Annotated in this window: 47 protein-coding genes and 1 pseudogene (1 of these 48 cut by a window edge); 18 read left to right on the top strand and 30 right to left on the bottom strand. The window is 44.2% G+C overall.

All coding sequences use genetic code 11. The features are described 5' to 3' along the window. Nucleotides 1–405: the 5' portion of a hypothetical protein gene (locus U1I11_RS06345; RefSeq protein ID WP_322904791.1), read on the bottom strand. The gene continues 291 nt to the left of window position 1, outside the view; 405 of the gene's 696 nt are visible here — the first part of the coding sequence; the start codon lies at nucleotides 403–405; the stop codon falls past the left edge of the window. Nucleotides 406–712: 307 nt separating this feature from the next. On the opposite strand from U1I11_RS06345, the pseudogene U1I11_RS06340 reads away from it, so the two are divergent. Then, nucleotides 713–1,048 (top strand): annotated as a pseudogene (locus U1I11_RS06340) (sulfurtransferase); the annotation flags it as partial. A gap of 309 nt (nucleotides 1,049–1,357) precedes the next feature. Here U1I11_RS06340 and U1I11_RS06335 read toward each other — a convergent pair. Continuing rightward, entirely contained in the window at nucleotides 1,358–2,272 is a 915-nt protein-coding gene (locus U1I11_RS06335; RefSeq protein ID WP_322904789.1) for a restriction endonuclease, read from the bottom strand. Between the two features lie 1,056 nt (nucleotides 2,273–3,328). After that, a complete protein-coding gene (locus tag U1I11_RS06330; protein WP_322904787.1) occupies nucleotides 3,329–3,874 on the bottom strand; it encodes an NAD(P)H-dependent oxidoreductase in 546 nt (181 codons plus the stop codon). Between the two features lie 317 nt (nucleotides 3,875–4,191). Between U1I11_RS06330 and U1I11_RS06325 the strand changes: the two genes are divergently transcribed. Then, nucleotides 4,192–4,566: a winged helix-turn-helix transcriptional regulator gene (locus U1I11_RS06325; RefSeq protein ID WP_322904785.1), complete on the top strand. Its 375-nt coding sequence runs from the start codon at nucleotides 4,192–4,194 to the stop codon at nucleotides 4,564–4,566. A gap of 157 nt (nucleotides 4,567–4,723) precedes the next feature. On the opposite strand, the gene U1I11_RS06320 is transcribed toward U1I11_RS06325, so the two are convergent. Continuing rightward, on the bottom strand, nucleotides 4,724–5,659 hold the full coding sequence (locus U1I11_RS06320; RefSeq protein WP_322904784.1) for a VanZ family protein: 936 nt from the start codon (nucleotides 5,657–5,659) through the stop codon (nucleotides 4,724–4,726). Between the two features lie 643 nt (nucleotides 5,660–6,302). Between U1I11_RS06320 and U1I11_RS06315 the strand changes: the two genes are divergently transcribed. Continuing rightward, on the top strand, nucleotides 6,303–7,517 hold the full coding sequence (locus U1I11_RS06315; RefSeq protein ID WP_322904782.1) for an FAD-dependent monooxygenase: 1,215 nt from the start codon (nucleotides 6,303–6,305) through the stop codon (nucleotides 7,515–7,517). 552 nt (nucleotides 7,518–8,069) lie between these two features. On the opposite strand, the gene U1I11_RS06310 is transcribed toward U1I11_RS06315, so the two are convergent. The 8 genes from U1I11_RS06310 to U1I11_RS06275 form a co-directional block, all read right to left on the bottom strand. Next, the gene (locus U1I11_RS06310) at nucleotides 8,070–8,633 is read right to left on the bottom strand and encodes a helicase (protein WP_322904780.1); all 564 of its coding nucleotides are present in this window, start codon (nucleotides 8,631–8,633) and stop codon (nucleotides 8,070–8,072) included. A gap of 552 nt (nucleotides 8,634–9,185) precedes the next feature. Beyond that, entirely contained in the window at nucleotides 9,186–10,172 is a 987-nt protein-coding gene (locus U1I11_RS06305) for an ankyrin repeat domain-containing protein (RefSeq protein WP_322904779.1), read from the bottom strand. 641 nt (nucleotides 10,173–10,813) lie between these two features. After that, nucleotides 10,814–11,647, bottom strand: a complete 834-nt coding sequence (locus U1I11_RS06300; protein ID WP_322904778.1) for an alpha/beta fold hydrolase — start codon at nucleotides 11,645–11,647, stop codon at nucleotides 10,814–10,816. 63 nt (nucleotides 11,648–11,710) lie between these two features. Next, a complete protein-coding gene (locus U1I11_RS06295; protein WP_322904776.1) occupies nucleotides 11,711–11,920 on the bottom strand; it encodes a hypothetical protein in 210 nt (69 codons plus the stop codon). A gap of 301 nt (nucleotides 11,921–12,221) precedes the next feature. Beyond that, nucleotides 12,222–12,707, bottom strand: a complete 486-nt coding sequence (locus tag U1I11_RS06290; protein WP_322904774.1) for a hypothetical protein — start codon at nucleotides 12,705–12,707, stop codon at nucleotides 12,222–12,224. Between the two features lie 61 nt (nucleotides 12,708–12,768). Beyond that, the gene (locus U1I11_RS06285) at nucleotides 12,769–13,320 is read right to left on the bottom strand and encodes an SDR family NAD(P)-dependent oxidoreductase (RefSeq protein ID WP_322904773.1); all 552 of its coding nucleotides are present in this window, start codon (nucleotides 13,318–13,320) and stop codon (nucleotides 12,769–12,771) included. Nucleotides 13,321–13,426: 106 nt separating this feature from the next. Continuing rightward, on the bottom strand, nucleotides 13,427–13,795 hold the full coding sequence (locus tag U1I11_RS06280; RefSeq protein ID WP_322904772.1) for a hypothetical protein: 369 nt from the start codon (nucleotides 13,793–13,795) through the stop codon (nucleotides 13,427–13,429). 183 nt (nucleotides 13,796–13,978) lie between these two features. Continuing rightward, nucleotides 13,979–14,383 carry a hypothetical protein gene (locus tag U1I11_RS06275; protein WP_322904771.1) on the bottom strand — a complete coding sequence of 135 codons (405 nt, stop codon included), beginning with the start codon at nucleotides 14,381–14,383 and terminating at the stop codon, nucleotides 13,979–13,981. A gap of 555 nt (nucleotides 14,384–14,938) precedes the next feature. On the opposite strand from U1I11_RS06275, the gene U1I11_RS06270 reads away from it, so the two are divergent. The 4 genes from U1I11_RS06270 (at nucleotide 14,939) to U1I11_RS06255 (ending at nucleotide 20,262) form a co-directional block, all read left to right on the top strand. After that, complete coding sequence (locus U1I11_RS06270; RefSeq protein WP_322904769.1) at nucleotides 14,939–15,307, top strand: hypothetical protein; 369 nt, start codon at nucleotides 14,939–14,941, stop codon at nucleotides 15,305–15,307. 233 nt (nucleotides 15,308–15,540) lie between these two features. Then, nucleotides 15,541–17,190 carry a DUF6138 family protein gene (locus U1I11_RS06265; protein ID WP_322904768.1) on the top strand — a complete coding sequence of 550 codons (1,650 nt, stop codon included), beginning with the start codon at nucleotides 15,541–15,543 and terminating at the stop codon, nucleotides 17,188–17,190. A 539-nt stretch (nucleotides 17,191–17,729) separates the two neighbouring features. Then, nucleotides 17,730–19,046 carry a hemolysin family protein gene (locus tag U1I11_RS06260; protein ID WP_322904767.1) on the top strand — a complete coding sequence of 439 codons (1,317 nt, stop codon included), beginning with the start codon at nucleotides 17,730–17,732 and terminating at the stop codon, nucleotides 19,044–19,046. 148 nt (nucleotides 19,047–19,194) lie between these two features. Further along, the gene (locus U1I11_RS06255; RefSeq protein WP_322904766.1) at nucleotides 19,195–20,262 is read left to right on the top strand and encodes a hemolysin family protein; all 1,068 of its coding nucleotides are present in this window, start codon (nucleotides 19,195–19,197) and stop codon (nucleotides 20,260–20,262) included. A 164-nt stretch (nucleotides 20,263–20,426) separates the two neighbouring features. Here the strand turns inward: U1I11_RS06255 and U1I11_RS06250 are convergent, their stop codons facing one another. The 3 genes from U1I11_RS06250 to U1I11_RS06240 form a co-directional block, all read right to left on the bottom strand. Then, nucleotides 20,427–21,071 (bottom strand): FusB/FusC family EF-G-binding protein, encoded by a 645-nt coding sequence (locus U1I11_RS06250; RefSeq protein ID WP_416235491.1) that lies wholly within the window; start codon nucleotides 21,069–21,071, stop codon nucleotides 20,427–20,429. A 360-nt stretch (nucleotides 21,072–21,431) separates the two neighbouring features. Beyond that, the gene (locus U1I11_RS06245; RefSeq protein ID WP_322904764.1) at nucleotides 21,432–22,001 is read right to left on the bottom strand and encodes a P-loop nucleotide/nucleoside kinase family protein; all 570 of its coding nucleotides are present in this window, start codon (nucleotides 21,999–22,001) and stop codon (nucleotides 21,432–21,434) included. Between the two features lie 177 nt (nucleotides 22,002–22,178). Then, entirely contained in the window at nucleotides 22,179–23,219 is a 1,041-nt protein-coding gene (locus tag U1I11_RS06240; RefSeq protein ID WP_322904762.1) for a LacI family DNA-binding transcriptional regulator, read from the bottom strand. 575 nt (nucleotides 23,220–23,794) lie between these two features. Between U1I11_RS06240 and U1I11_RS06235 the strand changes: the two genes are divergently transcribed. Beyond that, complete coding sequence (locus tag U1I11_RS06235; protein WP_322904760.1) at nucleotides 23,795–24,847, top strand: 2,3-butanediol dehydrogenase; 1,053 nt, start codon at nucleotides 23,795–23,797, stop codon at nucleotides 24,845–24,847. Nucleotides 24,848–25,628: 781 nt separating this feature from the next. Here U1I11_RS06235 and U1I11_RS06230 read toward each other — a convergent pair. From U1I11_RS06230 to U1I11_RS06220, 3 genes are read right to left on the bottom strand one after another with little or no spacing between them, the layout of a single operon-like run. Then, nucleotides 25,629–26,876 carry a DUF2625 family protein gene (locus tag U1I11_RS06230; protein WP_322904758.1) on the bottom strand — a complete coding sequence of 416 codons (1,248 nt, stop codon included), beginning with the start codon at nucleotides 26,874–26,876 and terminating at the stop codon, nucleotides 25,629–25,631. 60 nt (nucleotides 26,877–26,936) lie between these two features. Beyond that, on the bottom strand, nucleotides 26,937–27,716 hold the full coding sequence (locus U1I11_RS06225) for a hypothetical protein (protein ID WP_322904757.1): 780 nt from the start codon (nucleotides 27,714–27,716) through the stop codon (nucleotides 26,937–26,939). Further along, the gene (locus U1I11_RS06220; protein ID WP_322905735.1) at nucleotides 27,713–28,510 is read right to left on the bottom strand and encodes a hypothetical protein; all 798 of its coding nucleotides are present in this window, start codon (nucleotides 28,508–28,510) and stop codon (nucleotides 27,713–27,715) included. The genes U1I11_RS06225 and U1I11_RS06220 overlap by 4 nt, the downstream gene beginning before the upstream one ends. Before the next feature lie 519 nt (nucleotides 28,511–29,029). On the opposite strand from U1I11_RS06220, the gene U1I11_RS06215 reads away from it, so the two are divergent. The 3 genes from U1I11_RS06215 to U1I11_RS06205 all read left to right on the top strand — a co-directional run bounded on the left by U1I11_RS06215 (nucleotide 29,030) and on the right by U1I11_RS06205 (nucleotide 31,822). Beyond that, nucleotides 29,030–29,659, top strand: coding sequence for a YfbR-like 5'-deoxynucleotidase (locus U1I11_RS06215; RefSeq protein WP_322904755.1), 630 nt, complete (start codon nucleotides 29,030–29,032; stop codon nucleotides 29,657–29,659). 15 nt (nucleotides 29,660–29,674) lie between these two features. Beyond that, nucleotides 29,675–30,826 (top strand): glycosyltransferase family 4 protein, encoded by a 1,152-nt coding sequence (locus U1I11_RS06210; protein WP_322904753.1) that lies wholly within the window; start codon nucleotides 29,675–29,677, stop codon nucleotides 30,824–30,826. A 618-nt stretch (nucleotides 30,827–31,444) separates the two neighbouring features. Then, nucleotides 31,445–31,822 carry a PilZ domain-containing protein gene (locus tag U1I11_RS06205; protein ID WP_322904751.1) on the top strand — a complete coding sequence of 126 codons (378 nt, stop codon included), beginning with the start codon at nucleotides 31,445–31,447 and terminating at the stop codon, nucleotides 31,820–31,822. Nucleotides 31,823–32,327: 505 nt separating this feature from the next. On the opposite strand, the gene U1I11_RS06200 is transcribed toward U1I11_RS06205, so the two are convergent. Continuing rightward, nucleotides 32,328–32,636 carry a hypothetical protein gene (locus tag U1I11_RS06200; protein ID WP_322904749.1) on the bottom strand — a complete coding sequence of 103 codons (309 nt, stop codon included), beginning with the start codon at nucleotides 32,634–32,636 and terminating at the stop codon, nucleotides 32,328–32,330. 612 nt (nucleotides 32,637–33,248) lie between these two features. Continuing rightward, nucleotides 33,249–34,217, bottom strand: a complete 969-nt coding sequence (locus U1I11_RS06195; protein WP_322904748.1) for a LacI family DNA-binding transcriptional regulator — start codon at nucleotides 34,215–34,217, stop codon at nucleotides 33,249–33,251. 645 nt (nucleotides 34,218–34,862) lie between these two features. On the opposite strand from U1I11_RS06195, the gene U1I11_RS06190 reads away from it, so the two are divergent. Beyond that, entirely contained in the window at nucleotides 34,863–36,296 is a 1,434-nt protein-coding gene (locus U1I11_RS06190) for a glycoside hydrolase family 1 protein (protein ID WP_322904746.1), read from the top strand. Between the two features lie 823 nt (nucleotides 36,297–37,119). Here the strand turns inward: U1I11_RS06190 and U1I11_RS06185 are convergent. Together U1I11_RS06185 and U1I11_RS06180 are read right to left on the bottom strand one after the other, a co-directional pair. Next, the gene (locus U1I11_RS06185) at nucleotides 37,120–37,812 is read right to left on the bottom strand and encodes a cell wall hydrolase (RefSeq protein ID WP_322904743.1); all 693 of its coding nucleotides are present in this window, start codon (nucleotides 37,810–37,812) and stop codon (nucleotides 37,120–37,122) included. A 738-nt stretch (nucleotides 37,813–38,550) separates the two neighbouring features. Further along, nucleotides 38,551–39,456, bottom strand: coding sequence for a hypothetical protein (locus U1I11_RS06180; RefSeq protein WP_322904741.1), 906 nt, complete (start codon nucleotides 39,454–39,456; stop codon nucleotides 38,551–38,553). Between the two features lie 355 nt (nucleotides 39,457–39,811). Between U1I11_RS06180 and U1I11_RS06175 the strand changes: the two genes are divergently transcribed. From U1I11_RS06175 to U1I11_RS06165, 3 genes are all read left to right on the top strand, one after another. After that, a complete protein-coding gene (locus U1I11_RS06175) occupies nucleotides 39,812–40,585 on the top strand; it encodes an exodeoxyribonuclease III (RefSeq protein WP_322904739.1) in 774 nt (257 codons plus the stop codon). 488 nt (nucleotides 40,586–41,073) lie between these two features. Next, nucleotides 41,074–42,420, top strand: coding sequence for an amino acid permease (locus tag U1I11_RS06170; protein ID WP_322904737.1), 1,347 nt, complete (start codon nucleotides 41,074–41,076; stop codon nucleotides 42,418–42,420). A 390-nt stretch (nucleotides 42,421–42,810) separates the two neighbouring features. Beyond that, nucleotides 42,811–43,572 carry a YdcF family protein gene (locus U1I11_RS06165; RefSeq protein WP_322904735.1) on the top strand — a complete coding sequence of 254 codons (762 nt, stop codon included), beginning with the start codon at nucleotides 42,811–42,813 and terminating at the stop codon, nucleotides 43,570–43,572. Between the two features lie 199 nt (nucleotides 43,573–43,771). Here U1I11_RS06165 and U1I11_RS06160 read toward each other — a convergent pair whose 3' ends face one another. From U1I11_RS06160 to U1I11_RS06145, 4 genes are all read right to left on the bottom strand, one after another. Further along, nucleotides 43,772–44,422: a nitroreductase family protein gene (locus U1I11_RS06160; protein ID WP_322904734.1), complete on the bottom strand. Its 651-nt coding sequence runs from the start codon at nucleotides 44,420–44,422 to the stop codon at nucleotides 43,772–43,774. Between the two features lie 48 nt (nucleotides 44,423–44,470). Further along, a complete protein-coding gene (locus U1I11_RS06155; RefSeq protein WP_322904732.1) occupies nucleotides 44,471–44,902 on the bottom strand; it encodes a MarR family winged helix-turn-helix transcriptional regulator in 432 nt (143 codons plus the stop codon). 120 nt (nucleotides 44,903–45,022) lie between these two features. Beyond that, a complete protein-coding gene (locus U1I11_RS06150) occupies nucleotides 45,023–45,499 on the bottom strand; it encodes an RloB family protein (RefSeq protein ID WP_322905734.1) in 477 nt (158 codons plus the stop codon). A 189-nt stretch (nucleotides 45,500–45,688) separates the two neighbouring features. Further along, nucleotides 45,689–46,954: an AAA family ATPase gene (locus U1I11_RS06145; protein WP_322904731.1), complete on the bottom strand. Its 1,266-nt coding sequence runs from the start codon at nucleotides 46,952–46,954 to the stop codon at nucleotides 45,689–45,691. A 171-nt stretch (nucleotides 46,955–47,125) separates the two neighbouring features. On the opposite strand from U1I11_RS06145, the gene U1I11_RS06140 reads away from it, so the two are divergent. Next, nucleotides 47,126–48,067 (top strand): FUSC family protein, encoded by a 942-nt coding sequence (locus tag U1I11_RS06140; protein WP_322904730.1) that lies wholly within the window; start codon nucleotides 47,126–47,128, stop codon nucleotides 48,065–48,067. 164 nt (nucleotides 48,068–48,231) lie between these two features. On the opposite strand, the gene U1I11_RS06135 is transcribed toward U1I11_RS06140, so the two are convergent. The 4 genes from U1I11_RS06135 to thrC form a co-directional block, all read right to left on the bottom strand. Then, nucleotides 48,232–49,512 carry a hypothetical protein gene (locus U1I11_RS06135; protein WP_322904729.1) on the bottom strand — a complete coding sequence of 427 codons (1,281 nt, stop codon included), beginning with the start codon at nucleotides 49,510–49,512 and terminating at the stop codon, nucleotides 48,232–48,234. A gap of 345 nt (nucleotides 49,513–49,857) precedes the next feature. Further along, on the bottom strand, nucleotides 49,858–51,267 hold the full coding sequence (aspA, locus tag U1I11_RS06130) for an aspartate ammonia-lyase (RefSeq protein ID WP_322904727.1): 1,410 nt from the start codon (nucleotides 51,265–51,267) through the stop codon (nucleotides 49,858–49,860). A gap of 102 nt (nucleotides 51,268–51,369) precedes the next feature. Beyond that, on the bottom strand, nucleotides 51,370–52,695 hold the full coding sequence (locus U1I11_RS06125) for an SMI1/KNR4 family protein (RefSeq protein ID WP_322904725.1): 1,326 nt from the start codon (nucleotides 52,693–52,695) through the stop codon (nucleotides 51,370–51,372). 237 nt (nucleotides 52,696–52,932) lie between these two features. Further along, on the bottom strand, nucleotides 52,933–54,333 hold the full coding sequence (thrC, locus tag U1I11_RS06120) for a threonine synthase (RefSeq protein WP_322904723.1): 1,401 nt from the start codon (nucleotides 54,331–54,333) through the stop codon (nucleotides 52,933–52,935). A gap of 403 nt (nucleotides 54,334–54,736) precedes the next feature. Here thrC and U1I11_RS06115 point away from each other — a divergent pair, with 403 nt between their 5' ends. Further along, nucleotides 54,737–55,747: a BMP family lipoprotein gene (locus U1I11_RS06115; RefSeq protein ID WP_322904721.1), complete on the top strand. Its 1,011-nt coding sequence runs from the start codon at nucleotides 54,737–54,739 to the stop codon at nucleotides 55,745–55,747. Between the two features lie 42 nt (nucleotides 55,748–55,789). Further along, nucleotides 55,790–57,595, top strand: a complete 1,806-nt coding sequence (locus tag U1I11_RS06110) for a methyl-accepting chemotaxis protein (RefSeq protein ID WP_322904720.1) — start codon at nucleotides 55,790–55,792, stop codon at nucleotides 57,593–57,595. Nucleotides 57,596–57,671 lie beyond the last annotated feature (76 nt).

The following is a 57,671-nucleotide window of genomic DNA, read 5'->3' as shown; positions in this document are numbered from 1 at the left end:
CATATTCAGTTCGTTTAATGTTGATCCTTTATAATCAAGATCAGGGAAAAATTCTACTGATATATCGTATGCGGCTCCACCACCAGTGTTTTTTATCACAATAAATAAAAAATTAGGGTCCTTGTATTCGGGTACTACTTTCACACTTACAGCTGGTTCTTCCATAAGTTCTCTTTGCCGTTTTGATTCTACAGCCATTTTTCGAGTTTCAATCAGATAAAGAAAAGTTACTAATAGTAGCAATATGCCTCCAATGGAAGCAACTGAAGTTGAAATTGATACTAACGCAGTGAAGAAGTTTTGGTTGAGATTCATGGTTTGAACGTAATTTGTAAGTATTACAAATATAAAAACCAATACTAGCGCTAAAATAGATAGTAATAAAATATCTTTTATTATTTTCATTTTACCTCCTAACACATTTTAGTTATAAAAATTTCCCATAGTGATATATTCACAAAATTCGGTTTATCATATATTTCAGCTGTTAATACATCATATTTTGTTATGTAGCTTTCTACTATCTATATCAGCTAACCATTTGATTGTTACAATGAATAACCTTCTACATCTTTATTTTATCATTATTTGGACAATACTGGAATATAAGTATTGAGCTTTAACTCTTTTTACTTTTGTTAAATAATTGCTTTCATACTGTTCTAAACTAAAGTTCTATAAATAATAATTTTTGAATAAATCCCCAGTAACTGTGCTAATCGACTCGCGTGCTCACAGCCGCTATCTCGGACTGGAAGAAACGATGGACAAAGTAGCCGGACATATCCCAGGCGCAGTGAATTTCTTCTGGCAGGATGTGTTGACCGAGGCGGGGAGTTTGAAGTCGGCGGAGCAGTTGGAAGAGCATTTTGCTGAACTGGATAAAGATGCGGAGATTATTGTGTATTGTGGGTCTGGTGTGTCGGCATGTCCGAATGTGGTGGCGCTGACGCAGATTGGATTTCAGAATGTGAAATTATATCCGGGAAGCTGGAGTGATTGGATTAGTTACGAGGATAATCCAATTGGGAAGAGTAAGGAAGCTTAATTATCGTTCAAAGTAGCAAAACCCGCTTTTAAAGCGGGCTTTGCTGCTTTGGGGCATTCTAAACTGTGTTCTTATAAGAAGATATTAACAACGCGATTCAATAACTTATGCAGTTTTAATCTATGAATAGCTACCAAAAAATTGTTCAGTTATGTTTGTATCTAGACACAAAAAATTTCTGAGATCATATTTACAGCTTCTAGAAATTATAACTTTCCAACATATATACAGACTTCAAACGTATATCTGAAACATAAATACTATCTTGTAGGATTTCAATTCCTTTTCAGATATTCTAGTCATCCACTTTTATTCTTGGTCATTTTTAGGTACCACGCTTCCATTTTTATCAAACATCCACTTTTCTATTTCTTCTTCAAAAATCAAATGCTTACTATTACTTTTTAGAACTTTAAATAGCAGAGCAGCCACTTTGCCCCCATCATCAATTATAGAATGACTTTCATTAAAATAAGAATAAAACTCATATTTAAATCCTTTGATAGCTACAAAATGATCTAAAATCTTAATATACCTTTTTGATTCAAACTCGTGTTCTCCTTTAGTTAACTGATTCGGCACTCTTGGTGCTGCATTCAAAATTGGACTTAGAACATCTTGATAATTAGAAGTTATATTAAAATCATTATCATAAAAGAATTCATCTTGCGTATTTAATGACTTTATTTTTTCCAAGTTTTCTTCTAACAATTGGTCTGTTTTTTGTTTTTCTACTTCACTACATGCAATCCACGTAATCGTGGGAGTCTTCATCATGATTAATTTCATATTTAATTTAATAGTTCTAATTAAGCCATCCCAATCTGAATCCTCTGCTTCACGCAAGATCGCCAACTTAATTCCTTCATCTTTTGCAAAATCGATGGCTCCTTTTGTATAACCTACAGTAGTTACAACAAACGCTTCATCTGGTTTAATTTGCATAATAGCTCCGAAAAAATCTCTTATAATTCCAATACCTATAACTTTATTATATTCTTTACACTCTATTAAAATTCTTTTTGAAATTCCGCTTTTCTCAACTGTAACATCGATTTGATGTTGTGCTGTTTTACCATCCCCTCTTAACCTAAGATCATGAATTACAGAATCACTTTCATCGATAAGTTTATATACAACTGCGGCTAATCTTTCATATTTGCTACCATTTTTTAATTTTTCCTTTGCAATTAGCTTGTCGTATATTTGTGCAAAATTAGACATTACAATCAGCACTCCTTATAACTAATCAAATTTGTATTGACTCTATATAATGTACTACTCAAAAAATTCTATACTTCTCTTTTGGTATACTCTAAACCATGTTCAACTATATAATCGATCAACTCATTCAAACGATCACTATCTTTTTGAGAATTATCATTGATTTTTACACATCCTACAAGATAGGCAAACGATAGATTATATTTCTGAACTTTTTAGTTAATATTATTTTTCTCTTTCAAAATAGATATAGATTGCCGCCACGTATGTTGATATCGTAATCTGTGCACCTTTTCCTTTTTGATTCATGTGTACTCCTAAATTTTTAGTTATCTCTTTTTTATTTCACCTTTGTGGATCAATTCTATGATTTCAAAAATTCGATCTTATAAACCGTAAGTATTTACTTCTTTTATAACTTCTGCCGAGAAATTCGAAAACCAATTTTGCTTTTCTACCTACATCAAAAATAAATTAGAAACATCATCCGAACCTCCAAATTGTTTAGCAATAATATGACAACGCTGTAAAGGAACATGATTCCAAAGTTTAATCAATTCTTGCCGATTCGCATTAGGCTTTTGTATATCATATCTATCTCCCCAAAACTTTCCACAAGCCCAACAACATGGCTCTCACCAGTCTATACATTTTTCATCTAACCAATTCATCCAGCATTCAAATATTTTTGCTTTTGAAGACGTTGACATGTTACTACTCCTTTCTTAGTCAGCATATAACTTTGACTTGTTATTTAGATATTCATTGATTACTATAATCAATTCAGATATTTAACAAAAGCTTTGTTTATGTTTGTTTCTTGAAATCCGATCTTCTTATGAAATATTTGACTCACATACCTGCCTTGTGTGCGATATTTATCATAGAGTCTAATATACCGTTGCACTTCCGCCTTAAACCAATCTCTGTATACACAAAATACTCTCACGAATTCGTGAGAGTATCCACATCCATCTAAACAAACTATAATTCATCCGCTCTACCATAAACATATACGACATGACCAATCTGCTCTATACCGCATCCTCCCCCTCCCTACTCAACCACACAATCCCCCTGCAAAACATACCCTACATACTCCCGCGCACTGCGTTCCACCTGCTCATCTGTCGCCTGAAACGAAGCACCGAAAAATGTAAAATACGCCAATCCAATCGCCCCTACATGGCGTAAGCTTGCTTGAAACGGAGCCATAATTTGCTCCACTGTCAAAGAAACCGAACCATCCGGCGAATAGCTCGTCTGTCTATCACCAATAGACATCGCTAGTCCGAACAGTTTGCCCTTCAAACGGTCACCGGTCGATCCATACGCCCAACCGTACGTAAACACATCGTCCATCCATTTTTTCAATAACGGCGGATAGCTGTACCAGTATAATGGAAATTGCAAAATGATCCGATCGTACTGTTCCAACAATTGCTGTTCCCGTTTCACATCGATCTGCCAATCTGGGTAGGTCGTATACAATTCATGCACTGTAATCGATTGTGGATGCAGCAGCAGCTCCTGTTGCCAGCGGCGATTCACACGTGATTGCTGCAAATTTGGATGTGCCAGTATAACGAGTGTTTGGGTCATATTGTATTCTCCTTCCTTATCGCTCCGTCTTTTCTTCATCATAGATAGTATGCATTTTGTTATATGCCTGTTGCTATATTTCGGAATATGCTCATTATGCTACCATCGGTTCCAGATGAAAATACACACAATAAAGTAACCTACTTACCTGAAGGTATGTACTAGACGGTGATGATCGTCTATGCCACAATTAAAATTTAACGGGATATAATCATCTGCAATGAACAGAAATTCATCTGTCGATCGATAAAATGGGGGATTTGTTTTCCCTGCATCCATACGACCATCTATTGCACACTGACATGAAAAGGAATGAGATGATGAAACAATACAATCTGGGCATTGAAGCTACATTAGAGATCATCGGCGGCAAATGGAAAGCGCTCATTATTTGTCTGCTCATGACTGGCGTAAAACGAACCGGACAGCTAGAACGCAGCATCAAGGGCATTTCGCAAAAAGTACTTATTCAACAATTGCGCGAGCTGGAACGCGACGGTCTCGTAGAGCGCAAAGTATATGACCAGATGCCACCGCGCGTAGAATACAGCCTCACTCTGTACGGTGTCACCGCTAACCAAATTGTAGAAGTAATGTGCGCTTGGGGAACGGAAAACATTAAAATGCGGCAGCAAGCCGGTGAAGAAATCGAATTGTTGGACAACGATTCCCATCCTCCATTTTTATCATAAAACATGAACTATACTGCATGATCAATCCAACCAGACTTTCCACAATCTTATCCGCTCTAACCGGTGCTTTATTCCAATCCATACATGCGTGACATGCGTGCATTTACAGCGCTATTCAAATAAACGACAGCAAATCCCCCTTCTCACCTGCACTCCCCTACTCCCACAAATATTTCATCTCCCGATACCCCAAATCCCACACTTTCTCCTCCCCTTCAAGCGTAATCGTCAATTCCTTCCCTTGCTCGAAAAACCAGTAAAACTTCAGCGGCTCGCCTTGCTGATACGTTGCACAATCGGACAACGTTTCTTGCCCATCTACAGACAGCGTTATTTTGCCTTGGGCAGCGCCCGAATCGGGATCAGGGACTCCATAATTGACGAACAGATACACATCTTTACCTCCCAAATCATACGTATACGTCGTCGCTTTCCCGTCTTTGGCATTATAAACATTAAATTGCGGCGAAATTTCCTTGCCATCGATCGTAAACGAAGACAACGACGCTTGTTGACCTGGTTTGCCGTCACGATCTGTCCATTCGTTTAACGCTGTAAACACGCCTTGTCTTTGCGTAAACAGCTCGTCAATGCCTTTATTTAATACTATCGTTCCTGCGATAAGTAAGGCAGCGCCGATAATTGCAATTCCCGTTTTTTGGAGCACTGTAGTGCCGCGAGTTCCTAGTTTATAGGCACCGTAGCCGATCGCTGCTCCCCACGAGTTTTGAATCACATCGTTAATATCGAAGCTGCCAAGCTTGGTAAATGCTTGTACCGTTTCCAAAGTAATAATGCATAACATAAATAACCCGATAAACCGGAAAAACGAAATACGATACAGCAACGGAATAAACAGACCAAAAGGAATAAAAGCGAAAGTATTCCCAAAACTCACAAGCTTCATAATTGACGGTGACAAAAGTTCAGCTACATCAGGTAATTTATAAAAACTATCTGGAATCCACATAAAAGTGTATTCACTCGACTGCGCCACATCACCCATTCGCTCAAAACCGACAAACATAAAATAAAGAATAAGAATCGTATACACAATAAAGAGGATCAAGATCGTTTTGCGCATCGTAGACATCGTTTGCTCCTTCGTCATCAGGTGTTTTGTTCTACGAGTAAGACGAAGGATCATTGCAAATTGTATCCATACGCAAACAGCAGATGATCTGTACGAAGCGAAACGATTGTTTAGTTGCCTAATACTTTGACCGAGATGAATTTGAGTGTTGAATCTGTTTTAAGATCGCATGGATCAGGATTTCAGTACACCATCAAAATTAACATTTAACTTGGTCAGAGTATTAGGGCGTGTACACAAACCTGGCGTGCTGGGGCAGCCACCACTGGTACGGAATAAGGGGATGGACTCCCGTCTCGCACCGGAATCTACGAAGTAGGAGTACATTGCTGCTCGCAGCCTGCGAGTTTGCGTACACGCTCTAGTAGTGAGCCGTCTTCTTGCCTAAACGCTTTTGAAAACTCGGCAAATCATTACCCTATCCAGACGATCAACTAAATATATAAAACATCTAAACTAAGCAATTACAACTCCCCTCACCTACTGCCACTCGCTATCGTTTCAACGCCGACGCATAGGGTAAGGAACATCTAACTGCATCGCTTTACTGTTGATTCAGTGTTAGTTGTAGCATGTCCGCTTATTCATTTCCACCACTACTCTTATTTATAAAACATCAGCAACTACCGAAAGGAGCCAACCAATGAACGTGCAAAAAGCACTCATTTCAGGGGCAAGTATCGCCGGGCTTAGCACGGCTTTCTGGCTAAGCAAGGCAGGCTGGGAAATTACAATTATCGAACGGGCGCGTTCGTTTCGTGATGGCGGGCAAAATGTCGATGTGCGTGGTATCGCGCGCGAAGTGCTGCAAATGATGGGTCTGGAAGATCAGGTTCGGCAGCAGACAACGACCGAAGAAGGAACGGCATTTGTAAATGAAAAAGGGCAAGTTGTCGGCGCTTTTCCGGTAGAAGATGCGGACGGCTTGACCGCAGAGTTGGAAATTTTGCGAGGCGATTTGGCGCGGATCGTGCTTGAAGCGCTGCCGCCGAATGTGCATATTCGTTACGGCGACTGGATTGAACAAGTCGTAAACTATACTGACCATGTTGAGATCGGTCTACATTCCGGACAAATGGAAACGTATGACTTGCTCATTATCGCTGAAGGCGTACGCTCTCGCACACGCGACCAGCTGTTTGGAGAACGTGTATCCCGGCGCGAACTTGGTCTCAATATTGCCTATGGAACGATTGCGCGCGAAGCTGGCGATGATCGATGGTGGCGATGGTATACGGCTACAGGCGGTCGTCAAATTTCGCTTCGTCCTGATAATCAGGGCACGATTCGTGCGATGTTGGCGTTTAAAGATGATAAACATAATCTTGCTGCACTGCCTGCTGAGCAAGCGCGAGCTGAACTGCAAGTTGTCTTTGCCGGAGCAGGTTGGCAACATGAACGTGTCATTGCAGGGTTTGCGACATCGAAGGACGTGTATTTCGATTATTTGACTCAAATTATGATGTCTAGCTGGTCAGAAGGCAGAGTATGCGTAACCGGCGATGCAGCATGGTGTGTGACACCGATCGGCGGAGGCGGCTCATCGCTCGCTTTAATCGGCGGTTATGTGCTGGCGGCATTTCTGTCACAATGTGATGATACCGAACTGGCTAGCATCCAAAATTGCCTGCACCAATATGAGCAATGGATGCGCCCACTAGTCGATAAAGCACAGCAATTGCCGCCCGGAGCACCTGATCTATTTTACCCAAAAACGAAAATTGGCGTTGGCACGATGCAAACTTGTATCCGCATCGCCAGCTTCCGTCCAATTCGCAAACTCGCTTCCCGTATCGGTCATGTTGCGCGTACGAAACAATCGCTGCCTGCTATCCGCATGACACAGACGGCACAGTAATCGTTATGAGTATGGGATTATTGCACAGATGAACAAAGCGAGCATGCGAAATACGCCGGTATACACATTGCCGATTCAAGTCGTTAAGCAGGAATTCGTATGGATATAAGTGCCTAATATGACACCTGCCGATAGACGTTCAGCGGTCAATATAAGTAAGTGTTCGTCTGGATGTAAGTTAAAAATATTTCACTTTATGTACATGACAAATCGGTCATTACATTCGCTCTGTTGCTATATTGTAAGCACGTATTTCTTTTAAAATATTCTTTCTGAAACATTTCCTTGAAGCATTTCTATTGAAACGTGAACCGCACTCCATGCTGTTTGACGTCTGGCAATAATTTTATCGATCTACTGCTGATGATCCATGTATGGATCGATCTTAGTGTATGCACACCGCTGATAGGAGCAAAGATCGCATTGTTTGCTCCTATCGACAGTGAATTGGTAAGCTTTAAACATTAGCATACTTTGATCAGCCACAGTATACCGGAATATAGTAGCATCCGTATACTATGCCCTCTACCAGATCGACAGCTTGCTCTGGCATTATTCAGCCGTAGCCGCCCCATCCTCACTCGGTTTCACAAATATTAACCGATCCCAGGCACTCCAACAATGCAAATGATCCGCACAATAGGCGCGCAGCCATAACTCACCGTTCATGCGGCGCAAATAAAATCCTTTTGGAAATGTATCGTCCTCACTAAGCGGCTCCGAAGCAACAGTAACCGAATTGGATGGAGCTTGATTACGCCGTACGTCTTGATGTGTATCTTCTGGCTGATCCAAATAGAGCAATCGCCAATAAGGAGCAAGCTCAAGCGGACATAGCTGTAAGCCCAATTGTTTAGCCCTTTGGAAAATAAGTTCCATTGTCGCTCCGTCCGGAAATCCTAAATGTGCTACCGTCAGTTCAACCGTTTGCAATGTGTAAACGTGAGCCGAGACGATAAAGCGATCATCATGAAGCAAAATAGCTCCATATGCATTCGTATGAATCGCACAGTGCTGCAATTTTGCGATAAGTTCCGATTTGCTCAGACCGCCGATTGTGATCGTCCTTTGTACAGTGGGGCAATTAGGATACATCTGTTGATCTAGATTCAGCATAAAAGATGCACACTCCTTTTCATCCGAATTGCTTGAAATGAAATCAAGACAACCTACTAGTAGCTTGACCAAGTTCAATGTTAATTTTGATGGTGTGCTAAAATCCTGATCCATGCGATCTTAAAACAGATTCAACACTCCAATTCATCTCGGTCAATGTACTAAGGCGTGTACGCAAGCCTGGCGTGTTGGAGCATACGAGTTTGCATACACTTTCAAGTAGCTTGACCGCGTTAAATATACAGTTTGCTACTGTACAGCAAAGATGTTCTCAAGCTACGACTCCAGTATGTTTTCATAAATTGTAGTCCATCATACATTGAATGTACGCTAGTCAGCCCGCTAGTAGGCTGTCTCAAATGAAAATTGTGTTTAAACGTCCTTAAATCGATTCAGTACCAAGCGATGGTTAGATCGACAAACTGTAAATGTACTTGAGACAATCTACTAGTAGGCTGTCTCAGATACATTCAATGTATATCTTTGTCATCATCGCTTGATCATGCACGTATTTAGGTGCATTCGAACCTGATTTTCACTTGAGACAGCCCACTAGCGCTTATACTCCGGTTGCTCTAGCGCGAGCGGCTGCGGATTGGCAAGCACCCATTCTACTGCTAGCTCGCATAGTCTTGCCGGCGCCTCGTAATCATCGCCATGCTGTAGCTGTTTGGCTAGTGTTGTCGCCTCCTCCAACGCTTCCGCACGCAGCGGTACACCAAGACGCCAATAGTGCAGCAGTGCTTTTAACATGTGACGAAACTGTTTGTCCCAGTTCCCACCGCCATTGTCCATTATTTCATACAAAATTTTCGCGCTTACCCGGATTGCTTCACCTTGCACGGTTTGTGCTGCTCCTTTGGCAGGAACGAGCCATTTCCATAGTTCATCATGCTGCTGCTGCCATGTAGCTGTCGATACGGTAATTGGCGATATACCATCATGCATACGGCGCCGCGCAACTGGTGTAACGTCGAATAATTCATATAAACGCATAAGTCCGGCATCTGTTTCCGCCAATGCATCTTTATTAAAGCTTGCACGATGAAATTCAAAATTGTTGCCAATTCGCTCTACCGCTTGTTTCATATCCGGCGTGATGCTAGCTCCCGCCGCAAGCAATAATTCCGCAATCTGCGCCATCTCCACAATATTGATGTTAGAACAGCGAGCTAATGCTTTTTGCAGTGGGGTATGTCCGGACGTATTCGTTGCATTTACTCGTACACCGCTGGCAAGCAATATACGTACTGCATGTGGATGAAACCTTGTAGTAGCTGCAAATAACGGAGTTTCATGTTGGTGATCGAGCGCTTCCGCCTCTGCACCAAGTTCAAGTAGCAACTCCGTATGCCCACACCAGCTCTCCGCGTGTTTATATAGCGGTGTTTTGCCCGCTTGATCCCTCGCTTCAATATCCGCTCCCTGTTCTACCAGCCAGCGAATCAATTCCGGTGACACGCCGTAAAAGCTTAGCGCTGGTTCTTTATAATAGCCACCGCGCGCATCCCATTCGCTTTTGGTGAATACGTCTTGCAATGCGTTCAGATCATTTGCTTTGACAAGCTCATCAAAATTTTTCGGTAATGTCTTTCTTTTTTAGCCATATGTATATGCGCTCCTTCTGCCCGGATCGTGTGGCGTATGGATTGTACAACCGTCGTATGTTATATCCTAATTTTCGAGTACTCGTTCTGAATAGTACTTCGTTTAAATAGGTAGCCCAGCACCTACACTATACTATTATCCGGCTGTGTGTACATGCCGACAACCGTGTAATCAGCACTAATTTTGCGGCTTGATGTTCACATTGTATACGCTGTCTGCCATAGAGCGTTCATTCTGTATTACAACGATCACCTTGATCAACTTAAATGTACGATCTGATCGATTCTATTTCATCAAAATATAGCTATATGAAAAATAAACTACTCTATGTGGTACAGTATCAAACTTCATCTTTAGTGTGGTCAATATACGATTAATTTGACCGAGATTAATTTGAACTTTAAAGCTAGCTCAATCTTTTATCGATAAAGGGGATCGTATTTAATCAAAGTTGAAATTTAACTTAGTCTGCGCACTATACACTCATCCTATCCCTTCGACATACTTATATCCAAAAAATAGCGCCGTTATCCCATATAAGGAATATCGACGCTATCGCTTACTTCACCATATTACGCATTAAATGATTGCAAAAACGTATCCACATACCGATAAAACCGCTCCGGCTCACTCAAATGCACATTATGATCCTCACTCGTCATTTCATAAGCTATCCCATGCGGCACTAGACGCTTCATTTTCTCCCATTCTTCATCTGGCAATGACTCACTGTTGTGTGCCCGAATAAGCAAAGCAGGACAATGAATTTGCTCCAACATATGATACCAACTCACATTATGCAGTATATTCGCTGCCATTGCCTGCCGACTAAATAAAAAGGTTGCCCCTTGCTCCGTCTCCACCAAACTGTTCATAAAATACTGACAGCTAATCTCTGTATCTTGCGTCTTGCGCAAATAATGCTCTGCCGCCGTACGGCTGGCAAACGGCAACGGCCAATCCGCCGTTACCGAATCAGCAACTGGCAATTGCTCAAGCGGAATCGAAACGCGCTCTTTTGGTCCAAATGCCGCTTTATCCAAAATCGCCAATGCCCGCACCTGCTGCGGATACGTCGCCGCCCAATAAGCCGCCACCTGCCCACCGAGCGAATGCCCGATTACAATTGCAGACGCAATGCCAAGCGCATCCATGAACTGATGAGCATCTTCAGCCAATTCCTCCGCTGTATAACGTCCAAGCGGCTGATCACTTAACCCATGCCCACGCTGCTCTGGCGCAATAATCCGATACCGATGACCATACTGCTGCATAAAATCATACCACGTCTCCGCTCGTCCATACCGTCCATGCAAACAAACAATGACCGGCCCTTCCGTATGCGTATCAAGATAAAACAAGCGTACAGCTTGCAATTGGATCGTATGTCTGTGTACGTTAATCATATGTAGTCGCCCTCCAGTTGTATGTATTGTTGCTTCGTATTGTATTATACGCCATAAAACAACTCAGTTACGTTCATCTAGCAGCCAAGAGAACGTATCAGCAATTTGTTGAGCTATTTCTAAAATGACTACTTCCAGCTCCAATGTCATATTTAGCGGTATGTCTATTTCGATCAAATTAATTTCTTCTATTCCATCTAACGCATCGAATCCATAGTTGCCATTCGAATCAGCCAAAATACCTGTTGCGCTAATTCGTTCACCTTGAACCATCTTGCAAAACTTCAAACTGCTTATTCGTTCAAATTGCAGCTCTATCATAAAAAACCGCTCGCTATCGACTGTTTTCACTTTCCTTCAATAGTCTGGATTGGAATATACAAACATGTAGTCATACAGAAGAAAATCGGACATATAATCACCTGCTTACGCGGAATGATATCTTCTATACTTCGATTTGAAAATGTACCTCTATCCGAACAAGCATCAATAAAACGATATATCGTATTGGGGTCTCGTAGATTGGAGAGGACGTATAGATCATAATTCATTATAATTTCGGTTCCTTTCACATCTAAAATCTCATTATCTCATTTAATTTTCTATAGTGTTCTTTATGAACTCCCCCCCAAATCTTATGTTTAAAAACTTCTTTATCAAACCACAAGTATAAATCAATATAATTCAAATCATTAAAAACTCTGCCAACGTTATGAATTTTCATATAGCGACCATTATCCAATTTAGCATACCCTGTTAAAGTAATAAATAAATCGTGAGCATCTCTTGAACTATCAAAATTTACAAAGGCTAATACATTAGGAATGACTCTATTTGGATTAGTGCTTTTAAATTGTTTGACGGCTTTATGTACATGAGTCGAAATAGAACTATACGTCGAATCATGCTTTAAGCCTTCAAAGTCATCATATTCAAGTGTTTTTTCTTCGCAATAAAATACCAATTCTCCATTTTGATATACTTCATAATCAGTTGTTTTCAAACTATTCTCTGGAATTTTCCTTACCTCAAGCCCTAAAGATTCCAAAAAACTTTTCACAATATTTTGGCCCAGCTCAGCGATTTGAACCCTCTCCCATCAATTTCATCTTACCCGCCCTTCACGGTCTCTCATCCCACGGCGTTAACGTCCCTACTAAATGATAAACGTCGCGCTTATGTACACATTCAATCACGCCCCCAGCAATCTCCTCATTCGTTAACCATCTTGAACGTTGCGTATCGATCACAAAACCAAGCTGAATTTGGTAATATTCGCAATCTGCGATTGCATTCATCCGCTGCCTACACTCCTGCCCGTCCGTACGGCTGCTTATGACATGAAATAAAGTCCATTGTACAGCATGCACACGATTCAGCTCACTTTGAAGCATCTCAATTACTCGCTCTGCTGTCTCGATTCCTCCATGAATCCAAGCTACGACGATATCATAGGCACCATGCGAATCGAGCGATTGCCGAACCGCTGCTCTGCAATGATGTTCATCGTTGTAATCGACAGCGAGCGGTACGATCTGTTGATGTGCAGTAGCTAGACGTTCCAATTTGCCGCTATCTCTGCCAATGACCGATACGGTATATCCATAATTCGCCAGCCATAACGATGCCTGCGCCAACATGCCCGAACCACCGATCACCAGTGCATGCTTCATGCGGATTCCTCCTCGTGATTTTGTTTTGATGTTGTACAGATTACCGCTATCAATAAGGTGATCCAGTGGATGTAAGTCAATACTGAAAGCAGTCAATAAACTAACTTCACTCGCCTGCTTGCTGCCGTTCTTGCCAGCGTTTGATCTGTTTCCATACTTCTTTGGTCGAAAATACGTTTTGTATGTATGCTACTTGCTGCTCGGTGACTTTATTTTGTTTTAACGCGATTAGTACGATGCTTTCCATCGCCATAAATGAAGTCTCTTGATAAATAGTGCCCACTTCTTCCAACATCGCATCTGACCACGATTGCTTGCTAAAATAGCACCATATTACATGCTCTTTCACCGCATCGCTAATCGCCAGCTGATGTCTGTAATCTTTAATGACCTTTAGTGCCTGGAAGCTTAGCTCGCCATGCAGCTCCAATTGATCCGATACGTTTAGCAGATTGATCAGTCGTTCCATTTTCATCCATTGTCCTGTTGCCGCTGCCAGCTCGATTTGAGTGATGATTGCTGAAATAGTTATCGTGGTTACCTCCTTTTTATCGTTTGGCTATCGGTGTGATCAATGTGCAATTGTAGTTCATTTTGTAGCCTATTATATATGTTCATATACGCCGATGTAGATTGATAGGTAGATTTATTTTCTTGCTCATACCTGCTCCTCCATATAGTCAGTCTTTTTTGAATGGGCGTGAGCGCGAAAAAAGCGATTAGTAAGTTTATTGAACAACAATAATGTTGCGATAAGCAGAAACACCAATCTGGCAATGATATAATCCCGATACACAACCAAAGCCAACATCCCCCAGCCTACAATTAGCCAACGACCAACGTTAATACCGATAAACGACAGTATTCCACCTACGAGCAACATACCAACACCTACAAATATAAGGGCGACCGTTATATAAGCGGCGATTTGCTCCTGTAAACTACCTACGATTGGTGGAGCTTTCCAAAATACGATAGTGTACAGCACCAGCTTAAAAGCTGAAAATACCGTAATCACACTTAAAGCAATCGTTAGCCAACACGGTCGTTTAATCCCATCCACGCTCCTATTCCTATTTTAAAAGATATGGCTTGTTAGGTTGCTAATGATGCCTAGCTTCATCGTAAAAGAATACGCCTTCAATCTCAACCAAAATGTGCTCATCCAATACAAATCAGATCATCTGATTACAATATTTTGCACTTTAAAATACGCTACAGCCTAGAATAACAACAAATGTATAGTTAAAATTCATTGCTAAGTCAGTCATTTGGATCATCCATTCATTTTAAGGGGTATGTCCAATGTTAATGACATCCGATCTACATATCGTTTATACATATCGTTCCTATCACGCATGGATGAAGTGAAGTTATATAAGTCTATCGGATCATGCTGTTAAGGTAGGTACTGACTCCAATACGACGGTTGCATGATCGCTACAAAATGAACAGCTACTGGAAAATGAACATACCCAAGTTACTGTCTTGATACAAAGTGGCTGTTGGCGATGTCAAATTACATCTGGCATTCAAGTTTAGTATAATGATGGTTGATTAAACAGTGCTCATAAAAGTAACTTAATCAAAATCAACTACATAAGCGAGGGAGTTCATCATGCTCTTAATTACGAAAAGATCACTTAACCGTTTAGCCGCACCGTATCGGGAAGCCGATATGTTGATGTGTCATGCGATTCCGCAGCATATGACAACACCTTCTACACGGGCGATATTGCTCATGAATGAGCAAAAGCTGGTAGTGGTGTTTTTGAACCTATTTTTGACGCGTGTCGTACATACTGAACAACTAGCGTTAACAGAGTTGCAAGGGCAAAAATTCAAATCCGGGGTTGGACTGGCTGCCGTATGGTCGTTTCAGGCGAAAGGGGCAAATTGGCGTTTTCAGATCATGTGGACGATGTTGACGCTAGGATCGATGCAGCGCGATTTTCTTGAATTTTTGCAGGCTCATATTGTCGATTAAAGCAAGTATACTGCATCGTAAGACGATCTTTATTTTCATTAGCTAAGGCGTATACGCAAACGTGGCGTGCTAGGGCAGACACCACTGCTCGCAGCCTACGAGTTTGCGTCCACGCTCTCGTGCTTGTAGTAGGCTCGTAGCAACTACCACTAGCGCGAATTGAAATGAGACAAGCTACTCTTACATTTATGCCTATCATTTCCAACTATATAATTTATACAAAAGGACGTGTAATGATGAATGCAGCGTTAACCCAACTACTGACGGAAGCATCGGCGCAGCTGGAGCAGATTTGTAAACGTGAGCAGGCGCGGATTGAAGGGCTTGGTGAACGGAGCAGATTGCAGGTCGGCATGCACGATTATATTCGATTTGGGTATCGTAAAGGTAAATACAGCAGTGCAACAGGGAAGATGTTTGTGGAAATTGATCGTCCTTTTTCATGGAGCGATAGCGCGTATACATGGGAATCGGATGTGTGCATACCGGAGCTGACCGATGTGCAGCTTTTACATGAATGGTTGCCTGCGCTGAAGCAGCAAGTGCATGATGCGTTTGAGCAGGATCGTTATGGCGATTTATTTTTCGATTATAAGTTGGAATTTCATCTGTATATCGAACGTGCGCTAGTGCAAGATACGCTGGAAGATGCAGAAACTTGGGTTCAGCAGCCAAAGCTGGCACGGCTTCAGCAGGCGTTTAATACGTTTGTGGCAGACCGGATTGCAACACAACTGCCCCATTATCCGCCGCACCATGACCTGTTCTTTTTTAGTCGGGCGTTGTTAAATGCGGACGTGAATTCGATGACTACAGCCGAGCGGATTGCCTTATGCCAGCAAACCGATCGCAAGCTTGCCGCGATCCCGAAGCTGCGCGAGGAATGGGAACGATGTTTGAATTTGGCGTTTACATTTTGGGCGGAAGAACAGTTTTTGCCACCGTACATCGACGATGAAGATATGTACAGATTGCCGCTGAAGCCGGAACATGAGCGATGTGAGCCGGATCAACAGCAGTTGGAGCTGTTTGTATATGCGGCGCTGCGTATCGGTGCGCACGATGCGGATAAACGGCAACGGTATTTGCAATGTGCTGCTGGGCTTGGTTCAGAGCAGGCAGAGCGGTTTTTGCACGAAGGCAGCGGACAGATCGAAAGCCAACGTCAAACGACGCATATGCAAGCACAGGCAAACGATATTTTGCATACGATTCAGTTAAAGCTGGCTGGTGATACGCTCGACAGTTATCGTGACAGTCTGAATTACATATGCGCTCTGCTAGAGCAAGGCTTTCCGGTGCAATACACTCTCCAGCTAAGCGGCAGCAAACAAAAACAGCTATTGCCTATCAAAGGGCTTGCCAAATCAGTGCTGCATCGCTTTTTTGCGAATGCGCTGCAATATGATGAATTGCATCCGTTATTGGAACGTTATGCGCGGCTAGCGCTGAACGAGTTTGCCTTTTACAATGATGTGGAACCAGGTGAAAAAGCGGTTATGCCGGGTACGTATGCAGTGTTGGGACTTGCTTTGCATAATTGTCAGTATTTCCCGCTGCTGCTCGACTATATGCGACTTGTCGATACAGAGCATCAATCGGCACATGATCGGTTTGTGCATGCTTTTATCGAGACGTATCCGCTCACGCCGGAGTTGGTAACTGTACTCGTTAGCATACTCGCTGGCAGCGGTCAATCGGCAAAGCCAGTGAAACGATTGGCAGAGCAGTTTGAGCAGCCTGAACTGGCGCTGCAACTCGATCATCAGTTGCAACAGTATGAGACGTATGAACGTCAGCAACTTTTGTATTTGATATTTGGCAATGCCAGCAAGCAGCAGCGCTTTGTAAAATGGGTGGAACAGTTGAAAGCGACGATGTGAACGTAGGGGCGTGACGTGAGTTCGTCCCCTTATTCCGTACCATAGTAGGGGCTACTCCAACACGCCACGTTTGCGTACACGCCCTAGTAGGCTGACCGCGTTAAATAAGTAGTTTGCTAGTGCAGAGCAGCGATGTTTTTATGCCACACTTGTAATGTGTTTTCATAACATGTAGTTAATCAGTCATTGAATGTACGCTAGTCAGCCTACTAGCCATCTTCAGCCGTCAAAATTGACAACTTTCTAAACCATAACGTGTTACTGTATGGTGTAGTTGTGTTTATGATATACTATAAAGCAATACTTTACGGAAGGAGGCAACAGACTTGGGAAGGCGTTAGCGATATTTATTAGTTTCTCCATTCCTGCATATTGTCTCCTTAGTGCGGATGCTGGGTAACACAAGCGATCGTAGAGCGAGATCGTTACGGATTTGCGGATGGAATGGCTAATTTGACGGTTGGGACGTATGGATAGCACGGATATAATTTATAATTATTTCATTTTGTGGAGGTGAATCCCTCAACTGGGGGAAATCATTGGACCTAATAACGATCATCAATTTGTTAGTTTTAGTTGTGTTACTGGCGTTAACCGCCTTCTTCGTTGCTTCGGAGTTTGCTGTTGTCAAAGTACGGATATCACGTTTGGATCAATTGATTCAAGATGGCAACAAAAAGGCGGTTATTGCCAAAAAGGTAACGCATGATCTGGACTATTACCTTTCTGCCTGTCAGCTCGGTATTACCGTTACGGCGCTCGGACTTGGTGCGATCGGTAAACCGGCGGTAGAGCTGCTGCTGTATCCGGTATTTGACTTTTTTAACGTATCGGACGCGGCGGCATCGATCGCTTCGTATGCGATTGCATTTTTCCTCGTTACCTTTTTACACGTCGTCGTCGGGGAAATGGCACCAAAGACGCTGGCGATCCAGTTTTCGGAACGGATGACATTATTGCTCGCTCCTGCGCTGTTTTGGTTTGGACGGTTTATGTATCCGCTCATCTGGGCACTGAACGGTACATCCCGTGTACTGCTGCGTACATTCGGTGTTAAGCCTGCCGGTCATGAACAGGTGTATTCGGAAGACGAATTGAAGATTATTATGACGCAAAGTTATGAGGGCGGCGAGATTAACGAAACAAAGCTGTCGTATATGGAAAATGTATTTTCGTTCGATGAACGGGTCGCACGCGATATTATGATTCCGCGTACCCAAATGGTCGTGCTGGATCGGGATATGGATTATGACGAGATCATCAGCATTTTGGACGATAATTATTACACGCGTTATCCGGTAACGAGCGGAGACGATAAAGACCAAATTATCGGGATCGTTAACGCCAAAAAAATGCTGCCCCATATGATCAACCAAACGGCGCACAAGCTGCATGAATTTATCCGTCCGCTGCCTTTTATCGCTGAATCGCTGTCGATTCAGGAAGCGATGCTGCAAATGCAGCAAAAGCGTGTGCATATGGCGCTCGTCGTTGATGAATATGGCGGTACAGCCGGATTGTTAACGATGGAAGATGTGCTGGAAGAACTAGTTGGCGAAATTCGCGATGAGTTTGATGCAGATGAAGTGAACGATATTCGCCAAATCGCTGAAGGGCAGTATTTGATCAATGGTCGGGTGCTGTTGGACGATTTGGAACGTCGCTTTGGCATTACATTTGATGACCGTCATGATACGGATACGATCGGTGGCTGGATTGTGCACCATAAAGGCACTGAAATTAGTGAAGGCGATACGCTCGAACAGCCGGAGCATGTATGGACGATTGCCGAAAAGGAAGATTTGCAGATCAAATGGGTATCGTTAAACTACAGCGCAACTAGTGATGCATCATAATAAGCCTTGCTTGTTCATCTGAAGCTAGCTCGCTACGGTAACGATAACGGATCATGACTACACATGTTATCCTGACATGTTCAGTAGATTATACTGGACAGTCCACTACTCACTATATGGAGGTGAATCCCTCAGCTGAGGGAAATCATTGGACGGAATGATTGGATTAAATTTATTTTTGGTGGCGGTATTTATCGGTCTTACAGCTTTTTTCGTCGGTGCGGAATTTGCGATTTTGAAAGTGCGTATGTCGCGTCTGGATCAATTGATTGCAGACGGCAACAAAAAAGCAGTGATGGCGAAAAAGGTGGCGACCGACCTTGATTATTATTTATCGGCATGTCAGCTTGGGATTACGATTACCGCGCTCGTGCTCGGTGCGCTTGGTGAACCGACGGTAGAACGTATATTGTATCCGATCTTCGACCGTTTTGATGTACCAGAAGCCGTTTCGACTGTATTGTCGTACGGGATTGCGCTGGCGGTCATTACGTTTTTACACGTCGTTATCGGTGAACTGGCGCCAAAAACGCTGGCGATTCAATTTGCTGAACGGATGACATTGATGTTGGCACCATCCTTGTATCGTTTTGGTCGTCTGATGGCACCTGTGATCCGTTTGCTGAACGGTTCGGCTACATTGTTGCTGCGTTTGTTCCGCGTCAAACCTGCTGGGCATGATAGCGTTCACTCCGAGGAAGAACTGAAATGGCTAGTCGAGCAAAGTTTTGAAAGCGGACAGATTAACCAGACAGAGCAGACGTATTTACGTAATATTTTTGCATTTGACGATCGGACATTGCGCGAAATTATGATTCCGGCAAGCAAAGTCATTACGATCGCTGCCGATATTCCGCAGGCGGAGTTGATATCGCGTTTAAGTCAGTATGAATATACGCGTTATCCGGTCACTTCCGCAGCGGACAGCAGCAAATGGATTGGATTTATTCATAGTAAAGAAGTGCTGACAGCGATTGCGGCTGGACGTTCGGGCGAGCTGTCCGGCTTCCTGCACAAGCTGCCTCGTTTTGTGGAAACCGCTTCGCTGCGTGAAGTGTTGCTCAGCATGCAGCAACATCGCGTGCATATTGCAGCGATTAATGGAATCGATGGACGTATGGCAGGTCTCGTTACGATGGAAGATATTTTGGAAGAAATCGTTGGTGATATTCGTGATGAAGCGGACGATATTAAAACTCCAGTAACATCGCTCTAACTTAACAACACAAATAGCCATTCCTTTAAGCGCCAATCGGTGACAAGGAATGGCTTTTACGTTGAAAGCTGTGTTAGATCAAAATCGGGTTGGACTATGTCGTTGGTGAGTTGATCCAGAAAAGGACTGCTTGGATCAGCAGCCCTCATTCGGATGATCATGAATCATTTGCTGGTCGATTGAATAAATCGCTCTAGCGCAAATGGGTTCGTTATATTATGATTACATGCTTCATTGTCCATACATACGTATTGACCAACTGCGGAAAAGTTGTCTGGTGAGCTGCCCTTTTTCGTTTTAACATTAAAAAAGCCAAGCTCCTCGTTCCGATGACAAAACATACAAAACCCGTTTTTGTTCATCGGTGTAATCTGACCTTCAATTCCAACGAGTTTGCCTTCGTAAGGATAAATGATATACAGCCGATTAGTAGCAATATCGACCCAGCGTAAATACGTCGTATGCATCCAATCGATCGTGTCCAAATTCGGCACCTTTAGCTTTTTGGTCTTTGGAAACAGCTTCTGGATTTGTTTGAGTGATACATCAGGAAATGGAACGACATAACGATCGAGCTGATCGATATATTGTTGCAATTCATGCGCCGCTTCATAAGAAGACAGCTTTTCCAGCAGTTCATATTGTTCCGCGTTTAGCTCGCCAAATGCGTCGACCACATGGTTAATCGCCGTATCTCTTACGGTGGCAAGCACTTTGCGATCCGCTACACTACGCATCGTTTTCAGCAGAAAATCGGCTTGTTTGCGAATCACATTCAGTTGATGGTTTTGGATAAATGGTTTGAGTATAGATGGTGTTTGCATTGCGTTCAGCCCCTTATTTTGTTAGATACTTACAATAAGGTGCAAAGCCGCAACAGGTCCATAATATACGTTTCAAGGGCGATCAAGCTTCACTTTTTGATCGCGCCCTACGCAAAAGCTCGCCCTGTCTAGGCTTTGCGCAAGGCGGTTCTAGCGAACGAGCAATCCAGCACGGCTGCCAACACTGCCACGGTATAACCCCCAATTCAGTAGAATATCCAAAGTATACCAGTAGAGCGACTGCGTAAGCAATGGCTTAAGCTGAATTTGTACGTTGATACGATAGTGCGTTCATAATTGAACGTTTTAGCCTATGAACTCATCCTATGTATACAATCCTGATCATTACTCGATACCAAAATGCGCCATAATACGTGCTGCTACTTCATCAGGCTCCATCTGTGTCGTATGCAAACGCAAATAATAGGGCTCTGTAATTTCACCAGGCAACGAGTTCAATCGATGCGTACGATGACTTTCAAGCAATTCGTTATCCGACCATGCAATATTGCGCTTGCTTGGCTTATGAGTGAGCCGATTATCGGTCGTATTTCTGCGCCTGCGTTCTTCCACATCCGCTTCCAGCTCCACCCAGCAGATGTCAGCACCATGATTTTGAAATAAACGGGTTACATGTTCAATATATTCACGATCACTTGGCATATCAAACGCCCATACATACGTAAAAATAAGCCCGTTCATCCCGCTCTCCCCAAGCGCTGCTTCTTGGAACACCTCATGCCGAATACGTTGGATCAAGCGCTGAGCCGATGGTGAAGCATAATCAAACAAAGCTGTCACAAGTTCGATCGACATATGATTATGAAACAACTTCATCCCTGTACGTGCCGCAAGCTGCTGTCCTACTGTCATTTTGCCAACCGCCTGCGGACCGAATATAATGACGAGTCTCATCGTAATTCCCTCCGTTACAGATTGATTCCGGTTATGATCTAACAATGGTTACATCTAACCCTAGGCTATCAGCTTCTGCATTAATTCACATCAAGCAAAAGCTTCGTTTTAAAAGTAACATACTGCCTTACAACACAAATATAGCGCTGTCTAACCATGTCCCATTTTAACATTACGTTACTTCTGTTCCTGATCACGATGCGTATAACGATGCGCCGTTAAGCTGGATTCGCGCACAATGAGTCGTGGCTCAAATTCGACCCGTTCATAAGGCAATGGAGTCGCAGATTGGATTCGTTTGAGCAGCAGTTCAGTCGCCAGTCGCCCCACCTCTGCCCCCATAATCGAAACCGAGCTAATTTGCGGCGTCGTAATCGTCGTCCACAAATTGTTGTCGATACCGACGACGGCAACATCGTCCGGTACACGCACACCCAATTGTTTGAACCGATTGACGATCCCGATCGCTACCATATCGTTGACCGCATAAATCGCGTCTGGCATATGTTTTAAATTATAAAAATAATCGGCTGCCTGTCTACCCGTCTCAAAGTTAAAATCTTCGCCAAAATAGACAAGTGATGTGTCTACCTGTGGCAGCGACTGCTCATAGGCACGATAGCGTTCCTCAATTTTATCTTTTGGTGCACCGGCATAAGCGATGCGCGTACGACCGATTTGTAGCAAATGCTCCATCACTAGTCTGCCTTCAGGCCGAGCCATACCGACAATATCGGCTTTCAGGTCAGTGCTAAGCTTTTTGCTGTAATTGATAACTGAGATCGGCAAGCTGGATTGATTGATCAGCTGCTCAATCGATTTCGGGTAAGCGAGCGGCATCATAACCATTCCATCCACATGCAGCTTTTTCACTTCACGCAACGTTTCCAATTCGAGTCGTGCATTGCCGAGCATATTGATCTGTACGACACGATAACCGTGTTGTTTGGCAGCTTGCTCGACCGACCAAGCGATATCCGGAATGATCGCATTGCGAATGTCCGGCACAGCGAGCGCAATTTGGCGCGTTTGGCGAATTTTCAGACTTTGAGCAGACGTATTCGGGATAAACCCCATCTGTTCTACAATGCCCAATATGCGCGCTTTAGTTTTGGCGCTAATGCCATCGCTATTGTTAAGTGCTCGCGACACGGTAGCGATCCCGACGCCAGCTTCTCTGGCTACATCCTCTATCGTTACTTTCTTTTTGTCTGTCATTCTGGATGATTCTCCTTCGCACTGGAAATGTTTCCGGATAAAGATGAAATTTTCATGCTTTGCTTACATTATAGCATAGAATGGATGTTCGATCATAAACGGTATGGCGCGTTAGCATGGTGTTTTTGCAAGCAGGGGATTGTCCCGGAATAACGCTCTTTCATTGAATGTGGATCGATAGGGCAAACGCAGCTACGCATATCGCTTGATTGCTTACTGTAGCTGCTTCATTTACTGCCTCTGTTCAATCATCGGCAACTTATATCGCAGCCTATGTAACTGTACCGTTTATATCGTACATGATACCATCGGTCAGTATATCCGCTTATTTTCCGGTAGATATCCGTTTGACACAGTGGCAAAAATATGACATGATTTATTTCGGAAACGTTTCCTGTATTATTTATTTTTGCTGGTATAAACATCTTCAGCCGCTATAGCCGAATATCGCCTCCATTGTGCTCATAACGATTGAGCGACTGGATACGGCGGACAGCAAGCTTCGTGCAGCCGCTGAACCTGTTCCAGCCATAGATGCACCATTCAATGGATAACCGTATAAGGAGATGACTTCGATGCAAGCATTACGATGGCATGGTGTGAAAGATTTACGTGTAGAACAGATTGAACAACCGAATGTACAACCAGGAAAAGTGAAAATCAAAGTACAATGGTGCGGCATTTGCGGCAGCGATTTGCACGAATATGCAGCAGGCCCAATCTTTATTCCACAGGATGGCAAGCATCCGCTCACAGGTGAAGAAGCGCCGGTTGTAATGGGTCATGAATTTTCCGGGCAAGTTGTTGAAGTTGGCGAAGGGGTAACTCACTTTCAGACTGGCGACCGTGTAGTAGTTGAGCCTATTTTTGCGTGCGGGCAGTGTACAGCTTGTAAGCAAGGCAAATACAATCTGTGCGAAAAAATGGGCTTTCTCGGACTTGCCGGTGGTGGTGGCGGTTTCTCTGAATTCGTCACTGCCGATGAGCATATGGTTCATGGCATTCCGGACAGCGTATCATTTGAGCAAGGCGCATTGGTGGAGCCATCTGCGGTAGCGCTGTACGCTGTACGTCAAAGCCAATTTAAAGTCGGTGATCGGGCGGTCGTATTCGGCGCAGGCCCAATCGGTTTGTTAGTGATCGAAGCGCTCAAAGCTTCCGGCGCTTCCGACATTTATGCTGTCGAGCTGTCTGAAGAACGCCGCCGCACAGCGGAATCGCTCGGTGCTATCGGATTGAATCCGGCTGATGTGGACGTTGTGAGCGAAATTCATCGTTTGACTCATGGCGGTGCGGATGTTGCATTTGAAGTGACCGGCGTACCGGTCGTGCTGACACAGGCGATCGAATCGACCAAACTAAGCGGACAGATTATGATCGTCAGCATTTTTGAAAAAGAAGCTCCGATTCATCCGAACCGGATCGTTATGCAAGAGCGCAATATCACCGGCATAATCGGATACCGCGATGTATTCCCAGCCGTGATCAGCCTGATGAGCCAGGGCTATTTTGCCCCGGAAAAACTCGTCACTAAACGGATCGGGCTAAGTAACATTGTGGAACAAGGTTTTGAAGCATTGCTCAAAGAGAAAAACCAAGTAAAAATACTCGTTTCTCCAAATGAATAACGGAGTCGAAACGTACACAGCAGCATCATACAGTTGCAACAGGCGTATAATCCGGTCGACATCCGTCTACAATGTCGGTCAGTAGCATGTGGGATTATGCATAAGTTAACCCTCTTTCTTGCTCCTCAGCAGTAGCCTTCAGTGCAATGTATAACTGTGATGTAACTATGCACTGAAAAGCCCGCGATCGAATATCGCGGGCTTTTTTATTGTAACTCGGCACATTTTACATTGATTGGAGACAAGGTACCAGTACCTTGTCAGCTTTCAATATTGGCTTTGAATCCACTTTATGTCCTTATTTGTAGCAGTAATCTACACCGTTTTAAACGATATATTTAAAACGGTCAGCCTACTAGTAGCTTGTCTCAAATACATTTACGGTTTGTCGATCTAACAATCGCTTGGTGCTGAATCGATTTAGGGACGTTTAAACACAATTTTCATTTGAGACATCCTACTAGTAGCTTGTATCATATACATTTACGGTTTGTCGATCTAACCGTTGCTTGATGATGAATAGGTTAAGGTACGTTCAAACACAATTTCCAATTGAGACAGGCTAATAGCCTTAAGCGAGATAGATTGGAGTTTTAAGCTGGCTCAAGCTTTTATTTATAAAGATTGTAGTACACGATCAAAGTTAAACATTCACTTAGTCTGCATATTATTACCTCGACCGAGATTAATTTGAGTGTCGAAGCTAGAACAAGCTCTTATTTATGAGGATTTCAGTAAACAACAAAAATCAACATTTAACTTGGTCAATTTACTATTGTTCCTACTCCTCCTGCTCTTTGTGCTCCTGTTCTTCAAATAACAGATCGCTTTCCTGCTCCTTCAAGCACACCACAAACTCCTCAAAATGATCCGCCAGCAAACGCACATTACCGTCCAACATCTCCTGTACCTGTTCAGGATGTTCCGCCTCTGCTTCCGCATCCTCACGCACGATCGCTTCTTCATGTTCCATTAGCAATACGGCAGGCTTGTCAGGGTGATAGCGGTAATCAAACAAATAGTAATTGCCACTGCTCACACTCCATGCAAACGGAATGATGCGCTGCGGATCGGGGTTCATTTCAGCAACAAGCTCCTCATTGTTGGCAATAAATTGTTCATCCAGTTTGGAAAAATGAATGCTCCAATCGATATGCCCTTCCGCGTCTGCATATTGATATTCTCGCGTAACTGCCTCATCCAATCGATTTAAATAATCAAGCGGGAAACAGATACGATAATGTTTTTCGATTCGATCGATATGCTGTTCCAAACTTGGCTGTCCCTGTTCGTTTGCTTGCTCTTGCTCTTTGTTTTGCTCTTGCTGCTGCATTTCCGGCGCTGGCTCATGATCAGTTGCAGTTTGTGCATCTTGAAATTGCTCTAGCACAAAGTTCCATGCTTCGCCTACCGGTATCGGAGACTTGTAGCTTGCTGTACCACTGCCTTCTTTTGTCCACAGCGGCGGATAATAGGAAAATACACGCTCACCGCCGAGCCGAGCCGCTTCCTGCTGCCAGCCTGCCCAGCGAAATGGCTCATAAAATTGCTGCAAATCGCCTTTGATGAGCCACTGGATAAAACCTGAATAAGCAAGCTCGGTCGATTCCCATTCCAATGTATCTGGCGCAAAATAATAAATATGACCGGTATGTCCAAATTTACCACCATCCAAGGCAAAAAAGCCGCCGGCTGCATCATAGGCAACCGTTAGCATACCCAGCATCTCCGGTACGCTCGGTTGATCATGCAGCCCATTCCATGAACATAGACTGCCATAAATGCCGGCTGCACCAGAGCCAAGCACTTTAATCCAGCCATGATCGACCAGAATACCGCCTGTCTCATACGCAATCGCGCCTAAATAAGAACGTGTGCTTATTTGTAAGCGTTCTAGCGTGCGTTTACCGGCGTCCCGATCAACCGGCAAAATAATGTACGTATGATCCCCGCCGGTAAACATTTGCATCAGTTCATCCCAAGCGTGATGTTGTTGATCAATCAATTGCTCCGCAGATAATAGCTCCATACCGTCAGCCCCTTTATATAATATGGCTTAATAAAATGCCGCTCCATCAGTCGAATTTGTTTAGAAGATGACCGAGTTTACCGCCGTACGTGCTCCTTGTAACAACGCTGCATACAATTCGCCAGAGCAGCGATCATAGTCTGCACCTTTACCATGATCATGCGCCGAGGCAGGTGGCACATCATTCCATGATCCCATCCCGCCAAATACCCAGCTTTTATAAATCGCATTTAACAGACGCCATGAATCATCGGTATAAACGGGCGGTAATTGAAAAGCGAATTTGCGCGATGGCGTACGATCATCCAACATCTCAATCGCCGGATCAAAAAAGTTTTGCTTCCAAAAGCTTTCACCGATTTCCTCAGCAAGTGTACCGATTTGCCAGAGCGCTCTGCCCAGCCGGACAAACATATCACTCATCGTTACAAATTCATGTCCTGCCCGCATACTGTCTGTATATTCATAGCCTGTGTACAGCACCCGCCAACGTGACTGTGAGCGCTGACGTTCCAGTTTCCACTCCGGGCGCCACAGACGTTGCCCGCCTGCTCCCAATGTGACAATCGCGCTTGGTGCACCGCCTCCGGCAAATCCGCTCGTCTGCCATTCCGAACCTTGTGCCGCTGCACTAACCATCATCAGACGCTGATACCCAGCTAGACGCCGTTGTTCCAGCCAATCCCGCCAGCCAGATGGCGGCTGCCCTTCGCCTGCGCTAAAACTGACGTCCACCATGCTCGTTTGCTCCAACTCATTACTGGACGGATCGGTGCCGCTAATCAAATAACCGTTGCCAAGTGCCGTAATGAGCAGCATTTGATGAAATTCTCCATTCATCCCCCTATCCCCCATCTGCCAAAATACGCTGCTGCCGCTTCCACCTGATAACCATCCTGACCTTGCCAGGCAGCCATCGATACGAGATCACTATCATGTCCACGTCCGATGCGCGGCTTATTTGTAGTCGCCAGCACACCGATATAACCGAGAATTTCCATCACTGTATCCCGCTCGGCTCGGTTGGATGGAAACAATGCTTTCCAGCGCTGTTCCAGTTTGCGTGCGCTATCAGACGGTGCACAGCGCGTCGCCTCCGCCAGCATATGATGCAATATCGCTGCATCTTCTTCAGTTGCAGATGTCGGCAACTCCCGACTGAACAGTTCCAAATCAAGCCAGTCGTACAGCAACCAATTCAGCCGTACACCGCCCCATTTGATCCGTTCAAAATTCAGTACATTCAAATCTTCTGCGGTGTACTGTGCGCGCGACATAAGCTGCACATCCGGTATGAGCCGCTCATGTAGCGGTAATGACCAGCGCTCTGCCCCATCAATATTGGTCAACAATTTGCGGGTCAGCACCCAACTTGACAATGCACTGCGCATAAATACATTGCGTGTGGACAAACTATGCACAAACGCTTCGCTAATCCGCTCAATCGTCAGCGCTTCGTGCAATGTGCGCAATCGCTGCAATAACTCATCATATGTAATCGTAATCGGGTCAAACATTACACCTTGATCGCGTGCGTATTCAAAATCAGTACCGGCAAATACCGGTGCGCCTGATTTCCAGCCACTGCTACTCCAAAATGTTTTGCTTAAAATTTGCCGTGCTTTTTTATCCATCATCTGCCTCCTTATACGTATGTTTATCTTACTATAATTGAGAAGAAGATCGCTAATTATCCCTTGCGCTACCAAGCACAGTTTGCATTATCATTGGCAGACAATCTATACATAAACACTGACGCTCGCCGCCAAACGAAACCGATCTTTTGTTTCGTAATTTCACTTCAATGACTTACATGCAGGCTCCCGATCGAAGTGGACAATCCATCATCAGCCAAACAGCCAAACAGCCAAACAGCCAAACAGCCAAAAGTATTGTAATGCGAATACGGCATTAAGCAAATCCCTCATTACTTTCCAGAAACTCGATCATCCCTTCCGCTTTCACCCACTGCCCGATCATCTTATACCTCCTCTTAAAATAGCGCTTTCTTCTGTTTACGCAATAATTGACGCCGGTTTAATGTATCGTTAACAATCGACAACTATGCTAGATAGGATATCTTCTCCACTTCACGTAAGCAGATATTGTTATTATTTCATACAACTCACAGTAATCAAAGGATGGTTAGTCTTATGGGAATTCATACCTACTTCCGTTCACTCGATGATTTGGAACGGATTATTCGTTGCCCAGGCAAATTTAAATTTGAACAGCATAGCGTTTCTGCCCACTCATGGAAAGTCGTTCAGTATGCCAAAACACTTGCCGACATCGAAGAAATGCATGGCATATCGATCGATTGGAAAAAGCTATATGAAATTACGAGCAGCCATGACTATGGCGAGATTTTTATCGGTGATATCAAAACACCGGTCAAGCATTCCTCCCTACAGCTACGCTCCTTACTGCAAAAGGTAGAAGAAGGCATGATCGAGCATTTTATCGCAGAAAATATACCCGAGGAATTTAAACAAACGTTCCGTCGTCAGCTACATGAAGGTAAAGATGACTCTACCGAAGGGTTAATCCTTGAAGTAGCCGACAAAATGGATCAAGTATATGAAGCCTTTTCCGAGCTACAACGCGGCAATACTGAGAAGGAATTTATCGCGATGTATCGCAATGCTATCGTTAAAATTAAAAATATCCAGCTGCACTGTGTGGACTACTTTCTGGAGTACATTTTGCCGGATATGGTTCACGAAGGCACCTTCTCCACGATCGATATTAAACGTATTACCGAGGAGGCGCTAGCACAGTAAAAGGAGCGCTCGTTCATGAAAATCGCCATCATCACCGAAACATTCCTTCCTTCCACTGATGGAATCGTCACCCGCTTAACCGCTGTCATTCGTTGGCTGCGGAGACAAGGACATGATGTGCTAATCATCGCTCCCGAAGCGGGCTTGCGCGAATTTGAAGGGGCTGTGATCGCAGGCATTCCAGCTTATCGTTTCTTTCTCTACCGTTCCAAAAAACTCGCTTTACCGCTCCCCCGCATTGCCAGACTGCTCACGCAATTCGAGCCTGATCTGGTACACGTTGTTAACCCGGCTGTACTTGGTGCTGCCGGTATTTTGTTTGGCAAAAAATGGCCTTTAATCGCCTCCTATCATACCCATATTCCCCATTATGCCGATCATTATCGGGTCGGCTGGCTGAAGCCGCTCGTATGGTCATATTTGCGCCTGCTGCACAATGTTGCACAGCTAAATCTGTGTACATCGGACACCGTGCTACACGAGCTGCAAAGCCAGCGCTTTCGCAATGTGAAATTATGGCAACGCGGCGTCGATACCGAGCGCTTCCACCCCAACTTCCGCAGCAAGGCGATGCGTGAACGATTAAGCGGCGGCAAGCCGGACGATATACTGCTGCTGTACGTCGGCAGACTCGCCTCGGAAAAACAAATCGACCGCATTCGCGCTGTATTGGACAGCTCCGATCGTTTGCGACTGGCGATTGTGGGCGATGGGCCGCATCGTACAGCATTGGAACGACATTTTGCCGGTACACGCACCGTATTTACCGGCTTTTTGCATGGGGATGAATTGTCCGCAGCTTATGCATCGAGCGATATGTTTATTTTCCCTTCGACGACCGAAACGCTGGGACTGGTGCTGCTGGAAGCGATGGCAGCCGGCTTGCCCATCGTAGCGGCGCAAAGCGGCCCTACACTAGAGCAAGTGCAGCATGGCATAACCGGTATGCTGTACGATCCCGCTGATCCGCAATCATTACGCAACCATGTGCTGGCGCTCATCAACGAGCAACGCAGACAAACGATCGGCACAGCTGCACGACAATCTGCCCTTCAACTCGGCTGGGATGGCGCAAGTCAGCAATTGCTGTCTTTTTATGAGGCATTGTTACAGGAAGCTGGAACCGCATCGGTTACTCGCTCCAAGCCGAGCAGTGATTCGGTCTGATGATCCCGTTTTGATGGTGTGCTTACATTGGCTTACATTGCTATCATGCAAGGCTTTCAGCACATTTAAAGTTAAAATTGATCTCGGGCAACGCTCACCGAGCTATGGATTCAAGACGAGATCGGGTAATGAATCGTCTCGGTTTGCGCCGCGAAACGGTCAATTGTCTGCTGGGCGCCCAGACCAAACAGCAACAGGACAGCTTGTAGACGGCTGTCCTGTTTCTTTGTCGTGTCGTTGATATGGGTAATTTGCGTCAGACTACGCTGTACATTGTCTTATTTCCGACGTTTGTGAACAATAAAATGATACGCAGGATCGTTTGAACACACCACCTAGCATGAACATGTATGTCTGCAATCTACTTTACAAGCTGTTCGATGCGTTTAGTTTACGTCAAACTATGCTGTATGCTGTATGCTGTATGCTGTATGCTGTATTAAGAAGCTTAATCCATTCCTAACGGCGATCATTATTGAAATTTATGTATATTTACAGTATAACACTTCAATATTTTCACTTTAATGTCGATAGTAAGTTACATACATAACAAATATACGGTAAGCATAATTAAACATATCAGTGAATGATCATGTACACGCTGATTGGAGGGTCTGTATGCCACATAATCGAAGAAAGTCCCCTTTTCGATACGTTTTAAAACAACCGGTCGCCTTTGAACTTTTTATTTTGCAAATTAATGGCCAGCAGGTCACACCCAAACCGATTGAAGCGTTACTGCTCGATTTGAGCCGTTCCGGTTGCCGTATTTCATTGCCGCTGGAAATCCCAGCCAAAGATCACGAAGTGCAGGTGAGCATTACGATGCTGCTGCATGATCATCCATTGCAAATGGAAGGCAAACTGCAATGGTATCGCGAAGAAGCTGGTCGCTTCCATTATGGCGTTCAACTGGACGTGTTATCATTTAGCCGTGACCAATTGCTGCGCGAATTGCGCCTGCTGGCAAGTAAAGATCGCATTATTATTACGTAAGCGGACAGCAAGTACGTAAGTGGAGAACAAGTACGTAAATAGAGAGCAAGTACGTATGTAGAGAGCAAGTACGTATGTAGAGAGCAAGTACGTAAATAGAGAGCAAGTACGTATGTAGAGAGCAAGTACGTATGTAGAGAGCAAGTACGTATGTAGAGAGCAAGTACGTATGTAGAGAGCAAGTACGTATGTAGAGAGCAAGTACGTATGTAGAGAGCAAGTACGTATGTAGAGAGCAAGTACGTATGTAGAGAGCAAGTACGTATGTAGAGAGCAAGTACGTATGTAGAGAGCAAACTTGCACTCGTCTATTGGCATCCCTGTAAACAGCCAAACCGTCAGCGTCTACCTCATTTCAATATAGGCTATAATAACGAGCGAACAGTATGGTTACACGATAATGAAAGATCATCCTATCCTAGCAAACATCAACGAAAAAAGACTCCTGCCTTCCAGCTACAATCCAGTAGCCGAGACAAAAGCCCGCTTCTTTTGTTGGCATCATTTATCCCCTAATTTTCATCTGTTGTTTCCAGCGCTCGTGATCTTGAAAAGCATGCATAAACCGCGCCGGATCATGCCGGATCGTATACGAAAATACACCTTTACTTGTGTGCAAATAAAACAAACCTTCTCCGGCACCAAGTCTACGATAAGACATATCAAAAACATCGGTTAGCGAAAATTCGCGATGATACGTAACGAGCCGATCCTCATAAAGCACCATCTCACGTTCATCGGTCAAATAATGCTGTCCACTGCTATTCAATTTGCGTTCGATTTTGTAGTATGGCTGTACAGCAATCGGCTTCACATACATCCCCGCCCTTTTCAAGAAATCAAAATAAGTCTTAAACGCTCATATTGAATCATGACACTAGCACGTATTGCCGTATAGAATACTATTATTATCGACAAAAATGCACGATTTATAATGTCTACTTACCCAAAGATAGACCTAAAATTTCAGCTTTCTTAATTTACATCACAAAAATAACAAAAGAGCAAAATTGCGTTTACATACAATGCGCTGAATACGATCATCAAAGCATGCAAATGATCGTCGTTCAAGGTGTTGAAACGATCTACAAATCGTAATAAAGAGGTTCCACATCATCCATCTTGTTTTGCGATAGTTCAGATTACAATGCCCTATATACGTACCTGTTTTATATACAAAATCGCTTCGGTTTGCGCTCGCCAAATGGTAATCCGTATTCGATTTATTATGATTTCAAAACGATCGTTTGATACTTTAAACGAGTAGCGATCTGACCATTTGAACACTGTCGCGCATCTGCCATCATGTCTCTGTCCATCGTTTATTTTGTTCCGCTATTTTTCTTTTTACTATTACTTTATTACTTATTTATCGTTTTATATTCTTTCTTGTTTGTGCCAATGATTGTGCCGCAACTGTTTATAGTTATGTCGTCTCCCTGGCAATCAATTCATACTCCAAACGTTTAGGCTCGATCTGCTCATGACCGAGCACTTCCCATAACCGATAAAAAGCATGCACCGCCTGGTCGCCGATCGGATTGCGAATCGTCGTAATGCCGAGTGTGCGTGCCAGCTCGCTATCATCAAAGCCGACAATCGCTAATTGCTCCGGTACAGTGATACGTTGTCTGCGTGCTGCGGACAATATGCCAATTGCCACATAATCGTTGGCGCATAGTACAGCCTGCGGCAATTCGTTAGCGGCGGCAAGCTGATGTACCATTTGCTCTCCATGTGCGCTCGTAAATACCGAGTAATGATACCAGTCCCGTCTCACCGGCAGCCCTTTATTTTCCATAAAACGCTCATAAGCTTCGCGGCGGCTTCGCGTGTTCAAACTATCGCTACGTCCAAACATATGCGCGATCTGTGTATATCCGCGCGCTACCAGATGTTCCAATGCAAGCGTATAGCCGACTCCTTGATCCATAGCGATCGATGGAATTTCATCATTGCCCATCCGCTGCCATGATACGATCGGGCCATACTGACAGTACGTTTTAAGCATTTTCGGGTCGTTGACACATGTAATAATGACTAATCCGTCCACCCGTTTGCTGCGTAAATCTTCAAACGCACGCAGCTCGTTTTGTTTATTTTCACGAGTCGTATAAATAATCGTCTGAAATCCATAATCCATCGCAATATCGATAAACCGTTCCAGAAATGATAATACGACCTCATTTGTATTCGCCATCACCATACCGATCTGCTGCGTTTGCCCGGTTGATAATGAGACGGCATTGCGATTCGGAATATAACTCAGCTGCTCCATAATGGCAGTAATTTTCGCTCTTGCTTCCGCACTCACATGGGGCGAATGATTGATGACCCGTGATACGGTTGCCCTGGAATAGCCCGATAATTTTATAATTTGATCAAACTTGGACATCGCTCTCACCCCTTTGTTATTACTGTAGCCTCTGTTGTAATGTGTCGCACTTGATCATTGCTGGACTGGATCACAATGATTCGTACATTGACTAATCCATTGATTACTTGAAATGTTGGATTTAAATCCACTGCACATCTTTATTGCTAGTGGGAATCTGTGCAACATCAAACTGTATATCAAAAGCAGTCAGAGGATTAGTTTAAATGTAATCTTCATTCACTATAGTGTATGTTTATGCTTATCGTATACAGCTGTATGTAGCCTATTCCATCGTAAAGCTCGCCATTAGACGTAGTGTAGTACGCAGACCAAGTTAAATTTCCATTTTGATTGTGTACTAAATTCCTTATCAATAAGTGCTTGCTCCGGCTTCAAAACTTCGATTAATCTCGGTCAAGACAGTAGTACTTAGACCGAGATTAATTCGAGTTTTGAAGCTGGTTTAAGTCTTGAAATATAGCGATTTCAGCACACAATCAACATTAACATTTAATTTGGTCAATGTAGTAGATTGAACTTTAAGCCGCTTTTATTTTAGCGCAAAATATAACTTGACATGTAACCCGTTACAACGATTACGCTTTGAATGTAGTGCTGCTAATCAGTGTAGCACAAAAAATAGACCGAAATGGAGTGCTTAACATGAGTAACTCGCAACAATCTATCCCTCATTTCCCAGATGGTTTTCTGTGGGGCGGCGCTATTGCGGCGAACCAGGCAGAAGGCGCATTTGATCAATATGGCAAAGGCTGGTCGACACAGGATGTAGCACCGCAAGGCGTGATGGGTCCGATTACGGAAGCACCGACCGCAGACAATATGAAGCTGGTTGGCATCGACTTTTATCATCGTTACAAAGAAGATGTAAAGCTATTTGCCGAGATGGGCTTTAAAGTGTTCCGTACTTCAATCGCCTGGTCACGTATTTTCCCCAACGGCGATGAAACCGAGCCAAATGAGCAAGGTTTGCAATTTTATGATGATCTGTTCGATGAGTGTCTAAAATATGGCATTCAACCGCTCGTTACACTGTCACACTATGAAACACCACTTCATCTGTCCAAACAATACGATGGCTGGGTAAATCGTAAGCTAATCGGTTTTTATGAGCGCTATGCCGAAACGGTATTCCGCCGTTATCGGGATAAAGTAAAATATTGGCTCACATTTAATGAGATCAATTCTATTTTGGAAGCGCCATTTATGAGCGGTGGCATTTATACACCAAAAGATAAACTGAGCAAACAAGATTTGTATCAAGCGATCCACCATGAGTTGGTTGCGAGTGCATCTGCCGTCAAACTTTGCCATGAAATTATTCCAGATGCGCAGATCGGTTGTATGATTCTTAGCATGCCCACCTATCCGCTCACACCGAACCCGGATGATGTGATTGCTGTAATGCAATCCGAGCACAAAAACTACTTTTTCGGTGATGTGCATGTACGCGGACGCTATCCAGGTTATATGAAACGTTATTTCCGTGAACAAGGCATCGAGATTCAAATGGAAGCGGGCGATGCGGAAACATTGCTGCATACCGTAGACTTTATTTCGTTCAGCTATTATGTCAGCATCTGTGAAACGGCAGACACTTCCCAAAAAACAGCAGGGCATGGCAACCTGTTCAGCGGTGTACCTAACCCTTATTTAAAAGCGAGCGAATGGGGCTGGCAAATCGATCCGCAAGGGCTACGGTATGTGCTGAATATGTTTTACGATCGTTACCAAAAACCACTGTTTATCGTTGAAAATGGTCTCGGTGCTGTCGACGAATTGATCACCGGCGCCGATGGCGAACAGACGGTTGAAGACGATTATCGTATCCAATATTTAAACGACCATCTCGTACAGGTGGCGGAAGCTGTTGCAGACGGTGTCGAAGTAATGGGCTTTACGTCTTGGGGCTGTATCGATGTCGTTAGCGCATCATCTGCACAATTAAAAAAACGCTACGGCTACATCTATGTTGACCGCCATGATGATGGTTCAGGCACATTGGAACGTTATCGCAAAAAATCGTTCCATTGGTATAAAGAAGTGATTAGTACTAACGGTCGCAGCTTGAAACGTTAATCATGGATCGTCGATCTCGGTGTAGCCAGATTCCGCTTAAGCGTCTGTCCCACCTGAAACGTGGATCAGGGATCGTTAATCTCGCTGTTGCCAGATTCCGCTTAGGCGTCTGTCCCACCTGAAACGTGGATCAGGGATCGTTAATCTCGCTGTTGCCAGATTCCGCTTAGGCGTCTGCCCCACCTGAAACGTGGATCAGGGATCGTTAATCTCGCTGTTGCCAGATTCCGCTTAGGCGTCTGCCCCACCTGAAACGTGGATCAGGGATCGTTAATCTCGCTGTTGCCAGATTCCGCTTAGGCGTCTGCCCCACCTGAAACGTGGATCAGGGATCGTTAATCTCGCTGTCGCCAGATTCCGCTTAGGCGTCTGTCCTACCTGAAACGTTAATCGTTTACGAGTATTTGATACATCCATAAAGTTATTTATATATAAAACGTGCCTAAATACAGTCACAATCTGCTCAAATGCTACCTGTCGCGATACAGAGCGATCTCTAAATATACTGAGCACAAACCTGCTGTCATTTACACAAACCGCTTATCGTAAATTATGAATTAGCAAAAAGACCTTTCCTCCATTTTGAAAATGGAACGAAAGGCCTTTTCGTTTTGATTGTGTTGAATAGGTGTTGGATTTGTACACAGTATCATATTGTATCCGACACTGCCCCCACCGAACGTTGATACTAGTCTGAACGTTTATCATATTCCTCATACCGATAGCAGACTACCTATGTAGTGTCATCGTCTATGACGTCTATGAAGTAAGGGTATGCCTGCTGCGGCTATCGTTCATACGACCAAGTTCATATTCAGCACGATCAGTTCGTAAAAATATGTTGTCCCAGTGTAATAACAGCGGGACGGCGCATACTCCATTCCGAAGTAGCGATACGCGGATTGTAGTAATACAGCGCACCATTGGTCGGATCGACGCCACGCAGCGCTTGTTTGGCTGCATTGTAAGCGGTCTGATTGGGCTTTAAATAATATTGCCCATCCGCAACAGCGGTAAATTGACCGGGTTGCATAACTACATCCCAAATCGTATTCGGAAACTCGTTTGACTGTACGCGGTTTAATACAACCGCGCCTACTGCCACCTGTCCTCGAAACGACTCGCCGCGTGCCTCACCGTAAATGACATGTGCCAAAATATCCACTGCATCCTGATCAGCGCGATAGCTTCCTTTGGAGCCGGAGCTTGCGGACGTGCTTGCCTTAACGATGCCACTTTTTACACCAAGCTTGGACAACGTTGCAGGACCGGCTACACCGTCTACAATTAATCCATGATCACGCTGAAATTTTTTGACCGCATTAGATGTAATGCTGCCATAATAACCCGTTTTATTGGCATAAAAATAGCCCTGATTAGCAAGCTTGTGCTGTAATTGCACTACATCCGAGCTGCGCATACCTTGCGTGAGTAGCGCCGCATCCGCCGGAGTCGCCAAAAAAATGATGCCCAGTGCACAGATACAAGATGCTATGAAAGCGGGTAGTTTGCTCATCGTTCGGTATCACCTCCAGTTCAGTAATGAATGCGGATTGTCTGTGTGCTGGAAGTGAAAATATGGAACGTTTGCTGCCAGGTTACTAAAATCCTCGTTAGCGGAAATCGTCTACCATTATACATTGCTCATGCTAACATCAGCTTCACCGATGCATTTGGGAATTTTGAATGACAAATTTGTAACCTTAATCACCCTTCATCGATGAATACAACGCTTATAACGGTAACAGTATAACACAGCGGATTCCATCATTCTCCTTGCTGTAAACCTAAAAAATGTTGATTTACCAGCTTTTTCCGAGCAATATCCGCATGATGACAAATGAAACTGTGGTTATATAATCATCTTCTACGAAGATTATACAATCTGTTAATCCACTTAAATAGTTTCAATTTTGTCATTACCATACAGCAGTATAGCAGATATTTTCTAAAAAGCAAAATAGCAGCGATCTAGCTGTATGTAATCATCTATTAACACGAAAACAACGAATTGATTCTTTTTTCGTAAAAATAATTCAATGATGTTTGCAGCGCTTCATGAGGATGCCACAGCAAGTTACTTTAATAGAAAATAATGCCTTCAATGCCTATTCTGCCTGTACGATGGACGATAACATATCGTAATAGCGTTTCTCTATGAATCGTGCTTCATTAGCCTATCTTCAACAATTTGTCAGTTCATCTTTCATTAACCTATCATTGCGCAGCTCGACCTGGATCGGTTCGATCTGGATCAACTCACCATATCCACCCGTGCGGACACGGACTGAATCGTTTTCGTGATTTGCTGCTCCCAGTTGTATATTTTTTGACGTGATGTTTGCACTAAAGTGAGCTGCTTGTAGACAACAGTCAAATGAGCAAACGCAGTCACCGCATTGCCGTGACGAACAGCTGTATGATAGCTTTTACGGGCAGCAGTACGTATTTTCCATACAGCTGTAATCGCTTTATGTTCGGCGGTAATTTGCTTTTTTAACGTTTGTACAGGCTGCAGCAAGTTTCGTAACCGTTGTTTGCGATCGGCAATTGCTTTGCGTGCTGCCGCCAGCTCAGCCCGTTTGGTTTTCAACTCTGCCAGTGCATATTCGACTTGCGGCTTCATTGTGTTGCGCTGGAGTAATAACGATTGTACGCTACGCTCGTCTTTTTCGTTACGTGCTGCGGTAATTTTTACATCTAGCTCTGCATAGCTTTTAAGCAGCGGCGCATATCGATTTTGCAGTTGTTTGAGTTTTACCTTCATCGCAGACAGACGGGTAGCGTCCAGATTGCGGATGCGTTCGTGTACCCTTTTCAAAGCTGTATTATTTTGCTCCCGTAATGTGCGAATTTGCACGTTTTGCAGCTCTAATACACGCTCTAATGCAGTAATGCTGTCGTATAATGTATCGACCGTTGTAATGGCGGAGTTGGAGTTGGCAGCATACGTTTGGTTTGATGGCAAACTTGTCAGCAGCAGTACAATATAGAGACTTGCTATGAGTAGCTTATGTAGACGATTCCAACGCATAGGATGAGCACATTTCAAGCTTACGTTAAAAGGGGAGATTGCTTGGGTTTGTGCTTGGGTTTGTGCTTGGGTTTGTGCTTGGGTTTGTGCTTGGGTTTGTGCTTGGGTTTGTTTGGCTCTTATCATTTCTTTTCCTCCTCATTTTTAGCCTGCAACACCATATATGCGCCACAACGTACAAACGACAAAAAAGCACCCCCAGAATCGGCATCTGCCTGTTCTGCGAGGTGCTTCGCCCGCTCGTCGTATGATTTGTTTTTACTATACGGCAATCCAGCTCCATTGTCAACGAAAACAGGATCATACGTTCCTACCCTCTCAATATTCCCTTAATATTCAGTCATCTTTCATTATTCATTCATCTTTCATTTTGACGCTTGATCCAACATGTTACAATGGAGAGATCGGTCTTACAGCAGGCTATTGTACACGCCTGTTGCTAACATTACAGATTGTAAGCGTAAGGGAGAGCATAACACATATGAAACTTGTATCATGGAATGTAAATGGCTTGCGTGCCGCTGTCAAAAAAGGGTTTTACGATTATTTTACCGCTGTTGATGCGGATATTTTTTGTGTGCAAGAAACGAAATTGCAAGCTGGACAAATCGAACTGAATCATGGCGACACCTACCAACCATTTTGGAATTATGCGGTCAAAAAAGGCTATTCTGGCACCGCTGTATTTACGCGTATCGCTCCACTTTCGGTGCGTTACGGTATGGAAGAAGATGCTGAGGAAGAAGGACGGATGCTGACGCTGGAATTTCAGCATTTTTATTTGGTCAATGTGTATACACCTAATGCGCGCCGCGATCTGTTGCGTCTGCCGTATCGACTCGCATGGGAAGATCGGTTTCGTCAATATGTGATGCAGCTTGATCAGCTCAAACCTGTTATTGTTTGCGGCGATCTGAATGTCGCTCATCAGGAAATCGATCTAAAAAATGCCCGTTCCAACATCGGCAATTCTGGCTTTACCGATGCAGAACGCGCCAAAATGACATTGTTGCTGGAATCCGGGTTTGTCGATACATTCCGTTATTTTCACCCTGATCGCAGCGATATGTACAGCTGGTGGTCGTATATGGCCAAAGTACGCGAGCGTAATATCGGCTGGCGGATCGATTATTTTCTCGCTTCCGAACGACTTGTCGCTTGCCTGCTCGCTGCCGGCATCGATACACAAATTATGGGCAGTGATCATTGCCCGGTTCTGCTAGAACTGGATGAGCGCAAGTTGGCGCAGCTTTAAGCAACAATTGACATTATAGTTTGCTGCTGCCTACCTTAGACCAAGTTAAATTTAAACTTTGATTGTGTACTGATATCCTCATCCATAATAGCTTGATCCAGCTTCAAAACTCGAATTAATCTCGGTCAAGGTACCACTGTCTTGACTGTTTTCAATATTGGCTTTAAATCGGCTGCATATTCTTATTTATAGCAGGAATCGGTGCGACATCAAACTATATATCGAAAGCAGTCTGCATACTAATGCTACATTGACCGAGCTTATTTTCACATCCACTCCAAGTCTTGAACTGTAAAATGTTAGCACATCATTAAAATTGAATACAGTTAATGGGCTACAGGTGATTTCCTAACCATTTCACCGAATTGGTCACAAATATTAAAAATAATAGCTCATTCGGTGTCAGAATAACGGATAATCAGTTAATATAGTATTACTTGACTGATGTAAAGCATTACTATTGTAGCTGAATTAAGGAGGATTTTAGTTTGAAGGCAACCCCGGAAGCATCATTACAAAAACGACTCCTGCCTCGTCATATTACATTTATGGCGATGGGTGGAGTGATCGGAACCGGCATTTTTAAAGGCAGTTCCGACACGATTGGGCTAGCAGGGCCTGGCGTTATTTTCACGTATATTTTCGCCGGTTTACTGCTGCTAGTCGTAATGGGTGCGATTGCTGAGATGGCAACCGTATATCCGAACCGCAATATGAAAGATTTTATCTCGCTTGCTTTTGGGCAGCGACTCGCGTTTATCGTCGGGTGGTTGTACTGCTTTATGTGGCTGGCGGTCTGTGTGATTGAGGTCATTGCTGCCGGCAGCTTTTTGCAATTTTGGTTTGCCGATACACCGCTTTGGGTGCTTAGTCTGGCGAGTGCCATCTTTGTTCTGCTCGTCAATTTGATGAGTGTCGGACGGCTGGGTGAGCTGGAATTTTGGCTCGCTGGCATTAAAATCGCGATGATTATTGTGTTTATTATACTAGGTGCATGCTTGCTATTTGGCATTATTCCGAGCAATGATACACCGTATTTGAGCAACTTTACCGCACACGGCGGCTTTTTGCCTAATGGCTGGATGGCGATTGTGTCGGCACTGCTCGTCGTCATGTTTTCATATGGCGGCTCTGAGCTAATCGGTTTGACATTAAACGAGACACCGGATGCCGGCAAAGTATTGCCACGGATCGTGAAAAGCTTTATTTTGCGGATCGTACTATTTTATACATTGCCGATTTTGGTCATTTGCGGTCTCATTCCGTGGAATCAACTTAGCGGGCAAGATAGCCCATTTGTGCAGGTGCTGACGGCAACCGGTTTGCAAGGTGCGGCACATATTATGAACTTTATTCTAGTTACGGCGGTGCTATCGGCGGCGAACTCCGGCATTTATGGCGCGACACGGATGCTGCATTCGATGGCGGTTAACAATGAAGCGCCAGCGCTGCTATCCCGTACGAACAAGCGCGGCGTCCCGATTAACAGTCTCATCTTATGTGCGATCGTATTGTTAATCGGGGCATGGCTCGCGTATGTAGCGCAAGATCAAGTGTTTAGCATTTTGATCGCCGTACCGGGCTTTGTCGTCTTGCTCGTCTGGATTAGCATCTGTCTGTCTCAGATGAAACTACGGCGCCATTATCCAGTGCAACCGCAATTCCGAATTTGGGGTTATCCGTACATTTCCGGGCTGACAGCGATTACGCTGGCGGTGATTGCGGTATTGTTCTTATTTGATGCGAATAACCGGATTAGTATCGGGGCATGTGTGATCTTTTTGATCGTGCTGCTAATTAGTTCGTTGTTTAAGTTTCGAAAACAAGCGGGATGATGAACCAATTACTCCAACGGCAAAGCTAAACCTATAATCGAAATGACGATTTACAGCTTGGCATAACGCAGATGATCAACAGATTTATTAAGACGGCAATATGACAAACAAATAGCCTGTCCCGCTTGCTGGTGGGATAGGCTATTTGTTTGTCATTGCCATGCTTGTCCATCCGCATAATGATGCTTAAACAGGTACAATAGCACACATCGTCTATACCTCCACGTTCATATTGCAATCATGATCCATCTAAGACGACAATGAATCTGTTAATTAGCCTAATTATACTTCCGTCTGACCATCAGCCTACGCCAACTCCCCCTTTTAACTAGGTTTGTTGTACAATGAGAAACAAGCGCTCGCAATTCATTTATAGGCGGTGAAGTACTGATGTTATACATAATCAAATTCCTCTACAGCTTTCTGCTGCCACCGGGACTGTTTGTGTTGCTTCTGTTGGCGCTGGCAATGCGGCTTTTGGTCAAGCGTCAGCCGCGGGAAGCGATGCTGTTATTTAGCGTAAATGTGCTGCTGTACGCCAGTATGACACCGTTCGTATCGGATGCGCTAATCGGCAGTTTGGAGCACAAATATACTCCACCTGCGGCAATACAGAGCGATGTAATCGTCGTGCTCGGTGGCGGTGCGACGAGCGGTACACCGGATGTGGACGGTGAAGGCAATCTGTCTGGGGCAGCAGGCAATCGTTTAATTACTGCGCTGCGTCTGTATCGACAAACCGGACTGCCGATCGTGTTCTCCGGCGGACAGGTGTTTGCCGATAGCGGCAATGAAGCGGATATTGCCAGACGCGAGTTGATCGGTATGGGCGTGCCTCCACAGTCTGTATACGCTGAAAATCACTCGCTGAATACCGCGCAAAATGCCGACAATACGGCGCTACTGCTCAAACAGCACGGCTGGAGCAAACCGCTGCTCATTACGTCCGCTTTTCATATGCCACGGGCGGTAATGGAATTTCAGCGGGTTGGGCTGAACGTACAGCCTTATCCGACCGATTACTGGGTGAGTCAGCCACAATCGATCTACCCAGGCAAATTTTCACCATCTGGCAGTGCGCTCGGCTCTACCGGAACCGCCTGCAAAGAGTATGTAGGGATGTTAGTCATCTGGATGAAGTCACTTCTTTAACATGATGGCTTAACATAAAAAATAAGCTGCTATTGTTCATCATGCAAGCTTATCCCGCGCTTTACCTATACAACCAACTACAACCAAAAAACGCCCTGCCTGGCGGCTTTGTACACATTTCCGTATATACAGAAACGAGTACAAAGTCAGCCACAGCAGAGCATTTGATCATAAAAGGAATCGCATTAGTCAAACGATCTTATTTAAATTCGGCAACCATATCGAGTGGCAGACGCATCGAAGGATAACCTTCGTTAGCCGCTTTACCTATGCTTAGCAGCATAACCGGTACATAACGGTCTTTGTCCATGCCAAATACTTCAGCGATTTGGTCTTTTTCATAACCACCGATTGGGTTTGTGTCATAGCCGTGTGCGCGTGCAACTAACATCATTTGCATCGCTACCAGCCCGCTATCGATCAGCGCGATATCTTTGCGTGCTTGCTCAGACAGGTTTTCATAATAACCGAGTGCAAACGGCAGTTGGCGTTCTTTTACTTCTGCTGGCATATAGCCAAGCTCGACCGCTTTATCGAAAATGTATGCGGCATTTTGCTCATGTTTCAGATCACCAAAAATAGCAATTACAGCAGCTGCAGTCTCAACCTGATGACTGTTGAATTTTGCCAGTGGCAGCAATTTTGCTTTAGCTTCGTCACTTTCGATGACGAGAAAACGCCACGGTTGCAAATTGATTGAAGACGGAGCGCGTGTCGCTTCTGTCAAAATTTCGTTCATTTCGTCACGACTAATTTTTACGGATGGATCATAACTTTTAATAGAACGGCGTTCCAATGCGATCTGGTTGAAATCATTCGTTTTTGTTACGGCAGTATTAGTTGTTGTCATTATTATTCTCTCCTCTGTCTATGTTTCTATGTTGGTGTATCGTAATGCTTATAGCTCGATTTTGCCGCCAATATTGGCGTTTAAACGCTGTAGCATCGTAAGCAACTGTTCCTGCTCCCGTGCATCAAAGCCGTTAAACATACGTGCAACAAACTGCGCCCGTTCTTCACGGAAAGCGATAATACGCTGACGACCATGCTCAGTCAGCTGAACGAGTGTAATCCGATTATCGTCCGGATTGTTACGGCGAACGACAACCTGTTCAGCCTCCAGCTGTTTCAGATGGCGCGTAATTGCAGCATGATCAATACCGACTAGCTTCTGCAATGAGCTTTGGCTAATCTCCTCGGTATGGGATAGCTGGCAGAGCAATTGCAGACGCGAAGCGCTAATGCCTGCGCATTTCTCAAAGGTGCAAGCTAGCTGACGCTGAAGACTTTGTATCTGATTAAAAACCTCATCTGTGGTGGAAGTTGACACAAGTCTCCACTCCTTTCTGACCAGCATGACCAATCAATCATCTATTGTGTGACCTATCAATCATTGATGTATCAAATAATAACACACAAATAATATATTTTCAATTAAAGATTAGTTTTTTTAGTCGTTAAGCAAATTTCTTAATTCACCTATTAATTCATCTACATTAGTGCAGGGAGCTTTTTTAGAAAAAGAACTTGTTACACTATGTGTTTCTCTTAATTTTTGAGCATAACGTATTGCTTTGTTTTGATAAGGCTTTAACAGTTCATACAACCTTGCGGATGCTTTATTATAACCTTCTTGAACGCCCATATTTTTAAACACGCTGTCCAGACGTGAATAGTATTGTTGTCTATTGATGTTGGCATCTAAATATGCAAAATGTAATAAAAACCATAATTCAATACATTCATTAGACCAAGCAACCTTAATGCCTTTTTGGTGAGCGGAATGAATCGCATTGTCAAAATGATCGGGCGGAAAATCATCTTTATCAAATACAGCCCAAACATGCTCAAACACATGAGGAGAGCGACGTTTGTAATCTTCAATCTCCTCAATGATTCGAAGTGTTTCTTTTCCTGCGCCGTGAATATCAATGGTATATGATTGTATAGCGCCTTAATATTTTTCATTGATTTCATCTTTAAAACCATTAAAATAATTAGTTTCCGTTGTTATGCCTTCCGTTACGATTAAATGACCCGAAGGTTTAGCTTTTTAATCTGCTTTTTTCTATTTTTTCTGCCCGGTTCTCTACGTGCTGCCATATATAGTCCTTTCCTATATCAACGGTTTTAAGTCGGGTATGGCTTCATATTTGCCCAATATATAATCTTTTCCATAGCTAGCATCGTTTCTAACCTTTTTCTGATCATTCAGCTTGTACTCAGCCAAAGAATATAATTTAGACACTCCACGTTCATCTTTATCTACAAACCATATTTCATCTCGTCTAAAATTGTCTTTGTCTAATGTGAACACATCATGCGTCGTAAAAATTAGCTGTGCATGATTAGGATTTGTTTTTGGATCGTGGAACAAATTAATTAGATATCTCAATAATAAAGGATGTAATTGGGCATCAAGTTCATCAGAGAATAGAATTCCTCCTTGCTCGATTACATTTTGTAAAGATGTATATAATGCTATTAACTTTTGTGTTCCGCTAGATTCTTCTCTTAAAGGTAATCTGAACGTCTCATTTGTGTCTTTATTAGCGTGGATACTAAAAAATTCATACATCGTTTCGTCATCATCAGAATTAATTTCTATATTTTCTTCGTCTACTAACTCTATCTTATTAAAAGTGACAACGTCTAAGGTGTCGATTCCTACATCAACCGCTTTAATAAATTTTTCTAATTGTTCTTTTTGAGCATCGTCTTTCAAAATTCGCATTAAAGGCGTTTGAAAGCGACTTCTAGTTATCGCAATGTTATTAAATCCTTTAGCATAATCCATAAAAGAAACCTTTTGAAACCAATCTTTAATTTCTTGAACAATTTCGATCTTGAAACTGGTCATTAATGATAAAAACAATGTTTTTTTCTCTAATAGTTCCAGTAAATTTTTAATAGACTCAAATTCTGGTGCTAGCTCAAAATCTTGCTCACTACGATAAAACAAAGTTCTATACGCTTCTTTTTTCTTTTTTCTGTCCCTTATATATAAATACTCCTCATAAATTTGCTCCTGATCGACTTTAAAACCATATTGAAAAATATTTTGTTTAGTGCTAAAAATAGCTTCAAAAAACGATGGTTTTTTTTCACTCGTAAATGCAAAAGGAGACAGATATTTTTCATTTAGCCAAACCATTGATCTATTGGAAGATAGAACAAATCGACAAAAAAAGCGAAATGCTTTAAAAACATTACTCTTTCCACTCGCATTCGCTCCAAAAATAGCAGCCACTTTTAATACTCTTTCATTATAGACATTATATGCTACATCATTCTCATGTTCTTTAATGGAAGTTGCCATCATATCTAGTGTCGATTCTTGTGCAAAAGATTTAAAATTTTCAAAATTAAATTGTAGCAGCATGACATCACCTCTCTTATAGTATAGTAACACTATGATGCTAAAAGTACGATATTTTCTCATTTTTCTATTAAAATGATTAATTATGTTTTTATTCACAGACAACAACCGGGTAATCATTTATAGTATAAACGCTCATTCAAATGCAACTGAAGAAAGGAATCGATCGTTGTTATGAAACTTGCTATCGGTATGCGCAATCTGAAAACAGCACTCGCTGTACTTATCTGTCTACTTATCTCACAGACGTTTCATTTGGAATATCCTTTTTACGCGGTGATCGCCACGATTATTGCGATGGAAAATTCGATTACAAGCTCTTATACGGTCGGCAAAAATCGGGTGATGGGTACGATTGTAGGGGCGAGCTGTGGGTTTGTGTTTGCGCTAATTGATCCGTACAGCGCTGTTTTCTCGGCGCTTGGTATTGTTGTCGTCATTTATGTATGTAATTTGCTCAAATGGAACAAAGCCATTTCGATCGCCAGCATCGTCTTTTTGGCGATTATGCTTAATTTGCGTCCTGGTGAAAGCCCACTATTTTACGGGCTCAATCGAATGCTGGATACGTTAATTGGCATCAGTGTGGCAGTTACGGTGAATTATCTTGTTTTTCCACCTAAACATGAGCGTTATATGGAGCGGCAACGCAAAATTTTGCGTCGTCATCTAACACAACTGGCGCATGAATTGTTACGACAAGGCGGAGGAGTGCATATCAGCTCGCTTAAACAAGATATGTCTGAGCTGGAAAAGGTGTATGAAACGTACACATCCGAATTTCATCTGAATATAAAAAAGCGGACGATGATGGCGCATTTGGAAGAAGAAATCGATATGTATCACAATATGTATTCACATATGCGCCAGTTACGGCTACTGACCGATGAGCCATCACTTGAAGCCGACGCTAAGCCGGATGTGCACTTCAATTGCTCGCGCCCGTTAACTATGCATGGCGAAGATTTGCTGATGATTTATCGTTATCATGTGCGCTGTATTTTACAGGAATTGCAGCAACTTGGGCTAATGCTGCCAACGCATATTGCACCGCCGTTAAATTTACATCCTGAAGCACCGCAGCCTCATAAGATCGAGCACGATGCAGCTACCTGATCGCTCGCACCTTACAAATACGATCAGTTCAATCTGTTTGCTGCATCGTAATCGAATCTGTGATGTACATCGAATTAACAAGCTGTCATTCCGGCAAACGATGTACTTACGATTATTATTCACAATTATAAGCTGTACCGCATAACATCTGTAACGTGCATTGCTTACTTCAACATAGCCGCTTTTACGCGCAAAATTTGCCCGGCAGACGCAGCAAGCGGTTTGGTGTCTGTACCCAAACCAAAATAAAAGTCACCGTTCAGTAGTTCCAGCGATTTGGCATACGTATCACGCTTGAATTGCAATACCGGATACCATTGTTTCAGGTTACGTGTTTTGTACACACGGTTCATATAGCTGCCATCCGCTTGCTTACTGTATGCCAATACATACAGCACATTGTCGCGCACGAGCAGATCGGTCGGAATCGCTTGCGCATCCGGCAATTGTACGCGTTTACCCTCATTAACATTGCTGGCTGCAATTAGCGCCTCCGGCATCGTTTGCGAATCATTGTACAGCTCCCCGGCAATGTAAACGAGCTGATTGTTGACGACAACCGTTTTGCTAATACGACTATACGGCGTTTTGCCAGCTTGTTGCACAAAGCTCATGCCCGGCAAAATATGCTTGCCGTTCACTTTTTGCTGCGTTGCCTTTAGATTCGAATCAATCGCCAGCACATGGGTTTCATCGCCCCAAATTTGGTTGTCCGGCATAATGATTGCGGCGGCATACAGCTTGCCTTTAAACTGGAAAAACTTATAGGCACGGCTACCATAACTATCAATCCGGGCAAATGGCTCCCATGTCTTGCCATCATCGCCTGACATCATTACGACCGGACTATCTTCCGTTCCAATAGCGGCAAATAGCTTGCCTCCATAATAGGCTAAATCATACACATGCAGCGCATTCGGAATATTTTGATACTCCGTCCAGTTGCCATTGCCCCGTTCATAAAAATTACCGTATTTCCAGCCCGGTACGACCGAATCATTACCCGGTATGTACAGCTTGCCTTTTATAATTTTAAACGTATCGATCTGCTCATCAGCCGTAACGTCTCGGGTGACCTTTTTGCCTGTTTTGCTGTCCATCGATACGACTTGCTCGGTTACAAATTGGCTTGTCGCAGGATCAAAATAAATGATCGGTACGGGGCCGGCATTGGGCGAAGGCCCAGAATTGCTACTGTTGCCGCTGCCGAGATAAATTTTGCCGTCATACACTTGCATATCCCACACATTGCGTGCATAGGGGCCGCCTTTAAACGGCTGTCCAAGCTGTTCGATGGTGGATGTAACATCCACACCGGAAGATGTTGCAGCAGCATGAGCAATGGGCGCATGATTCGAAGCAGGCAATACGACACTGCTGCTTAGCAATGCGGCACTAATGCCTAATATAGTCGTCGATCGGAGCAAGTAACGTCTCCTATTCATAAATATCCTTCCTCTCTGTCAGTAAAAGTAAACAGCTCGTCTGAATTTGGTATTGTTCGATCCCTCCAGTTCCGATTGCATGTTATCCATATGTTTAAAGTCAGTGGCAACAGCTCATGTACCGCAAAGAACGTTCGTTTTCTTCACAAGTAAGCGTATGCAGCCATTATCTACATGCACTATAACATATTTACCAGTAAGATGCGAAAATGACAAAACGATGCAAAAAGGCTGTCCCACTAAAGGAACAGCCTTGCTTAAACGGTATACTATTAGTTTAAAAGTCAGATAGCTTACCACATCACATCATAGCGCTAAAAACAGTGCCCTGCACTTGATTATCGCTTAATCTTTATGCAGCAATGCTTCACCAGCGATGCCTGGCTCGGTCATTTGATACGGATCGAGAATGATGTTCAGTTCTTCCTCGGTCAACACATTGTACAGTAAGCACAGCTCACGCACCGATTTACCGGTCTGAATCGCTTCACGGGCGATCCGCGATACGACCTCATAGCCCAAATGCGGATTGAGCGCAGTAATGACGCCAACGCTACGCTCCACATATTGACGGCAACGTTCCACATTCGCCTGAATACCATCCACACAATGCAAACGGAATACGGTAAACCCTTGTTTCATAATTTCAAGCGATTGCAGCAAATTGTAGACGAGCACAGGCTCCATCACATTCAATTCCAGTTGCCCGGCTTCGGACGCAAGGCAGATCGTATGGTCATTACCGATCACTTGGAAGGCAATCTGGTTCACCACTTCACACATGACCGGATTGACTTTGCCCGGCATAATCGACGAACCTGGCTGACGTGCCGGCAAATTCAGCTCATTCAAGCCTGCATATGGCCCGGATGCCATCAGCCGAATATCGTTCGCCACTTTGGACATATTCATCATACAAATTTTCAAGGCAGCCGATACTTCGGTATAGGCATCGGTATTTTGCGTGGCATCGACTAGATGATCCGATGCTGCCAGTGGAAAGCCGCTAATATCCGCCAAAATTTCAGCGACACGTACAATGTAGCGGCGATCCGCATTCAGCCCGGTGCCGACAGCGGTTGCCCCCATATTAATGTGCAGCAAATTTTCGCGCGTATTTTCCACACGCTGAATATCGCGTCCAAGCACGCGTGCGTACGACTGAAACTCTTGACCGAGACGAATCGGTACAGCATCTTGCAAATGCGTACGTCCCATTTTGATGACCGTATCAAATTCATCCGCTTTGAGCTGAAATGAATGCTGCAACTCACGCATCGCCACCAGCAGCTTTTCGATCATCGACAATGTAGCGATATGAATCGCTGTCGGGAACGCGTCATTGGTCGATTGTGCCATATTCACATGATTGTTCGGACTAATATCGACATAAGCGCCTTTTTCCTTGCCCATAATTTCAAGCGCACGGTTGGCGATCACTTCATTTGTATTCATATTGATTGACGTGCCCGCACCACCTTGAATCGGGTCGACGATAAACTGATCGATCCAACGACCTGCCAAAATTTCATCGGCTGCCTGTACGATCGCTTCACCTTTTGGTCCATACAGACGGGATAGCTCCATATTTGCCAGCGCAGCGCCCTTTTTGACCATCGCCATCGCGCGGATTAGTTCAGGATGCAGTTTTTGCCCGGTAATCGGAAAATTTTCCACTGCACGTAGCGTCTGAATGCCATAATACGCTTCATCGGGAACTTCTTTGGTGCCAAGAAAATCCTTCTCTATTCTCACTACTCATTCCTCCGGCTGTACATTTTACAATAACAGTCCTATTATACGTCTGGCTTGCATAACGTTCCAGTAAAATCCAAAATTTAATATTTGCCCCCCATCCTATCGTTCCAGCTTCACTTTGTCTAGCGCGAGTAGTGCGCCACCGATCAGCTTTTTCTCTTTTTTGGTCACCGCCTGTTCCAGCTCGCTTTCCAGCAAACGCCGGGTATGCTGCACCTCATCATCATGATTAAAAATAAGCTGCACATCGGCAAAGCGCGCCAATGCCGTAATCGCAACTTGTCGCTGTACACCGCTTCCATTTAACCACTGCACGACATCTTGCGCCGCCGGAGCGGATATTGCAAACAATTGATCCCAACCATCGTACGGATAACTGACACGTTGCCGACGAGACATCCATTCAATAACTTTGCGGCTATGAAATGGTTTAAGCCATGCATTTGCCGTATATCCATTCAAACGGCTCGTGTCTTCCAGCTGCTCCAGCTTGGACAAAACAAGCTCCAATCCTTCCTGCTCCGGCAAACAACGCGCTGTCAAATAGGCGAGTATCGAAGCATTGATGCGCTCATCGGGCACAGCTTGCCATAACGAACGAACCCAGTCTGCCGCATGAGCGCCGCATAGATCGCCCGCATATTCCAGTAGCGCTTCCCGTACACCGCGATCGGATTCCTGCCGAATGCGCTCCTGCCATGCTTGCAGCACCCGCTCCGGCGCAAAAGCGTCAAATGCAGCACGCAGTTCCGCATGTACTGCACCCGACACTTCTGTATAACGAATGAGCCGTTCCAATGTATGGCGCGCCTCAGCCAGTGTTAGATGCAAATAATCATGCATCCATGCTCGCCAGTATGCGGTATGAGGATGCTTCACATTTAATCCGCTATAATCGGTAAATGGCTCATACTGCCATGATTCGGCGCCGATCCCATAAAGCACATGGATTCGTTCCAAAAACTCCTGTAGCGAGCCTGCCAGAAAGCGAAATTCTCCTGTCTCATGATTCCAGCTTAACACTGCCGGAGATGCGGATTGCCCTTGCATATCAAGCACGAGACTATCGCCATTATGCGCCTCATAAAATGCCAAATAACGCAAAGAATTTCCCGCTGCTTCCAGCATCCACAAATCAAGCCAGTCAATCGTTTGCAACGACCAGCCCCAATCGCCATTCGCATCAAACGGAATGACCGCTGTAGGCGGTAATGTCCAACACATCCATGATTCGGCAGCGACCAATAGCGCTTGCCTTAACTCTGTAGGCAACAACACACCAAGCCGTTGCTCCAACTCGATCAATTGCGACTCTGTTGCCGGTCGTTCCCATTTCATAACTATGTCTGCACCTTTTTGTTGCAAACGTTCAAGCAGTTCACTCCACTCGGACTGCCACCGCTCCAATTGTTGCTGAAATGTCATCGCTATCATCCCTTCATCCGTTAACGCTCTTAGCTGCTAACTAGCCTAATCGGTATATTGTATTGCACGCGATTTATTCGTTACATTGCATATAAATATACTATGCCTACTTTTTAGCAAAAATACAATCTTGGAAACTAATTACAGTCGTTTTATTACCTGATCGCATTGCTTCCAATCGCCAATACGCAAAAAACCGTAGCCTGTTGGCTACGGTTCATCTGCCTATTCATCGTATTACACTTGCAGTGTATAGAACGATTCCAGCTGACGTACCACTTCATCTGTATTATGATCGATGACCGTTTGATATTGTGGCATATCGAACAATGCGGCGATCGGGGCAGGAAATTGCTGCTTAATATCACATAGTACGATCGCTTCATCAAATTTGGCAGGATGTGCGGTCGCGAGTGTTACGCACACTTCACCAGCACCATTGTGCTGCTCATACGCCGCGATTCCGCAGGCGGTGTGCGGATCAAGCAAGTAATCGTACTGCTGTTTGTATTTGCGGATTTCTTCCAGACATTCCTCATTCGACGCTCCATGAGCCGCAAAATCTTGCTGTACCCGTGTCAGATCATCACCGGACAGCACAATTTTGCCTTCATGTTGCAATTGCTGCATATAAGCGGCTACTTTTGCTGCATCGTTACCGAGGAAATAATACAAATAACGCTCAAAATTGCTCGCCACCTGAATGTCCATCGACGGGCTATGCGTGCTGCGGAAATCACCCGGCTTGTATTCGCCTGTTTTTACAAACCGTTCCAAAATATTATTTTCATTCGTAGCAATGATCAGCTTGTTGATCGGAAGCCCCATCTGCTGCGCCAAAAAGCCGGAAAAGATGTTACCAAAGTTACCGGATGGCACGCAAATATTAATCGGACGGCCTGCCGCTGCTGCTTCGGCACGGAAGTAAGCGTAGAAATAATACACAGTTTGTGCCAAAATACGAACAAAGTTAATCGAGTTAATCGCCCGCAAATGATGTTGCTTTTTGAATGGCAGATCAGCAAATAGGTCTTTGATCACTTTTTGGCAATCGTCAAAATTGCCTTTGACCGACAGATTGAGCACATTTTGATCGTCCACCGTCGTCATTTGCAATTCTTGTACCTTGCTTACACGGTTGTGCGGATGCAAAATACAAATTTTAATGCCTTCTTTGCCGCGTACGCCTTGAATAGCAGCCGCACCGGTATCACCGGACGTTGCGCCGAGAATGTGAATGACTTCGCCGTATTTTTGGGAAATGTACGAATAAAACTCGCCCATAAATTGCAGTGCCACATCTTTAAACGCAAACGTTGGGCCGTGGAACAGCTCCATAATATGAAGCGAATCGTTAATTTGGCGTACCGGCGCTACTTCTGGATGGCGGAAATTGGCATAGCTGCGTTCTGCCAACTGGCGCAAATCGTCCGCCGGGATTTCGTCTTCTACATACAAGGCAAATATATTCAGAAACAGATCGATATAACTCAGCTTACTCCATGCGTGCAGCGTGTCGGCAGATACGACCGGCACTTGCTCCGGTACCATCAAACCGCCATCATCGGCAAGCCCCATCAGTACAGTATCGATAAAGCCTTTTGGCTCAACTTGTCCTCTCGTGCTGATATACTTCATATTGTTCCCCCAGTTAACGATAGTATTCATCCGTATGCCTGGCATATGCAGATGATGCAAAATTGATTAACTCCTATCATACATTGTCACAGGTCTGCATCCAAGCATTAATTTGATAAAGTTCGGACATGTTGGATAAGATACGCTGATTGTCAAACTATATATCGGTTGAGTCAATTATTTTTACAATAAATTGTACGCGATTAATCAAAATTGCTCAAAAAATTACACTTCCGCTATCAGCAGATAGCCTCTATTTTCTTCGCTATTCTCTGCAAAATAGCATTCATATAAACCGCAATTAAATTGGTAACGTTTACATTATTTTGGCATATTAACTAACTGGCTAGCATGTCCGATATACTTTTTGACAACGTATTTTGAATCAGAGAGGAAATCGCCAATGCCTACAATTACACATTGGAAAAAAATTAGCCTGCTAATCATGTTAGCTGTACTTTTACTGCTTAGCGCTTGTTCCAATCAACAACCCGTCGCTTCAGCGGATGCGGGCAGACTGAAAATAGGGGTCATATTGTCTGATGTCGGACTTGGTGACCAGTCATTCAGCGATGGTGCCTTTAACGGTTTAATTCGCGCGCGTGATGAAGGTAAAATTCTGTTTGATTACAGAGAGCTTTCCGACACTAAAACGTATGACGAAGGTTTCAATCAGCTGCTTGCCACTCCTAATGATCTCATTATCGGACTCGGTTATGCGGTAAAAGACAGCCTGGAAACCGCTGCCAAAAGCCATCCAAATCAACAGTTCATTTTGGTCGATGCAACGTCAGACTTGCCGAATGTCGCTTCTATTACGTTTAAGGAAGAAGAAGGTAGCTTTCTGGCGGGCGCACTCGCCGCTATGGCAAGCAAAACCGGTAAGCTCGGCTTTATTGGTGGCATCGATATCCCGCTATTGCACAAATTCCAAAGCGGATTTCAGCAAGGAGCGCTAACTATCAATCCATCCGCCAGCTTTGAGATCAACTATACCGGAGATTTTGGTAAACCTCAGCTTGGCACTGCCGCTGCAAGCCAAATGATCGCTAACGGCGCCGATGTCATTTATACGGTTGCCGGATTGACCGGTATTGGCGGACTGGAAGAAGCGCAAAAAAAGGGGATTTACTCGATCGGTGTCGATAGCGATCAATTTTTCCTCGCTGAAAAATCGGTCATTTCGTCGATGGTCAAAAATATCGATGTCGCCCTATATAATGCAACGAACACCTACATTCAAAACAACAAAACATTCCCGCAAAAAAATATGGTATTCGGTTTGCAAGATGGCGGCGTCGGTCTGGCACCGATCCATCTGGTTGAGCTATCTACCGAACAGCAAAAACAGCTGGAAGACTTGAAGCAAAAGCTAATTTCCGGCGCGATCAAAATTAAGCTGCAAGGCTCGTAACGCGTACAGCCTTTACTTTTTAACTACTGGAGGAAATCCCCCATGAAATTACAAGGAAAATTGGTGCGAAATGCGCTCATCTCGTTGCTCGCTTCGCTCATACTGGTCGGTTATATTATCTTCCAGCTGTTAAGCATTAACGCACAAGCGAGCGATCTTGTGCCTAATATGCTGAACGTGCAGCAACTCGATAGCGATCTCGTTCTGACCGGACAGGCGCTGAACAACTATTCCTTTTCCATATCCGAAAGCAATCGTGCGATCGTGGAAAAACAATTGCAAAAAGTACAAACAACATTGGATGCGCTACGCTCGTCCGGCTTGCCAACAACTGCCGAGAATGAGTTGGTGTCACGGGTGGACAGCAAATTCAAACAGCTTGCTACAGCGAGCACAACCGCCATGCAAAATCGTGATAGTGCAGAAGCGAAGCGACAAAGCATTCGTATCGAAGGCATTCAAAACGATGTGTATTTACTAAAATTGCAGACGAAAGCGGACTATAATAACTATACCGCTGAGCTGAGTTCCAGCATTAGCCTAACTTGGAAAATCGCGCTTATAGGCGCAATCGTACTGCTAATCGCTGTCGGTATGTTCAATACATATACCGCTAGACAGCTTGCCCGCCGTACAGGAATATTGACCGCTGCAGCGAAGCGCATTGCCGATGGTGATCTGACCGTCAAGCTGCAAACCGCCAAAGGGCAAGATGAACTGGATGAGCTAAACCGTTCGTTCCATCAAATGATTGCCAACTTGCGCAGCATCGTCAGCTCGATCGGTGAAGCTGGTAATCGGGTTGACGATATGGCACAAGATATCGACCGCAGCAACGATCGCATGCAAGATATCGTAAGTCAAGTCGCACTATCGGTTGAAGAACTTGCCGTCGGCAGTCAAAAAATCGCTGAAGACTTGAGCGTAACGGTCGAAGTTGTCGATCAAATGCAGGACAAATTCCGCACTAATTTGGAAACGACATCCGCATCAGCCGCATACAGCAATGAAGTGCTGCACTCCATCGAACAAGGCAGCGGCAGAATGCAGCAGCAGCTTGCCATTGTGACCAGCAACCGTGAAGCGATGAGCGAATTGCAGCAAACGGTCAAAACGCTGGAACATAATGCTGGTCAGATCGCCAACATGACACAGCTTGTATCCGATATCGCTTCGCAAACGAATTTGTTATCGCTGAACGCTTCCATTGAAGCGGCACGCGCTGGAGATGCCGGACGCGGCTTTGCCGTCGTGGCAGGTGAAGTGAAAAAGCTTGCCGATCAATCGGTAGCAGCAGCACGCCAAATTTTTGCAGCGGTCGAAGCGATTACGTCCGCTGTGGGCAAAGTGAACACATCAGTAACGAATAGCGTCGAACTGTTCGTGCAACAGGAGCAGGCGACCGTACTGACCGATGCCTCATTTGCCGAGATCAGCGAGCAGATGAGGCAAATCGCCTCGCATATCCACCGTTTGTCAGACGATATGCAAAGCTCGCATGAACTAAGCAATCAAGTCCAACAAGCGATTGAAAACATCAGCGCCATCACCGAGCAATCGGCGGCAGGCAGTGAACAAATTACCGCTTCAACGGTCGAGCAGCGGCATGCTTTCCAACAATCGAGCGAGCTAGTCAAACAATTGCGCCAAATTCGCAGTGAAATGCATCACGAACTGGATCGCTTCCAGCTGGATGAACGTGCCACCGCTGAAGCTGCTGGGCACAAACAACAAGCATCAGCCGCTAGTTCAGTAACGATACCTGATCTCGCGTTGACACCAACAGACAACATCGGCAACGCTAGTCAGCCATCAGACAGCACACAAACTGACAAGCGTGCAGTGTAGTCAAAAACGCATATACTAACCAAAGATTACACGTACGTACAGAGTAGGCATGCGCATATGATGAGCAGCATCTGCC

Source organism: Paenibacillus campi, assembly GCF_034659835.1.
GTDB classification, from domain to species: domain Bacteria; phylum Bacillota; class Bacilli; order Paenibacillales; family Paenibacillaceae; genus Saccharibacillus; species Saccharibacillus campi.
The sequence above is the reverse complement of the archived record's forward strand: the minus strand, read 5'-3'. Positions and strand labels throughout refer to the sequence as shown.

What these genes read in the sequence shown, in the direction of transcription:
- U1I11_RS06215 (WP_322904755.1), top strand. Translation starts at nt 29,030, where the DNA reads ATGGGAATTCATACCTACTTCCGTTCACTCGATGATTTGGAACGGATT.
- U1I11_RS06160 (WP_322904734.1), bottom strand. Translation starts at nt 44,422, where the DNA reads ATGACAACAACTAATACTGCCGTAACAAAAACGAATGATTTCAACCAG.
- U1I11_RS06190 (WP_322904746.1), top strand. Translation starts at nt 34,863, where the DNA reads ATGAGTAACTCGCAACAATCTATCCCTCATTTCCCAGATGGTTTTCTG.
- U1I11_RS06245 (WP_322904764.1), bottom strand. Translation starts at nt 22,001, where the DNA reads ATGAGACTCGTCATTATATTCGGTCCGCAGGCGGTTGGCAAAATGACA.
- U1I11_RS06295 (WP_322904776.1), bottom strand. Translation starts at nt 11,920, where the DNA reads ATGGTTCAAGGTGAACGAATTAGCGCAACAGGTATTTTGGCTGATTCG.
- U1I11_RS06175 (WP_322904739.1), top strand. Translation starts at nt 39,812, where the DNA reads ATGAAACTTGTATCATGGAATGTAAATGGCTTGCGTGCCGCTGTCAAA.
- U1I11_RS06280 (WP_322904772.1), bottom strand. Translation starts at nt 13,795, where the DNA reads ATGAAAATGGAACGACTGATCAATCTGCTAAACGTATCGGATCAATTG.
- U1I11_RS06185 (WP_322904743.1), bottom strand. Translation starts at nt 37,812, where the DNA reads ATGAGCAAACTACCCGCTTTCATAGCATCTTGTATCTGTGCACTGGGC.
- U1I11_RS06210 (WP_322904753.1), top strand. Translation starts at nt 29,675, where the DNA reads ATGAAAATCGCCATCATCACCGAAACATTCCTTCCTTCCACTGATGGA.
- U1I11_RS06335 (WP_322904789.1), bottom strand. Translation starts at nt 2,272, where the DNA reads ATGTCTAATTTTGCACAAATATACGACAAGCTAATTGCAAAGGAAAAA.
- U1I11_RS06285 (WP_322904773.1), bottom strand. Translation starts at nt 13,320, where the DNA reads ATGAAGCATGCACTGGTGATCGGTGGTTCGGGCATGTTGGCGCAGGCA.
- U1I11_RS06325 (WP_322904785.1), top strand. Translation starts at nt 4,192, where the DNA reads ATGATGAAACAATACAATCTGGGCATTGAAGCTACATTAGAGATCATC.
- U1I11_RS06230 (WP_322904758.1), bottom strand. Translation starts at nt 26,876, where the DNA reads ATGGAGCTATTATCTGCGGAGCAATTGATTGATCAACAACATCACGCT.
- thrC (WP_322904723.1), bottom strand. Translation starts at nt 54,333, where the DNA reads ATGAAGTATATCAGCACGAGAGGACAAGTTGAGCCAAAAGGCTTTATC.
- U1I11_RS06220 (WP_322905735.1), bottom strand. Translation starts at nt 28,510, where the DNA reads ATGGATAAAAAAGCACGGCAAATTTTAAGCAAAACATTTTGGAGTAGC.
- U1I11_RS06315 (WP_322904782.1), top strand. Translation starts at nt 6,303, where the DNA reads ATGAACGTGCAAAAAGCACTCATTTCAGGGGCAAGTATCGCCGGGCTT.
- U1I11_RS06195 (WP_322904748.1), bottom strand. Translation starts at nt 34,217, where the DNA reads ATGTCCAAGTTTGATCAAATTATAAAATTATCGGGCTATTCCAGGGCA.
- U1I11_RS06235 (WP_322904760.1), top strand. Translation starts at nt 23,795, where the DNA reads ATGCAAGCATTACGATGGCATGGTGTGAAAGATTTACGTGTAGAACAG.
- U1I11_RS06320 (WP_322904784.1), bottom strand. Translation starts at nt 5,659, where the DNA reads ATGTCTACGATGCGCAAAACGATCTTGATCCTCTTTATTGTGTATACG.
- U1I11_RS06125 (WP_322904725.1), bottom strand. Translation starts at nt 52,695, where the DNA reads ATGACATTTCAGCAACAATTGGAGCGGTGGCAGTCCGAGTGGAGTGAA.
- U1I11_RS06115 (WP_322904721.1), top strand. Translation starts at nt 54,737, where the DNA reads ATGCCTACAATTACACATTGGAAAAAAATTAGCCTGCTAATCATGTTA.
- U1I11_RS06180 (WP_322904741.1), bottom strand. Translation starts at nt 39,456, where the DNA reads ATGATAAGAGCCAAACAAACCCAAGCACAAACCCAAGCACAAACCCAA.
- U1I11_RS06265 (WP_322904768.1), top strand. Translation starts at nt 15,541, where the DNA reads ATGATGAATGCAGCGTTAACCCAACTACTGACGGAAGCATCGGCGCAG.
- U1I11_RS06225 (WP_322904757.1), bottom strand. Translation starts at nt 27,716, where the DNA reads ATGAATGGAGAATTTCATCAAATGCTGCTCATTACGGCACTTGGCAAC.
- U1I11_RS06165 (WP_322904735.1), top strand. Translation starts at nt 42,811, where the DNA reads ATGTTATACATAATCAAATTCCTCTACAGCTTTCTGCTGCCACCGGGA.
- U1I11_RS06240 (WP_322904762.1), bottom strand. Translation starts at nt 23,219, where the DNA reads ATGACAGACAAAAAGAAAGTAACGATAGAGGATGTAGCCAGAGAAGCT.
- U1I11_RS06110 (WP_322904720.1), top strand. Translation starts at nt 55,790, where the DNA reads ATGAAATTACAAGGAAAATTGGTGCGAAATGCGCTCATCTCGTTGCTC.
- U1I11_RS06145 (WP_322904731.1), bottom strand. Translation starts at nt 46,954, where the DNA reads ATGCTGCTACAATTTAATTTTGAAAATTTTAAATCTTTTGCACAAGAA.
- U1I11_RS06140 (WP_322904730.1), top strand. Translation starts at nt 47,126, where the DNA reads ATGAAACTTGCTATCGGTATGCGCAATCTGAAAACAGCACTCGCTGTA.
- U1I11_RS06135 (WP_322904729.1), bottom strand. Translation starts at nt 49,512, where the DNA reads ATGAATAGGAGACGTTACTTGCTCCGATCGACGACTATATTAGGCATT.
- U1I11_RS06205 (WP_322904751.1), top strand. Translation starts at nt 31,445, where the DNA reads ATGCCACATAATCGAAGAAAGTCCCCTTTTCGATACGTTTTAAAACAA.
- U1I11_RS06330 (WP_322904787.1), bottom strand. Translation starts at nt 3,874, where the DNA reads ATGACCCAAACACTCGTTATACTGGCACATCCAAATTTGCAGCAATCA.
- U1I11_RS06270 (WP_322904769.1), top strand. Translation starts at nt 14,939, where the DNA reads ATGCTCTTAATTACGAAAAGATCACTTAACCGTTTAGCCGCACCGTAT.
- U1I11_RS06300 (WP_322904778.1), bottom strand. Translation starts at nt 11,647, where the DNA reads ATGATTAACGTACACAGACATACGATCCAATTGCAAGCTGTACGCTTG.
- U1I11_RS06310 (WP_322904780.1), bottom strand. Translation starts at nt 8,633, where the DNA reads ATGCTGAATCTAGATCAACAGATGTATCCTAATTGCCCCACTGTACAA.